We start from the raw sequence: 53,109 nt of genomic DNA, 5'->3' as shown, positions 1-53,109 counted from the left end.
CTTCTCGAGCATCACCACGTGGCCGCTGTTGTCGATCTTCCTGAGCACCGCCTCGGGCAGGTGCCGGAGGATCTCCTCGGAGTGGGTGACCGGGGTCAGATAGTCCTTGGTGCCGACGATGACCAGCACCGGGACGCCGCGCAACGCGGAGAGGGCCGGGAACCGGTTGTGCGTGTAGAGCGTGTGCAGGTATTTCGTCAGCGTCTCGACCGACGTCTTGGCGTTCATCTGCTCGACGAAGGTGACCAGCGAGGCGCTCGGCTTGTCCTCGCCGAAGCCGTACCGCCGGGTGAGCAGCCAGGCCAGGTCGGAGGTGGCAATGCGGGCCTTGTTGATGGCCGGGCCGCCGAGCCGCGCGGCGGTGTTCCAGATCGGGAACCAGGGCGCGCTGGCCCGCGCGACCAGGGTGGGCAGGCCGATCTTGGTCTTGTCGATCAGGCCGGCCGAGGTCGAGATCAGCACCACGCCGGTGACCCGCTCGCCGAACCACTCGGGGTACTGCTCGGCGAACGCCATGATCGTCATGCCGCCCATCGAGTGCCCGACCAGGATGATGTGGCCGGTCGGCACGGTCTTGTCGAGGATCGCGGCCAGCGACTTGCCCAGCGCGGCGATGTCGTAGTCGCCCGACTTCAGCTTGCCGGACCGGCCGTGGCCCGGCTGGTCGTAGAAGACCATCCGGTGGTCGCCCTGCTCGGTCAGCACCTTGCGCTGGAAGTAGAACGTGCCCATGTCCAGGGCGAAGCCGTGCACGAAGACGATCGTCGGCCGGTCGTTCGGCCCGTCGGCCGGCTCGACCACCTCGACGTGCAGGTCGGTGCCGTCGGCCGCGGTGACCGTCAGCTCCTCGTCGAACGGCTGGTCGCCGAACTCCTCCTCGCGGTGCGGGTCGCCGGGCGCGTTCACCGATCGGCGGACCAGCGCCCGCTCGACCGCGAACGCGGTGGCCAGGCCGGCCGCGGCGACACCGACCACGGCGCCGACGATGCCGACGTGCTTCTTGGTGATGGCCGGCCGGCTCATGGATGACCCCCGTCGTAGACCTTCGGCACCCGGCTCCCGCCGAACCGCGTCACGATCTCGTAGTTGATCGTCCCGCACACGGCGGCCCAGTCGTCGGCGGTGGGCGTGCCCGGACCGAACAGCGTGGCCACGTCGCCCGGCGCCACCGGGTCGTCGCCGCAGTCGATCACGATCTGGTCCATGCACACCCGGCCGGCGATGGTGTGCACCCGCCCGTTGACCTCCACCGGCCCGGCATTCGACGCGTGCCGGGGCACCCCGTCGCCGTAGCCGAGCGGGACCAGGGCCAGGGTGGTCTCCCGCTCGGTGTGGTAGGTCAGGCCGTACGAGACGCCCTGTCCGGCCGGCACGCGCTTGACCATGGCGATCCGGGCCTGGGCGGTCATCGCCGGGCGCAGGCCGAACGCCTCGCCCTCGATCGGCGACAGCCCATAGATCGCGATGCCCGGCCGGACCAGGTCGTAGTGCGCGTCGGGCCGGGTCAGCAGGGCCGCCGAGTTGGCGATGTGCCGGTAGCGCGGCGTCACACCGGTCTGTTCGGCCACCGCGAGCCCGTCGGCGAACGCGGCCAGCTGCCGGCCGATCGACTCGTGGCCCGGCGAGTCGGCACAGGCGAAGTGGCTCCACACGCCGACCACCTCGATGTCGCCCGCCGCCTCGGCCTTGGCCGCCGCCTCGACCAGCGCGGGCCACTCGTCGGCCGGCGCGCCGCCGCGGCCGAGCCCGGTGTCGAGCTTCAGATGGACGCGAGCCGCCCGCTCGGCCCCGCGGGCGGCGGTGACCTGCTCGGCCAGTTGCTCCAGGCTCGCCGCGCTCAGGTCGACACCGGCCGCCACCCCGTCATGCAGCGGCAGCCCGGGGGCGTTGAGCCAGGCCAGCACGGGCGCGGTGATGCCGGCGCGGCGCAGGGTCAGGGCCTCGTCCAGGGTGGCCACGCCGAGCCAGGTCGCGCCGCCGGCCAGCGCCGCCCGGGCCGCCGGAACCATGCCGTGGCCGTAGCCGTCGGCCTTGACCGCGGCCATCACCTCGGCGGTGGTGCGGGCGCGCAACAACGCCACGTTGTCCCGGATCGCGTCCAGATCGACCCGGACCTCGGCCTGCCACATGGCTCCCAGCCTACTGAGCGGGAACGGGACCGACGGTGTCCCGGATCGCGCCGGGCAGCGCCGCGGCCACGTCCGGCGCGGTGACCGGTCCGTCCGCCGCGGCCCGGCGGCCGGCCAGCCCGTGCAGGTAGGCCGCCGCGACCGCGGCCCGCTCGGGCGCCAGCCCGGCCGCCAGCAACGAGCCCAGCAGCCCGGCGAGCACGTCGCCGCTGCCCGCGGTGGCCAGGGCGGACGTACCGGTCGGGTTGGCCCAGACCTGGCCGGCCGGGGTGGCCACGATGGTGCGATCACCCTTGAGGAGGACGACGGCGTTGATCCAGGCGGCCAGCCGCAGGGCGGCGGCCATCCGGTCGGCGCCGGGCGCCTCGCCGGCCAGCCGCTTGAACTCGCCGTCGTGCGGGGTGAGCACCAGCGGGGCGTCCCGGCGCAGGTCGTCGGCGTGCTTGCCGTCCACCAGCAGGGTCAGCGCGTCGGCGTCGAGCAGGACCGGCAGCGAGGTGGCCAGCACGCTGCGCAACTCCGTGCGGGCGGCCTCGTCGGTGCCCAGGCCCGAGCCGCAGACCCAGGCCTGCACCCTTCCGGCCTCGCCGACCCGCGGCGCCGCCACCACCGAGGGATGCGCGCGGACGACCTCGGCGTGGGCGCTGCCGGCGTAGCGGACCATGCCGGTCGGCCCGGCCAGGGCGCCGGTCGTGGACAGCAGGGCCGCGCCGGGATACGTGGCCGAGCCGGTGGCCACCCCGACGACGCCACGGCTGTACTTGTCGGACTCCGCGCCGAGCGTGGGCCACCATTCGGCGATGTCTTCCGCGTCGGGCACGCGTACCGCCGGATCGCTCCTCAGCATCGGGCCGAGCCCGATGTCGACCAGGTCGACCTGGCCCGCCCGGGGCGCCGCCGGACCCACCACATGCGCGGGTTTGAGGCTGCCGAAGGTCACCGTCACGTCCGCGGTCACCGCCTCGCCGGGCACGTCACCGGTGTCGACCGTCACACCGCTCGGCACGTCCACCGCGACCACCGGCGGCCGGCCACCGTCCCGCGCCCGCAGCCCACCCAGCGCCTTGACCAGGCTCGCCGCCTCGGGCCGCAGCCCGCCGCTGGCCCCGATGCCCACGATGCCGTCGAGCACCAGGTCGGCCTGGGCCGGCAGGTCACGCACGGTGAAGCCGCCGGATGCCCGGAGGGCGGCCAGGCCATCCAGGTGGACGCGGTCGGGGTTCAGCAGGAGGGCGCGTACCTGGGCCCCGCGCTCGGCCAGCCGGGCGCCCGCGTAGAGCGTGTCGCCGCCGTTGTCGCCGCTGCCGACCAGCAGCAACACCCGGGCCCCGTAGACGCCGCCGGACCCGGTCAGCAGGAGCCCGCAGCGCCGGGCCAGGCCGGCCGCGGCCCGCTGCATCAGCGTGCCCGCCGGCAGCGTGGCCATCAGCGCCTTCTCGGCCGCGCGCACGTCGGCGACGCGCCAGGCAAGCCGCATGTCGATGTCCTCCCCTAACTCTCCGCAACCACCATCGCCGACGCGATGCCGCCGTCGTGGGACAGCGACAGGTGCCACCGGGCGACGCCCCGCTCGACGGCCGCGGCCGCCACCGTGCCGGACACCGTGAGCCAGGGCCGCCCGTCGGGATCCGCCACGATCTCACAGTCGTGCCAGCGCAGACCGGCCGGTGCGCCGAGCGCCTTGGCCACCGCCTCCTTGGCCGCGAACCGGGCCGCCAGCGACTCGGGCGAGCGCGGATTGCCGGACGAGGTGAAGCGTTCACCCTCGGTGAAGAGCCGGTCGGCCAGCAGCGGCGTCCGCTCCAGGGCGCCGGCGAAGCGTTCCACCAGGACGACGTCGATGCCGACTGCCACGATCACGCGATAACCCTAATGAATGTTCGACGGCCGGGCCTGTGGACATCGGGTTGTCCACAGGCCCGTCCGCCGCGGCCGGGAATCCTTCTACCTTTCCCGGCATGAGTCCCGATCTCGAGGTCGACACCCAGGCCTTGCAAGCTTGTGTACGCCCACTGCTGGAGCTGAGCGCGACCGTGCGCGCCGCTCATCCCCCGGCGACCCTGTCGACGCCCCGCTGGGCGACGTCCGACGCGGCCGGCGCCCTGGCCACGGCGACCGGGGTGCGTGGTGGTCTGCTGGCCACCGACCTGGCCGGCGCGGCCGACCGGCTGGCCGCGGTCGTCCGCGACTACGACGAGGCCGACGAGCAGATCGCCGGCCGGTTGCGGGCCGTGCGATGACCGAGGTCTCGATCACGTACGCCCGGCTGCGCGCGACCGACCCCGACCGCTGGCTCGCGGTGGCCGTCGCGTGGCGACAACACGCCGCGACCGCCGGTCGGTGGGCCGCGCAGATCGCCGCGCGGATCGGCCGGATCACCGCCGCCTGGACCGGGGCGGCGGCCGAGGCCGCGACCGCCCACCTGGAGAAGCTGCGCCGCGTGGCCGTCCAGATCCAGCTGCACTGCTGGTCGGCCGATCAGGCGCTGAGCGAATGGGCGGGCGCGCTGAGGCGGGCCCGGGCGCTGCTGAGCCGGGGCGTCGAGATCGCCACCCGGGCCGGTCTCCGGGTCGACGACGACGGCCGGGTCACGCCGCCCGTGGCGCCCTGGTTCGGACAGGCCATGGCCCCGATCCAGGACGCGCTGCGGCTCGCCGGCGCGGCCGACGCCGAGGCCACGGCCCGCCTGGCCGAGCTGGCCGACTCGTTGATGAGCGACCTGGGCGCCGCGCCGCCGCCGTTTCCGCCGCCGCCGGCCGCCCCGGCCCGGGTCGCCGTGTGGTGGGCGGGCCTCACGCCGGCCCAGCGCTTCTGGCTCATCGCCACCGAGCCCGAGCTGGTCGGCGGGCGCGACGGCCTGCCCGCCGCCACCCGCGACCTGGCCAACCGGTTGCTCGTCGACGGCCGGATCGATCTCGACGACCCGGCCGGCCCGCGGAGCTATCTGCTGCGGGCCGACCACGACCACATCGTGCTCGCCTCCGGTGACCCCGACGCGGCGTCCAACGTGCTCACCCACGTGCCGGGGATGGCGGCCGACCAGCCACGCGAGCGGGACCGGGCCGCGCTGGTGGCGGCCCGGGCCACCGCCCTCGACCCGGCCACGGCGACCAGCGCGGTTCTCTGGCTCGGCTACGACACCCCCGACACCGTGCCGGAGGCGGCCGGCCGCGACCGGGCGGTGGCCGGGGCGACGGCGCTGCGGCAGTTCCAGGCGGGGCTGCGGGCCGCCCACAGCGACCAGACCGGCCGGTTCACCGTGCTCGGCCACAGCTACGGGTCGCTGGTGGTGGGGTCGGCCGCGGCCACCCCGGGCCTGGAGGCCGACGCGGTGGTCCTCGTCGGGTCGCCCGGCGCCGGCGTCGACCGGGCCGCCGACCTGGCGGTGCCGTCGGTCTACGCGATGTCGTCGGTCAGCGACGTGGTGCAGTACGCCGCCCCGGCCCCGGACGCGCTGGGCCGCGACCTGACGGCCACCGGCCTGGCGCCGGTGCTCGGCCCGGCCGCCTTCGGGTTACCCGAGGACGAGCTGTGGCACGGCCGCAACCCGGTCGACGACGACTTCGGCGCTCGGGTGGTGCCCAGTCAGCCCGACGCCGGGCACTCCGGATATTGGGATCCGGGGCGCCCGGCGCTGGACGGGCTGGCGTCGATCACGCTGGGCCGGGTCTGACGCCCGGTGCTACTCGACGGTGACCGACTTGGCCAGGTTGCGCGGCTGGTCGACGTCGTGGCCCCGGGCGGCGGCGATCTCGCAGGCCAGGATCTGCAGCGGCACCGTGGTCATCAGCGGGGCGAGCAGGGTGGGCGTGCGTGGCACGACGATCAGGTGGTCGGCGTACGCGCTGACCGTGTCGTCGCCCTCCTCGGCGATCACGATGGTGCGGGCGCCGCGGGCCCGCACCTCCTGGATGTTCGAGACGACCTTGTCGCGGATCACGCCGCGACCGGCCGGCGACGGCACCACGCAGACCACCGGGGTGCCCTCGTCGATCAGGGCGATCGGGCCGTGCTTGAGCTCGCCGGCCGCGAAGCCCTCGGCGTGCATGTAGGCCAGCTCCTTGAGCTTCAGGGCGCCCTCCAGGGCCACCGGGAAGCCGACGTGCCGGCCGATGAAGAGCAGCGTCGAGGCGGTCCGCAGCTCGCGGCCCAGGGCGCGGACGTCCTCCATGCCGGCCAGCAGCTCACGCAACTGGTCGGGGGTCTGCTGGAGGCGGTCGACCACGGCGGCGACCTCGTCGGCGTACATCACGCCGCGGATCTGGGCCAGGTGGAGGCCGATCAGGTAGCAGGCCACGAGCTGGGTGACGAACGCCTTGGTCGAGGCCACCGCGATCTCGGGGCCGCCGTGCGTGTAGAGCACGGCGTCCGACTCACGCGGGATGGTCGAGCCGTTGGTGTTGCAGATCGCCAGCACCCGGGCCTTCTGCTCCTTGGCGTGGCGCAGGGCCATCAGGGTGTCCATGGTCTCGCCGGACTGGCTGATCACGATCATCAGGGTCGAGCGGTCCAGGATCGGGTCGCGGTAGCGGAACTCGCTGGCCAGCTCCACCTCGCACGGGATGCGCACCCAGTGCTCGATCGCGTACTTGGCGACCATGCCGGCGTGGTACGAGGTGCCGCAGGCCACGATGAAGACCTTGTCGACGTCGCGCAGGTCCTGGTCGGTGAGCCGGACCTCGTCGAGCACGATCTCGCCGCGGTCGGAGAGCCGGCCCAGCAGGGTGTCGGCGATGGCCTGCGGCTGCTCGGCGATCTCCTTGAGCATGAAGTAGTCGTAGCCGCCCTTCTCGGCGGCGGCGGCGTCCCAGTCGACGTGGAACTCCTTGCCGGTGGCCGGCGTGCCCAGGAAGTCGGTGATCTCGATGCCGGCCGGGGTGATCAGGACGACTTGGTCCTGACCCAGCTCGATCGCCTCGCGGGTGTGTTCGATGAACGCCGAGACGTCACTCGCCAGGAAGTTCTCGCCGTCGCCGCGGCCGACCACGAGCGGCGAGTTGCGCCGGGCGGCGACCACCGCGTCGGGCACCTCGACGTCGACCGCGAGCAGCGTGAAGGCGCCCTCCAGCCGGCGCACGGTGCGGCGCATGCCCTCGGCCAGCAGGGCCGGGCCGTCGGCCACGCCGCTCTCGCGCACCGTGCGCATCTCGGCGGCGAGCAGGTGGGCGGCGCATTCGGTGTCGGTGTCGCTGAGGAACTCGACGCCGGTCGCCTCGAGCTCGGCCCGCAGCCGGGAGAAGTTCTCGATGATGCCGTTGTGGATCACCGCCACCCGGCCGTCGGCCGAGAGGTGCGGGTGCGCGTTGCGGTCGGTCGGTCCACCGTGCGTGGCCCATCGGGTGTGCCCGATGGCCGTCGGACCCGATGCGATACCGTCGCTGGTGCGCTCGGCCAGCGCCTTCTCGAGGTTGGCCAGCTTGCCGGCCCGCTTCTCGGTCCGCACGGCACCGGCGTCGATGACGGCCACACCCGCGGAGTCATATCCGCGGTATTCCAGCCGCCGCAATCCGTCGAGCACGATACTGAGCGCCGGGCGATTACCGACGTAACCCACGATCCCACACATGTGGGGCAGCGTATCCGACTTTCGCTCACGCGTCATGCGCAAGACGAGTACTTTCGCGCATCGTACGTGATTGAAATAGCCGTTCGGTCAGCTCGGAGGTGGCTTTGCGGCTCGGTGTACCGTTCGGGTCACCCCCCGTGCCTCCCGGGAGACGACGTGAGCAACGAACCGCCGGACGTTCCCTATCCCACAACCCCGGCCGCCGGTGGCTCGCCATGGGCACGACCCGACTCCACGGGCTACCAGCCCGGTTCGGCGTCCGTCCCGCCCTACCAGCCCCCGACGTCACAGTTCCAGCCCGACTACGGGCCGCCGCCCGGGCCGCCCCCGCCGCCGCCACGGCCACCGCGCCGGAGCAACCTGCCCATCGTCGCGGTGATCCTCGCGGTCAGCCTGCTGCTCTGTGGCGGCGTGGCCACGGCCGGCGTGCTGATCTACCAGCAGGCGACCGACAAGGCCAAGGAGATCGTCGAGCCGATCACCAAGCCGACGCTGCCGGCCCTGCCGTCCAACCCGGTCGACATCCCCGACCTGCCGACCACCGTCCCGACGCTGCCCGACCTCCCCGGCTGGCCCGACTCGGGCAAGCAGGTCAAGGTGACCTACGAGGTCCGCGGCGACGGGCCGATCGACATCGTCTACTTCGCCAACATCAGCGACGGGCCCAAGACGATCAGCAAGCCGAAGCTGCCGTGGAAGTTCAGCACGACGATGGACGGCGCCGCCTTCGTCTCGGTGGTCGCGGTGCGGGGTTCCGGCGACGAGGGCGACATCAGCTGCCGGGCGCTGGTCGACGGCAAAGAGGTCGTGAAAAGCTCCAAGACCGGCGCGTTCGCCTCGGTCACCTGCACGAAGGCGCTCATCGGCGGGTAGCACCGTAGGCTTCCGGGCGTGACGGCGGATCAGCTGGTCGCGCGCATGCGGCCGTTCGGGACCACCATCTTCAGCGAGATGTCGGCGCTGGCGCTCAGCACCGGGTCGATCAACCTCGGGCAGGGCTTCCCCGACACCGACGGGCCGCCCGAGATGCTGGCGGCGGCGGCCGAGGCGCTGCGCGGCGGAGCGAACCAATACCCGCCGCTGGCCGGCATCCCGGCCCTGCGGCACGCGATCGCCGACCACGACCAGCGGTTCTGGGGGCTCGCGACCGACCCGGACACCGAGGTGGTGGTCACGGCGGGCGCCACCGAGGCGGTCGCGGCGAGCATCCTCGGGCTGTGCGAGACCGGCGACGAGGTGGTGTGCTTCGAGCCCTACTACGACTCGTACGCGGCGTCGATCACGCTCGCCGGAGCCGTGCGGCGGCCGGTCACGCTGCGGCCCGGACCGGACGGGCGGTACGCGTTCGACGAGGGTGAGCTGCGGGCGGCGTTCGGGCCGCGGACCCGCCTGGTGCTGCTGAACTCGCCGCACAACCCGACCGGCAAGGTCTTCACCCGCGACGAGCTCACCCTGATCGCGTCGCTGTGCCAGGAGCACGACGTGTACGCGGTGACCGACGAGGTGTACGAGCACCTGGTCTTCACCGACGCGTCCGGCCCGCACGTCCCGCTGGCCACGCTGCCCGGCATGCGTGAGCGCACGCTGCGCATCTCGTCGGCGGGCAAGACCTTCTCGTGCACCGGCTGGAAGATCGGCTGGGCCACCGGGCCGACCGCCCTGGTGTCCGCCGCGCAGCGGGTCAAGCAGTTCCTGACGTTCGTGAACGCGGCCCCGCTGCAACCCGCGGTGGCCGTGGCCCTGGGCCTGCCGGACGCCTACTTCACCGGCTTCCGGGACAGCCTCCAGTCCCGCCGGGACCGGCTGGTGGCCGGGCTGGCCGACGCCGGCTTCCGGGTGCTGCCGTCCGAGGGCACCTACTTCGTCACCGCCGACATCACGCCGCTGGGCGGGACCGACGGCGCCGACTTCTGCCGGTCGTTGCCCGCCCGGTGCGGCGTGGTGGCCGTGCCCACCCAGGTCTTCTACGACCACCAGGACGCCGGCCGCCACCTGATCCGATTCGCCTTCTGCAAGCGCGAGGACGTGATCGACGAGGCGGCGCGGCGGCTGCGGAAGGTCTAGGCGGGGCTGGCCGCGCGGACGTCCTCGGCGATCCGCTCGGCCACCGAGCGGGCCTGCTCCTCGGTGGCGGCCTCGACCATCACCCGGACGAGCGGCTCGGTGCCGGAGGGGCGCAGCAGCACCCGCCCGGTCTCGCCCAGCTCCTCCTCGGCCAGCGCCACGGCGGCCTGCACGGTCGGGGCGGCGGCGCCCGCGGCCCGGTCGGCGACCTTCACGTTGATCAGCACCTGCGGCAGCGTGTGCAGCACCGACGCCAGGTCGGCCAGCGACTTGCCGGACGAGGCGATCTGGGCCATCAGGTGCAGCCCGGTCAGCACGCCGTCGCCGGTGGTGGCGAAGGCCGGCATCACGATGTGACCGCTCTGCTCGCCGCCCAGCGAGAACGAGCCGGCCGCCAGCTCCTCCAGCACGTACCGGTCGCCGACCTTGGCCTCGATCAGCCGGATGTTCTCCCGCTTCATGGCCAGGCGCAGGCCCAGGTTGCTCATCACGGTCGCGACCAGCGTGTTGTCGGCCAGCGTGCCGGCGTCGCGCATGGCCAGGGCCAGGATGGCCATGATCTGGTCGCCGTCGACGACCTCACCCGAGGCGGTCACGGCCAGGCAGCGGTCGGCGTCACCGTCGTGGGCGATGCCCAGGTCGGCGCCGTGCCGCACGACGGCCTCACTGACCGCCTCCAGGTGGGTCGCGCCGCACTCGTCGTTGATGTTCAGGCCGTCCGGCTCGGCGAAGATCTCGATCACCTCGGCGCCCGCCTCCCGGTAGGCGTCCGGGCCGACCTCGCTGGCCGCGCCGTTCGCGCAGTCGACCACGACCTTGATGCCCTCGAGCCGGTGCGGCAGCGACGACACCAGGTGCTTCACGTAGTGCTCGGCGCCGTCCAGCAGGTCGTGCACCCGGCCGATGTCGCCGCCGGTGGGCCGCCCGACCAGGCCGTGCCCGTCGGCGATGGCCGCCTCGATCCGCACCTCCAGGTCGTCCGGCAGCTTCTGCCCGCCGGCCGCGAACAGCTTGATGCCGTTGTCCGGCATCGGGTTGTGCGAGGCCGAGACCATCACACCCAGGTCGGCGTTGGCCTGCCCGACCAGGAAGGCGACCGCCGGCGTCGGCAGCACGCCGACCCGGACCACGTTCGCGCCGACGCTGGTCAGCCCGGCCACCACCGCCGCCTCCAGCATCTCGCCGCTGGCCCGCGGGTCACGGCCGACGATGGCCAGCGGCTGGTGGCTGGCGTCGCTCTCGACCAGCACCGTCCCGGCCGCGATGGCGACCGAGAGGGCGAGTTCGGGGGTGAGGTCGCCGTTCGCGAGTCCGCGTACGCCGTCGGTGCCGAAGAGACGCCCCATGGCGGCTTCCTTTGCGTCAGTGGTCAGGGTCGGAGAAAACACGAAACGGCCGGGCGCGTCCCCTGGCGAGAGGGGCCGCACCCGGCCGTTCGGTCAGCCGAGGCGCAAGATCAGCGCTTCGAGTACTGCGGAGCCTTACGGGCCTTCTTGAGGCCGTACTTCTTGCTCTCCTTGACCCGCGAGTCACGGGTGAGGAAGCCGGCCTTCTTCAGCGCGGGCCGGTCGTCGGGCTCGTTGGTGATCAGGGCCCGGGCGATGCCGAGGCGCAGCGCGCCGGCCTGCCCGGTGATGCCGCCGCCACGCAGGTTGGCGATGACGTCGAAGGTCTCGGCCTTCTCGGTGGTCACGAACGGCTCGCGGATCAGCTGCTGGTGCACCTTGCTCGGGAAGTACGCCTCGATATCACGGCCGTTGCAGGTGATCTTGCCGCTGCCGGGAACGAGTCGGACCCGGACGATGGCCTCCTTGCGGCGGCCGACGGTCTGGATGGGACGGTCACCGGGACGCGGGGCACGGACCGGGGCCGGCGCGGGCGTCTCGACCACGACGACCGTCTCGGCGACCGCCTCAGCGGGCGCCTCGACGGTCTCGACGACCTCGGGCTCGATAACGTCGGACATGCTGCTGCCTTCTCCCGCGCTCACTGCGCGACCTGGATGATTTCGAACGGCTTGGGCTGCTGGGCCGCATGCGGGTGCTCGGCACCGGGGTAGACCTTCAGCTTCTTGATGATCTGCCGGGCCAGCTTGTTGTGCGGGAGCATGCCCTTCACGGCCAGCTCGATCGCCTTCTCGGGGCGCTTGCTCAGCAGCTCCTCGTAGCCGATCTGCTTGAGGCCGCCCGGGTAACCGGAGTGCCGGTAGGCAACCTTGGTCTGCCGCTTGTTGCCGGTCAGAGCCACCTTGCCCGCGTTGATGATCACCACGAAGTCGCCGGTGTCCATGTGGGGCGCGAAGGTCGGCTTGTGCTTCCCCCGCAAAAGGGTCGCGGTGTGGGTTGCCAGGCGGCCCAGGACGACGTCCGACGCGTCGATGATGTGCCACTGACGCTCGATCTCACCCGGCTTCGGGCTGTACGTACGCACAGAAATACCTTGTCTCGTCGTCGGTTCTGGGAAGCGCGCGCTGGTCGCAGCAAGCTCGACCATCAAGCGTACCCGCGGGTACGCCGGCAGCTGTCGCACAACAGCAGGCAACAATACCCGTCGGTGCGCGCCGCGGTCAAAACGGGCGGCCTTAGGGCGGGTGTGACGATGCCCTCGAACTCCGCCGCTAGGACCGGGAAAACAGACTTCTATAGCATAGCCGCAGGCCCAACACCGTCAGGCAGCGGGTCACCCGGGAGGGCCGGCCAGGGGTCGATGCGTCTTTGCATGCTCGAAACAAATGGGACGCGAAGCCGAAATTGACCGGCGGCACGCTCTCCGCATGGCACGTGATGCGGATGGCTCGACGACGCGGTGCGGCTCCGGCCCCACAGCCGTCGTGGGCAGCGGCATCACCCAGGAACCACCGTCAGGGTTGAGGACGGACCTGACGGTGAAGGCCGGGCTTCGGCCCGGTCTGGAGAAGCCGCGGCGTGTGCCGGTCGGAGGTACGGCGGAGAACGCAGGCGTGACATGGGAGCGGGTCGACGCTGAGGACGGCGATCTCCGAGCGTGCCCTTCGGTGGACCGTTCGGCCACGCCGCGGCTTTTCGAAATGCGTATGGGATGACGGAGCGCACGGGGGGATCCAGACGCGCCGTCATCGCCGCCTCGGCCCTGGCCGAGCCGACGGCGTCACTGTCCGGCTACACCGTCGGGGTGACCGCCGACCGCCGGCGGGACGAGCTGGCCGGGCTGCTGGAGAGTCGCGGCGCCCGGGTCGTGCTGGCCCCCGCGCTGCGCATCGTCCCGATCGCCGACGACGCCGAGCTGCGCGCCGCCACCCGGGCCTGCCTGGAGACCCCACCCGACGTGGTGCTGGTCAACACCGGCATCGGCATGCGCGGCTGGCTGGAGGCGGCCGAGGGCTGGGGCCTGGCCGACCCGCTGCGCGCGGCGCTGTCCCGGGCCTACCTGGTCGCCCGCGGCCCCAAGGCGAGGGCGGCGGTCCGCTCGGCCGGCCTGCAGGACCAGTGGGCCCCCGAGGGCGAGAGCTTCGACGAGATCCTCGACCACCTCGGCGGCCGTGGCCTGGCCGGCCTGACGATCGCCATCCAGCTGCACGGCGAGTCCCAGCCCGAATACACCGAGACCCTCCAGTCGGCCGGCGCCCGGGTGATCGAGGTCCCGGTCTACCGCTGGGCCCCGCCCACCGACCCGGCGCCGCTGCACCGACTGGTCGACCTGGTCTCGGCCCGCCTGGTCGACGCCGTGACCTTCACCTCGGCCCCCGCGGTGGGCGCCCTGCTGCGCGCCGCCGGCCCCGAGTGCGACAACATCCTCGCGGCCTTCCGCACCGACGTGCTGGCCGCCTGCGTGGGCCCGGTCACCGCCGCCCCGCTCCGCAGCCGCGACGTGCCGGTGGTCGCCCCGCCCAGGGCCCGGTTGAGCGCTCTGGTCCGCACCATCGTCGAGGAGCTGCCGAAACGCGCCCGCACGATCAAAATCTCGGGCCACTCGCTGACCCTCCGCGGCCACGCCGCCATCCTCGACGGCGAACTGCGCCCGTTGGCCCCCGCCCCGATGGCCGTCCTCCGGGCGCTGGCCGCCACCCCCGGCAAGGTCCTCTCCCGGGCCGCCCTGCTGCACATGCTCCCGCGAGGCGCCGACGAGCACGCGGTCGAGATGGCCGTGGCCCGCCTCCGAGCCGGCCTCGGCACCGCCGGCATCGTCCAGACGGTCGTCAAGCGCGGCTACCGCCTGGCCCCCTGACGCTCCCTCTTCAGATCAACCCATCAAGATCAACCCCGTAAGAGGGCCTTCGAGCTGGCGCGGGCGGCGAGGGCGCGACAGCGAGCGCAGCGAGCGTGGGGTTCAGTCCGCGCAGCGGACACAGCTCAGCCACTCACGCACCTGGCAGGGAGCGCAGCGACCGGTCTCCGGCGGGAGCGACGGTCTGGTCCACGACGAACCCGGGACATCAAGATTGTGACCTTGATGTCCCGGAAGGTGGCGGATGTCAGCCGACCGGCGTGGGGAAGCCTCGGCCCTGTTCCTCGACCAGCGTGGCCATCGCGTGTTCGACGACGCCGACCAGGACCGCCTTGACCGAGTCGCGGTGGCGGGCGTCACACATGATCAGCGGCACGTGCGGCGCGATGGCGAGGGCCTCGCGGACCTCCTCCGGCTCGTACCGCGGCGCGCCGTCGAAGCAGTTCAGGGCGACCAGGTAGGGCAGGTGCCGGTTCTCGAAGTAGTCGAGCGGGGCGAACGCGTCCGAGATGCGGCGCGTGTCGACCAGCACCGCGGCGCCGACGGCACCCCGGATGAGCTCGTCCCACATGAACCAGAACCGGGTCTGGCCGGGCGTGCCGAACAGGTAGAGGATCAGGTCGTCGGCCATCGTGATGCGGCCGAAGTCCATGGCGACCGTGGTCGTCTCCTTGCCGGGCACCTTGGACGCGTCGTCGACGCCCGAGCTGGCCGACGTCATCACCGCCTCGGTGGTGAGCGGTTCGATCTCGGAGACCGCACCGACCAGAGTCGTCTTGCCGACGCCGAAGCCGCCGGCGATCACGATCTTCGCGGAGGTGATCTCCTTGGGTTGCGCCCCCGCCCGCTCAGAGCTTGCGAAGTCCACTCAACACCCTCTCCAGCAGATCCATCCGCTCCGCGAATCCTTGTCTGGGAGCGGCACTGTGCAACGCCAGCAGTCCGTCGGCGACCATGTCGGCGACGAGCACGCGGGCGACCCCCAGCGGTAGCCGGTGGTACGCCGCGATCTCGGCCAGGGATTGGGCCCTCGGCTCACACAGCAGCGCGATGCGATATTTGTCGTGCCCGGCGAACCGGGCTTCCTGCACGTTGGCCTGGCTGGCGACCAGGACAGCCTCGATGGGAATGTCCCGTTGCGGCTCGGTCCGGCCGCGGGTGACCGCGTAGGGACGGACCAAGTTTCCCCGCGGATCGTGCGATTGCCTGGGCTGCCCCATCGGTCACCTCCCTCGTCGATTGTGGGTGCGGGGGTCCGTCAGGCCTGGTGGCCGACGGTCTCGCGGGGCGCGGGCACGAGGGCGGCGCCGACCCGTTCGACCAGGAGGGCCATCTCGTAGCCGACCTGGCCGACGTCACAGCTGCGCGCGGCCAGAACGGCCATCGAGGAACCGTCGCTGATGGACATCAGGAACAGGTATCCGCTGTCCATCTCGATGATGGTCTGCTGGACCTCGCCGGCGCTGAACATGCGCGACGCGCCCTCGGTCAGGCTGACCACGCCGGAGGTGATCGCGGCGAGCTGGTCGGCGCGGTCGGTCGGCAGGTCGCGGGAGGAGGCGAGCAACAGCCCGTCCGCGGAAACGGCGACGACGTGTGCAATGCCGGCGACGCTGTCCGCGAAGTTGCTGAGCAGCCAGCCCATGTCCTGCATGGTGGGGGGCCTGGTCACTTGTCAGTTCTCCTTAGGAGCAGGGGCGCCCGTGCCGGCCTCGGCACCGCCGGCCGTACGCCCTCTTTGCACGCCACGGTGATATGCGGAGAGGAGGCCGCGCACTTCGTCCGGACTACGCCGGTTCTCCATACGTGGACCGCTCTGCACGCCACCAGGGACGAGTTGTGCCTGGGGTACCCGCTTCGGAAGACCGGAGCGGGTCTGGCCACCGTCGGTGGGTGCCGCCGCGGCCATCGCCCGCTGCCATCCTTCATCGGCGGCGGTACGCCACCTTTCCTCGCCCGGTTCATCCGGTCGAGTGTTCGCGGAGGATCCGCCGTGGTCGGTGCCGGCCGGCACCGATCGCGGTCCATTCTGCCCGGAACCGCTTCCGGGCACATCCCTCCGGGGCAGATCCGATCCGGGCATCTGCGCCGGGCGGGAAACCGGAGCGGGCGGCGTCTGCGCCGGGCGAGCAGCCGGGGCGGAAACGGGTGGCGTCTGCGCCGGGCGAGCAGCCGGAACAGGCGGAGTCGACAACGGCCGGGCAGCCGGAGCGGGCGGAGCGGAAGCGGGTGCGGCCGGCGGCGCGGAGATCGCGCCGGCCATCGCCGGGGCCGGCGAGGTGGCGCTGGGCGGTGGGGCGTACCCGGCGGTGGGCATGCCCCAGTCGTTCGGGTCGCCGGTGCCCTCGTGGGTGCGGAACCAGCTGGCCTGCATCTGCAGGAAGATCGGCGCCTCGGCCCGGTCGTCGGCCTCCGGCGGCGCGGGCGGCGGCGGCACGGCCGGCATCGCGGCCAGCGCGGCGCCCCACCCGGACGGGTTCGGGCTGGCCGGCCGGTCGGGCGGCGGGACCTTGCGGCCGTCGGGGGTGACAAAACCGACCGCGACCTGGATGTCCGGCGAGGCCGGCTGGACCGCCGGGAACGCCCGGGTCGGGTCGCTCCAGCTGTTCGGCGGGGCGGCCGGCACGTGCTTGGGTGCGGCGGGCGGGCCGGACGGCGCCGACCCGATCGGCTGGACCGTCCGGGTGGGCAGCGGCGGCCGGTCGGTGGTGGGCGACGCCGACGGCATCGGCGACCGGGACGGCATCGGCTCGGACGGCGGACGCTGCGACGGCATCTGCGGCAGCGCCGGGTGTGACGGCGACGGCAGCTCGGCCCGCCACGACGGCTCCTCCATCGGCGGCAGCGAGACCATCCCGGAGCGGCCGGGCAGCGAGGCGACGTTGCCCGGCATCCCGCGGTCGGCCGGGGGCATCTCGCGGTCGAACTGCGGCATGCCGCGGTCGAGCTGGGGCATGCCCCGGTCCATCGGGCCGTCGATCGACCGGTGCGGCAGCAGGACGATGGTGCTCGGCAGGGTGACCTGGGCGATGGTGCCGCCCTCGACGTTGGTGCGCAGCTCGACGCGGATGCCGTAGCGGCTGGCCAGGCGGCCGACGACGGCCAGGCCCATCAGCCGGAACGCGGCCACGTCGACGCTGGGCGGCTCGGCCAGCCGGGTGTTGAGCTGGCCCATCTGCTCGTCGGACATGCCCAGGCCGCGGTCTTCGACCTGGATCACCACGTAGTCGCGGATGCGCCGGCCGTCGGCGACCACGATGGTGTTCGGCGGCGAGAACCGGGTGGCGTTGTCGAGCAGCTCGGCGACCAGCCGGACCACGTCGTTGACGGCGATCGCGGCGATCGAGATGTCGGTGTCGACGGTGCCGAACTCGACGCGGTTGTACAGCTCCACCTCGGACTGCGCGGCGCGCAGCGCGTCGACCAGCAGGGCGTCCTCGCGGCGCGGCGCGCTGGAGTCGGCACCGGCCAGGACCAGCAGGTTCTCGTCGTTACGGCGCATCCGGGTGGCCAGGTGGTCGAGCTCGAACAGCTGGGCGAGGCGCTTGGGGTCCTCCTCGCTGCGCTCGATCGTGTCGAGCTCGCCGATCATCCGGTCGACCAGGCTCTGCGAGCGGCGGGCCAGGTTGAGGAACATCGCCGAGACACTGGTACGCAGGGCGGCCTGCTCGGCCGCGATCCGCACCGCCTCGCGGTGGACCGTGTTGAACGCGGTCGCGACCTCGCCGACCTCGTCGCGGTTGTGCAGCTGGATCGGGTCGCGCATCTGCTTGACGATGTCGTCGGCGCCGCCGTCGCCCAGGTTGCGGACGTCACGGAGCCGGGCCACGGCCTCCGGCAGGTCACGGTGGGCCACGCTGAGCGCGCCCTCACGGAGCCGGCGCAGCGAGAGGATCAGCGACCGGGCCAGCACGATGGCCAGCGCGATGGCGATCAGCAGCACGAGCAGGACCAGGCCACCCTCGACGGCGGCCCGGCGGCCGATGGTCGAGGTCTCGTCGGCGGCGCCGGCGATGGCCTGGCTCTCGAGCCGCCGCTCGGCCCAGCGCATCAGGTCGACGACGGCGCCGAAGGTCTGCAGGATCTCGGGGTATTGAACGGTGTCGCCGCGGGCCAGCCGGATCGCCACCGCGTCGGCCAGGTTGACGGCGTCACCGGTGACCGTGGAGTCGACCAGCGCCCGGTCGGCCGGTGAGGCCACCACCGAGAAGCTGAGCAGCGCTTCCTGCTGACTGGTCTGGGTGGCGATGAACGAGGCCTTCTGCTCGTCGCTGATGTCGCCCTGCACGCGGGCGGCGTACGCGATCGCCTCCTGCTCGGCGGTGCCGGCCTTGGCCTTGGCGAAGGAGTTCACCGCGCGCAGGTCGTCGCCGACCGCGCCGTCGCCGGCGAACTGGCCCAGCGCCTCGCCGTAGCCGACCAGGTCGGTGACGATCACGCCGTACCGCAGGACGGCCTCGGTGACCGAGATCTTGTCGCGTTCGGACACCCGGGTCCGGGTGATGTCCATCGTGCGCACGTCGTCGTCGATGCGGGTCAGCCGCTGTCCGACCGACGCCGGCACATTGTCCAGTTCGCGGCGATCGGCCTGGTACTGACGGATCCGGATGTCGCTCTGCGCGATCGCCGCGTTGTAATCGTCCTTGGGCGTCCGGGCCTCGGCGAGGTATTTGGCGGCGGCCATCCGCTCGTTGTGCAGAACGTGGGTCAGGTCGGACACATCGGCGGAAAGCCGGGTGAGATTCTCGACCTCACGGGCGTCGACGGCCTGGTTTCCGACGTCGTAGAGCCGGATCACGCCGAGGGTGAGCACGGCGGCCAGGGGGACGAAAAGGATCAGCGCCAGCTTCGTGCGGATCCGCGCGTCCCGAAGCCTCGGCAGACCCCGGCGCGGCCGCGCGGCCGGTGCCGGGGTGGTCGCAGGCTGGGTCGAAGAACCGGTGCTCACGACATCTCCTCGCAGGTCATCCCCACAGCTCTTCACCCACCCGACGCCGGTGGCCCGGGCCTTTCCGGCGGCTGTGGACAGCTACGTGCAACACGCGGCACGGCCGCGATTTCATCAGACGCGCAATGCGTTTGGGAAGTCCGGCGTCAGCCCGAAACATCCTACTGTGTGGAATGGCAAACATCCGCTCAGTGAACGAGTGCGCGAAACCGTCGCTTTGACGTGCACGAATATGACCTTGACAACGGTAAGTGCGCAAGCCGTAACGCATTAGTACCAAGATTCCAACCACTATGTGAGATCTTTGTCTCGCTCCCCGTGACCAGGCGGCTTGACCTAGGAAGCTTCACGTTGGCAAGGTTTCTCGCGATCGGACGGACGCCGTGTCCGTGCAGCCTGGTCCATTGCGGACACCGTCGCGATATGGACACATCCCCTTAGAGAGGCACCCGCAGTGAGGATCCCCCGTCGGGTCTCGGCCGTTCTCGCGGCCGCGGCACTGCTCACCACCGGGCTCGCCGGCTGTACGTCGGACGACCAGTCCACCGCGGCCACCGACGTGCTGATCGGCGCCGATCTGGCCACCAGCTCGCCGGCCGACGCCGCGTACGGCCGCGCCCTCCAGCTGCGGGTCGATCAGATCAACGCCTCGGGCGTGCTGGGTAACCGCAAGCTGCGCCTGTCGATCTTGGACAATCGGTCGGACGCCACCGTCTCACTCCGCAACATCAGCACGCTCGCCGACAACCCGGCCGTCGCCGCGGTGATCACCGGCCAGTGCAGCGAGTGCGTGCGGGGCGCGGCCAAGACGATCGACGCGAAGAAGGTGCCGACCATCGCGCTGGCGCCGGCCGACGAGGTCAGCCAGCCGATCGCCGAGCGCCGGTTCATCTTCAAGCTCGGCCCGAACTCGGGCGACAGCGCCGCCGCCCTCGCCACGGCGATGCGGAACACGAAGCCCGCCCCGATCACCCGGGTCGGTGTGCTGCACACCTCCGACCTCTACGGCAGCGGCGCCCAGAAGGCGTTCAGCGCCGAGGCGGGCAAGGCCGGCGTGCAGATCCCCAGCACGGTGGCCGTCAAGCCGACCGCCACCGACATCACCCAGGCGGTGGGCACGCTGGCCGACAGCGAACCGCAGGCGCTGGTCTTCTTCGTCGGCCCCGACCTGGCCGGGCCGGCCGCGAACAGCGCCAAGGCGGCCGGGTTCAAGGGCAAGATCTACTACGACGCCGCCGCCGCGGGCGACCTGTTCATCGCGTCCGACGCGAGCAAGGCCTCGGAGAACGCCACCATGGTGTTCACACAGGCGCTCGCGATCGACGACGTCATCGCCACCACCCCGGCCAAGGCCGCCCGCAAGCAGTGGTTCCGCGACTACACCTCGCGCTACGGCACCTACTCGGGCGTGGCCTCGCTGGCCGCCGACGCGGTCAACGTGCTGGCCGACGCGATCGAACGGGCCGGCACCGACCGGGTGGCGATCCGCGACGCGGTGGAGACCACCCAGATGGACGGCATGTCGGGCGCGATCCGGCTCACCCCCGACAACCACTCCGGACTGATGCCGCAGGCGCTTACCCTTCTGGTGGCGCGCAGCGGTCGCTGGCGCCTGGCCAGCTGAGCCGCCCGGAGCGCCACGATGATTCGTCTGTCCGGTGTGTCCCGTTCGTTCGTCACCAAGTCCGGCACCGTCGAGGCGTTGCGGGGGATCGACCTCGACGTGGGCGACGGCGAGTTCGTCGCGATCCTGGGCCGGTCGGGCTGCGGCAAGTCGACGATGCTGCGGATCATCGCGGGCCTGCTGCCGGCCGGCGGCGGCGCGGTGCACATCGGCGACGAAGCGGTGCAGCGGCCGCGACGGGACGTCTCGATGATGTTCCAGCGCCCGGCCCTGCTGCCGTGGAGCACGGTCCTCGACAACGTGCTGCTGCCCGTCAAGATCTTCGGCTGGCGCCCGTCCGACCACCGGGCCCGGGCCCACGAGCTGCTCGAGCTGACCGGGCTGACCGAATTCGAGCGGAAGATGCCACACGAGCTCTCCGGCGGCATGCAGCAGCGGGTCGCGCTCTGCCGGTCGCTGATCACCAACCCCAAGGTGATGCTGATGGACGAGCCGTTCTCCGCGCTGGACGCGCTCACCCGGGAGGAACTCGCCGGCGAGCTGCAGAAACTGCACATGGACAACCACGCCACCACGGTCTTCGTCACCCACTCGATCGACGAGGCGGTGCTGCTGGCCGATCGGGTGGTGGTGCTCAGCCCGCGCCCCGGGCGGATCCGCGAGATCCTCGAGATCAAGATCCCCAGGCCACGTACGCTCGGCCGCACCACGCACCTCGAAGAGGTCGCCCGGTGCAGTGCCGAGCTGCACGAACTACTGATGACGTGAAGGCTTTCCGGATCCTTAAGTAGCCACCCTCAACTGGCGATCGACCGGGGCCATTCCGTACCGTGCCCGCATGGCATTCCGGACCTGGGCCAAGCTGCTCGGCACGACCCTGGGCGTCGCCGCCCTGGCCGGTGCCAGTCAGCTCGGCCTGGCCTACGGCCTGGGCATCCTCCGCCTGACCAGGGTCGTCGAGGTGGCCGCGCGCGACCAGTGGACCGCGCAGCTGGCCTGGGTGGCCTGGTTCGCGATGTCCGCGGCGGTGCTCGGCGCCCTGGCCGGGCGGTGGCTGCGCGACCGGTGGCGGGCGCCCGCGACCCCGGGCACGTTCGTGGCGCTGTCGCTGGCCGCCGGGCTGGGCGCGGCGCTGGTCGTGCCGCTCACCATGCAACCGGCCCGGACGGCGCGCGTCGACGGGGTCCATCCGGTCTTCGTGATCGGCATCTGCGCCACACTCGGCGCGGCGGTGGGCGTGTTCGCCGCGTACGCCGCCCTCACCCAGCTGATCGCCCGCCGCAGCCTGACGGTCATCGGCATCGCGGTCTGGGTGCTGGCCCTGCTCTCGGTGGCGCCCTCGCTCGGCCCCGACGACCCGCTCCCCGCGGTACGCCTGGGCGTCTTCGACGCCGGCTACCTCTCCCCCGAGGTGACGCAACGGACCGCGCTCTTCACGATGCCGGCCCTGGCCCTGGTCACCGGCGCGATCCTCGGGTACGCGGCCCGGCGCCGCGACCTGCCGATCCTCACCATCGCGCTGGCCGGGCTGCCCGGTCCCGCGCTGCTGACGCTGTCCTACCTGATCGCCGGCCCCGGCGCGGGCGCCGACCGCTACCAGGTCGTGCCGTACTGGGCGGCGATGACCGCCACCGGGGCGGGCGTGCTCGGGTCGGTGCTGGCCGCGGTCATTCGCCGCGCCCCCGACGACCTCGGCGACGATGACGCGGCGGCTGCCTCCGGTCGCCGTTCTCGCCCGGACGACGGCGACGGTGACCGCGACGAGCCGGCCGCCGCCATCGGCACCGGCCGTCGCTCGCGTCCGGACGAGCCGACCTCTCCTCCTGGCTCCGGCCGCCCAGCCGGCGGGGACGACGACGAGCCGACCGGCCCGATTCCCGTGCAGCGGCCGGCCACTGACTCCCCGGGCCGCCACGGTTCGCCGACCGACCCGAACGCCTACGCCGCCGCCGGGCCGCCCCCTCGCGCCGCCGCCGGACCATCCGGCCACGCCGCCGGGCCGCCCGCTCACGCCGCTGCCGGGCCGCCCGGCCACGCCGCGACCGGGTCGTTCGGTCAAGCCGCGGATGGGCCGTCGTTCGGTGGAGTCGCCGACGAGCCGCCCGCGGCGCCGAAGCGGCCCGCTCGCCGCGGTCGCGCCGCCCGCAAGCCCGCCCCACCCGACATTTTCGAAATGTCGCCCGGGGACTCGACCGAGGCCTTCGAGCCGAGCACTGCGGGCGGGCGGCCGGCCACCACGGGCCGAGGCATCCGCCGCGGCCGGCGCAACGCCCCGGCCGCCCCGAGCGAGCCGCCCTACGTCCCCGCCCCCGCGCTGCCCGAGATCCCGCCCGAGGCCCTCCAACCGCAGCGCCGCGCGGTCAACACCGACGCCACCCAGGACCGGCTTCGGGGTGCTCCGCTCGTACCCGAGCCGCACGCGATCTCCGCACCCCTCGCCCAGCCGGAACCGACCAACCCACCTCCGCCGATGAGGCCGGCCCCCGAGAAGAAGTCGAAGCGGCAGGCCAAGGAGGAGGAGTACGTGGATTGGGTCAGCAAGCTGAGCAACGAGTAGCCCGTCGTTCTACGAGCTCTGACCGCTCGCGATCTGATAGACCGCGCCCCCGGCGGCCCGGAACTCCTCGCTCTTGTCACGCATGCCCTGCTCGGCGTACGCCTTCAGGTCGTGACTGATCCGCATCGAGCAGAACTTGGGCCCGCACATCGAGCAGAAATGCGCGGTCTTGGCGGGCTCGGCGGGCAGTGTGGCGTCGTGGTAGCTCCGTGCCGTCTCCGGGTCGAGCGACAGGTTGAACTGGTCCTCCCAGCGGAACTCGAAGCGGGCCTTGGACAGCGCGTCGTCCCAGTCCTGTGCCCCCGGATGCCCCTTGGCCAGGTCGGCGGCGTGCGCGGCGATCTTGTACGCGATCACGCCGGCCTTCACGTCGTCCCGGTCCGGCAGCCCGAGGTGCTCCTTCGGCGTCACGTAGCAGAGCATCGCCGTGCCGAACATGCCGATCATCGCGGCGCCGATCGCCGAGGTGATGTGGTCGTAGGCCGGCGCGACATCCGTGGTCAGCGGCCCGAGCGTGTAGAACGGCGCCCCGTCGCACAGCTCCTGCTGCAGGTCCACGTTCTCCTTGATCTTGTGCATGGGCACGTGACCCGGCCCCTCGACCATCACCTGCACGTCGTGCTCCCACGCGACATGGGTCAATTCCCCGAGGGTACGCAGCTCAGCGAACTGCGCTTCGTCGTTGGCGTCCGCGATCGACCCCGGGCGCAGGCCGTCGCCCAGCGAGAAGGTGATGTCGTACCGGGCGAAGATCTCGCACAGCTCGGCGAAGTTCTCGTACAGGAAATTCTCCCGATGGTGCGCGAGACACCAGGCCGCCATGATCGACCCGCCGCGCGAGACGATCCCGGTGACCCGGCCCACCGACAGCGGCACGTAGGCCAGCCGCACCCCCGCGTGCACGGTCATGTAGTCGACGCCCTGCTCGGCCTGCTCGATCACGGTGTCCCGGAACATTTCCCAGGTCAGCTTGACCGGGTCCCCGCCGGCCTTCTCCAGCGCCTGGTAGAGCGGCACGGTCCCGATCGGCACCGGCGAGTTGCGCAGGATCGCCTCGCGCGTCTCGTGGATGCGCTTGCCGGTGGACAGGTCCATCACGGTGTCCGCACCCCAGCGGGTGGCCCAGGTCAGCTTGTCCACCTCCTCGGCCACCGACGAGCTGACCGCCGACGTCCCGATGTTGGCGTTGACCTTGACCAGGAACCGCGACCCGATGATCATCGGCTCGCTCTCCGGATGGTTGACGTTGGCCGGCAGCACCGCCCGCCCCGCCGCGATCTCGGCCCGCACCACCTCGGCGTCCATCGCCTCGCGAATCGCCACGAACTCCATCTCGGGCGTCACGATCCCGGCCCGCGCACACGCCAACTGCGTGACCTTCCCGCCGCCCGGTTGCTCGACCCTCCCGCCGCTGTGTTGCTCGACCTTCCCGCCGCGCGCCGCGATCCACTCGCGACGCAGCCCCGGCAGCCCTTCGGCCGGATCACTACCCGGCCCCGACGTGTCGTAGAGCCGCACCGGCGGGTTGTCCCCGCTCAGCTCGACCTCCGCGAACGGCACCCCGTGGACGTACACCTTCTTCCGCATCTTCCTCCCCTTTCCGTACAAAACGGTCGCCGATAGGCCGCCAAAACTCCACGATGGTGCCGACGGATCCCTACCTAGGCGAAGTGATCGAGCGGTCCCGGCCCAGCGCCGAGCTCCCAGTCCTTCCCACCACGCAGCGCAGTCGCCACGTAGGCCTTGGCCTCACGCACCGCAACCGGAACGGCGTCACCGAGCGCAAGCCGCGCCGCGATGGCCGACGAGAACGTGCACCCCGACCCGTGGTTGTTGACGGTGTCCACGGCCACCCCCTCCAGCCGGGTGGTCACTCCCTGGAAGTGCAGTGCGTCCACGGCCGTCTCGCTCCCGGTCACCACGACCGTGCCGACCCCACACCGGGCCAGCTCGGCCGCAACATCCCCCGCAATCCCCTCCCCACCTGGCGCGACTCCGGCTGCAACCTCATCCCCGCTCCGCCTCACCCCGGCTTCGAGGAGGGCTGCGGCTTCGTAGCGGTTCGGGGTCAAAATGCAGGGGTACGCCAGTAAAGGCTGGACAGAAGCAACAGCGGACAACCGGCTGCCGGAGGTGGCGACCAGCACCGGATCGACGACGAGATTCGGCAGCCGGTCGATCCGGGCCGCGATCACCTCGGCGACCTCCCGGTTCGGCACCATCCCCACCTTGACCGCCGCCACCGCGAAGTCATCGAGCACCGCGTCGAGCTGAGCCGCCACCATCACCGCCGGCACCGCATGCACCCCGGTCACCCCGAGCGTGTTCTGCGCCGTGATGGCGGTGATGACCGACGTCCCATAGACCCCGAGCGCCGCGAACGTCTTCAGATCAGCCTGGATCCCGGCCCCGCCGCCCGAGTCCGACCCCGCGATCGTCAACACCACCGGCGGTGTCATCGCCCCTCCCCCAGCGGTAGCCCAGCGCGCTGGTCCGCCCCCACATACCGCTCTCCGCTACCACTCGACGAGGCAGCCGCCAGAGGAACGGCCGCGGCGGGCGAGGCGGACAAGGATGCGGCGGGCACGGACGCGGGCGCGGCGGACGCCGGCGCGGACGCGGCGGCGGCGGACAGTTCGGCGGCCACGGCGGCCGGGTCGCGGGCGGTCATGATCGCGCCCATCACGGCCACGCCTTCCGCCCCCGCGGCCAGGCACTCGCGAACCTGAGCGGCCGTCGTGACGCCGCCCAGCGCCAGCCACCTCAGCCCACCACCGAGGCGCCCCGCGGCCGATGGCGTGAGCGCCGGCCCGTACCCCGGCTTGGAAGCCGTCGAATACACCGGCGACAACGTCACATAGTCCTCGGTGGACAGTCGCCGGATCTCGGACAGCGAATGACACGACCGGCCCACCAGGCGGATGCCGTTCGGCGGCTGGGGATCGCGCGGCGCCAGCCGGAACCCCGGCGTGGGCAGCAGGTCGGCGGCCGCCAGGTGGACCGCGTCACCGCCGAGCGGGTCCGGGCCGGCGACGATCAACCGGCCGGGCGGCAGCAACGCTCGAAGGTCGTCGGCGAGGGCGCGGCGTTCCGCGTACCCGAGATCGCGCTCCCGCAGGACCACCCACCCGGCGCCACCCTCGACGGCGCGCGCCACCACCGTGGCGAGCGGGCCGGCGGCGGACCGCCGGTCGGTGAGCACGACGAGCCCCGACGGTGTCACCACGACGGCTTCCCGGCGTCAGGGGTGGAGGCCAGCGCGTGGAACCGCTGCGGGATCCGTCCGGCGCCGTACGCCAGCTGCCCCGCCTCGACCGCGTGCCGCATCGCCGCCGCCATCCGCGCAGGGTCCTCGGCCCGGGTGATCGCGCTGGCGATCAGCACACCGTCGCAGCCGAGTTCCATGGCCAGCGCCGCGTCCGAGGCGGTGCCGATGCCCGCGTCGAGGATCACCGGCACCTCGACCATCTGCCGGATCAACCGGATGTGGTGCGGGTTGGAGATGCCCAGCCCGGAGCCGATCGGCGAACCGGCCGGCATCACCGCCGCGCATCCGGCCGCCTCCAGCCGGCGAGCCAGGATCGGGTCGTCGTTGGTGTACGGCAACACCGTGAACCCGTCCGCGACCAGCGTCTCCGCCGCCCGCAGCAACTCCACCGAGTCGGGCAGCAGGGTCCGGTCGTCGCCGATCACCTCCAGCTTGACCAGGTCGGTCTCGAACGCCGCCCGCGCCAGCCGCGCCGTCTTCACCGCGTCGGCGGCGGTGTAGCACCCGGCCGTGTTCGGCAGCACCCGCACCTTGCAGCGGTCCAGCATCGGCAGCAGCCCCGGCCCCGCCGCGTCGATCCGGCGCAGCGCCACGGTCACCAGATCGGTGCCGGAAGCCTCGATGGCCGTCTCCAGTTCGCTGAGGCTGCGCGCCCCACCGGTGCCGAGGATCAGCCGTGACGACTTGAAGATCTCCATGTCAGCCTCCCTGCGCCGCGGTGAGCACTTCGATCCGGTCGCCGTCGGTCAGCTCCGTGGCCGCCCACGCCGACCGTGGCACCACCTCGCCGTTGAGCGCGACCGCCACCCCCCGCTCGGCCCTGGTGAGCTCGGCGACCAGCGCGGCCACCGTCGCCTCCGGTGGGATGGCCTTCCGGTCGCCGTTCACAACGATGGTCACGCGAACCTCCCGGGTGCGAAGGGAACGATCAGCGGGTCAGGCTCCCCGGTCACGACCAGGCCGGCGATCAGATCGGCCGTCACGGGTGCGAGGAGTACGCCGTTCCGGTGGTGACCCGCGGCCACCACGGTGCGCTTGTCAAGCCGCCCGAGCAGCGGCGCGTTGTCCGGTGTGGACGGCCGATGCCCCACCAACGTCTCGGTGATCGCACAGTCGGCCAGCGCCGGCACCAGGTCAACGGCAGCGCGCAACAGATCCAGCACCGCTCCCGCCGTGACCGCGTCATCAGCGCGCTCTTCCTGAGTCGCCCCCACCACGATCTCGCCGTCCTCCCGCGGCACCAGATAGACCCGCCGTCCATCCGCATATCCCCTGACCACATGCCGCAACAGCCCAGGCTCCCCCCGCAGCCGCAGCACCTCCCCCTTGACCGGCCGAACAGGCAACCCGGTCAGCGCCCCCGTCCCCACCCCCGCCGCGACCACAACCTGATCCGCGTCAATTCCCCCAAGATCCACAACCCTCCCGGGTACGACGGACACCCGCTCCCGCAACGCAGCCACCACTTTCCGCGGATCAACCTGCCAATCCCCCGGCAGATAACATCCCGCCCGCACCCGCGGCGACAGCGCCGGCTCCAGCTCCCGCAGCCCCGAAGGCCCCAACCGCCGCCCTCCCGCCGTCGCCCCCGGCCGCCCGACCGCGCCCACCAGCCCTGCCGCGCCCGGTTGCCGGGCCCACTCCCGTTCCGCCTCCGCGACGTCATCCGCGGTGAGGGCGACGACAAGCGTCCCGTCCTCCGGCAACCGCACGCCCAGCTCAGCCGCGAATCCAGGCCACCGCCGAGCCGACTCCACCATCAACGCGCCAAGCTCCGCCGACTCCCACGTCGACTCGTTCCCCGCCGCCAACATCCCCGCCGCGACAAACCAGGCCCCCGGCCACTCCCCGGCTTGCTTGCTCTGAGCACCTACAGGCATCACCGAGCCCGAGGAGGAGCCGGAGGCGGATGCGACGGAAGGCGAAGCCCAGGGAGGCGGGGCGAGCGCGGGCGAGGCAGCGGCCCACGCGTCATGGACCAGGACCTCAACGCCGCGAGAGGCGAGGCGCGACGCGATCGACAGCCCGATGATCCCGCCCCCGACCACCGCGCACCTCATGACAGCGCCTTCAAGAACTGCTCGGTGGCCCCCACCGGATCGCGAGCAATGGCCCCCACCGCCGCCACCCCGTAGGCCCCCACCGCCAGCAACGAAGCCACCCGCGACGGCGTCACCCCCGCGATAGCGATGACGGGAACATGCGAAGCATCAGCCACCGCCCCCACCCCGGCCACCCCGATCGGCGGAGGCAGACCGTCCTTGGTGGACGTCTCGAAGGCCGGCCCGACCCCGAAGTACGAAGCCGACGGCACATCAGCCGGCGCCCGCAACGTCACCCCGAGCACCGCCGCCCGCCCGAGCACCTTCCGCGCCGCGGCCGGCGGCAGGTCGTCCGCCCCGACGTGAGCCCCATCGGCCCCGGCCGCCAAGGCAATGTCGACGCGATCGTTGACCAGGCACATCGCCCCGCGGGCCCGGCACCGTGACAGCACCTCGACGGTCAGCGCGTAGGCGTCTCGATCGGTGACGTCATCGGCGACGCGGACCTGGATCGCCACCTGCGACGAGACCGAGAGCACCGCCTCCACAATGGGCAACGAAGCCGTCACCACATGTAGACGGGGGAAGATAGGCTCCACCATCGCTCCTCCCTGCGCCGGCATGATCCGGATCAGGTTCGACGGTCGGGGGCCGCGACAGCCCCCCTCTCAGCCCGGTGCACCGGACTCCCGTGGGGTTGGTTCTACGGCCGACGATAGCCCTCGAACCCAGCGATGGCTAGCGCGTCGTTCGCAACCCATCGATGGCAGGCTTTGACACCGGTGCGATACTGGTCTCTGTGCTGCGCCGTTACTCCGACGCCTGGTTCGCTGCGGCGGCACGCCGCAAAGCCGGGCACAGTGAGGCGCGATTCCCGCGCCGGCGCAGAGGATTGATGCCGATTCGCTGGTACCACGGCATCTTCCAGTTGACCGGCCGACACCTGCGGTTACCCGCCGCACGCGGCGGCCCGCCCCTTGTCGTACGCCTGGATCGAACCGTGCCATACCCGGCGGAAGCCATTCGGGCGGTCACGTTGCTCTACGCCGATGGCCGACTTCACATCGACGTGACCGCAGAGCTACCCGTCGCCACTCATCCGCACGGCGGTCGGCCTGACTCCGGCCGGGTCGCCGGTGTCGACCTGGGAATCATTCATCCTTTCGCCGCCGCCACTACCGACGGGCACCACAGCACTGCTGGTGTCTGGGCGTGCAATCCGCGCCGAACACCGGCTTCACCTGGCCGACACCAAAGCTCGACGCCGCGCCACCGCGCGCCGAGCGCCCAGCAAAGGACAACGCGGTTCGCGCAGGTGGCGTAAAGCCCGCCGCCGGGCCCGGCTGGTCGAGGGCCGCTCCACCAGCACGGCTACAGGTGGGGAGTCGCTCGCCCACGCTCGTGGACGAGGATCCACATTGTCACCGAACCGGTTGACATTGGTGGACACCGCACTAGCGCACGTCCCACACCGGCGCGGGGGTCTCGACGACCTCGCCGTCGGCCTGGAAGAGGATGAAACGGTCGAAGCCCCTGGTGAACCAGCGGTCGTGGGTGACCGCGATGACCGTGCCCTCGAAGGCTGACAGGCCCTCCTCGAGCGCCTCGGCCGAGGCCAGGTCGAGGTTGTCGGTCGGCTCGTCGAGCAGCAGCACCGTGGCGCCGGACAGTTCCAGGAGCAGCACCAGGAACCGGGCCTGCTGGCCGCCGGAGAGGGTCCCGAACCGCTGGTCGCCCTGGCCGGACAGCTCGTACCGGTTCAGCGCCTTCATCGCGCCGGCCCGGTCCATGCCGGAGCGGTGGTCGTCGCCGCGCCAGAGGATCTCGACCAGCGTACGGTCGAGCAGTTCCGGCCGGTCGTGGGTCTGTGAGAAGTGGCCGGGCCGCACCCGGGCGCCGAGCCGGGCCACACCGGAGTGGGCGACGTGCGCGAGCGGCGCCCCGTCGACCGGCTTGTTGTCCGCGTCGGGCGAGGAGCCGCCGGCCGCCAGCAGCCGCAGGAAGTGTGACTTGCCGGTGCCGTTGGCGCCGAGCACCGCGACCCGGTCGCCGTACCAGATCTCCAGGTCGAACGGGAACGTCAGGTTCTCCAGTTCCAGCGACTCGCACATGACAGCCCGCTTACCGGTACGCCCGCCGCGCAGGTTCATCCGCAGCGACTGCTCCTTGGGCGGCAGCGGCGGCGGTCCCGCCTCCTCGAACTTGCGCAGCCGGGTCTGCGCCGCCTGGTAGCGCGACGCCAGCCCGTCGTTGAACGTGGCCTTCTGCTTGAGCGTGAAGACGAGTTCGCGCAGCTTCTCGTGTTCCTCGTCCCAGCGCCGGCGCGATTCGAGCAGCCGGTCGTGCCGGTCGGCGCGGGCCTCGTGCCAGGAGGCGAACCCGCCCGGGTGGGTCCATGAACTGCCGCCCTCGACCGCGACGACCCGGCCGGCGGTCTGGTTGAGCAGCTCACGATCGTGCGAGACGTAGAGCACCGACTTGGGCGACTCCTTCAACCGCGCCTCCAGCCACCGTTTGCCGGGCACGTCCAGGAAGTTGTCCGGCTCGTCGAGCAGCAGCACCTCGTCGCGGCCGCGGAGCAGCAGGTCGAGGGCGAAGCGTTTCTGCTGGCCGCCGGAGAGGGTGCGGACGGGCCGGTCGCGCACCTCGTCCCACGGCTTGTGGAGGATCGCCACGGCGACGGTGTCGAAGAGCACCTCGGCGTCGTACCCGCCGGCCTCACCCCAGTGCGCGAGCGCGTTCGCGTACGCCAATTGGGATTTCTCCGACTCGCCGAGCGCCGCCGCGGCGGCCGCGAGTCTCTCTCCGGCCTCGCGCAGGGGTGGTTCGACCAGCGAAAGAGCAAGATCATGCAGGGTACGGTCGTCGCCGATCATGCCGATGAACTGGCGCATCACGCCCAGCCCGCCGGAGCGCGCGACGACGCCGGTCTGGGTCGGCAGGTCACCGGCCACCATCCGGAGCAACGTGGTCTTGCCGGCGCCGTTGGGCCCGACGAGCGCGATCTTGGCGCCCTCGCCCACCCGGAACGACACGTCGGAGAACAGCTCGCGCCCGTCCGGCAGCACGAAGCCCACCCCGGCGACATCCACGTAACCCATGCCCGGCATCCTCCCTGGTCGCGGCGGTTCGGTCAGGTGGTTTTCCGGGTCACGCGTAGCACTCGGAAGCCCTTCTGGCTGGCCTTACGCTCGACCGCCCAGCCGCCGTCGACGAGCCAGGTGTGCAGCGAATCACCACCGAGGTGTCGGTTGATCACCAGCCAGGCCACGCCGTCGGGGGCGAGCCGGGGCAGCCAGCGCTCCAGGATGGCGTGCAGCTCGGCCTTGCCGACGTGGGTGGGCGGGTTGCTCCAGATCTGCGCGAACGTCACGTCGGCCGGGAGGTCGTCCGGACCGCCGACGGTGACGCGCAGTTCGAGCCGCTCGGCGTTGGCCTTGGTCAGGTCGCGGGCGCGGGCGTTGACGTCGACCGCGTACACGTCGGCCGCCGGCGCCTCGCCGGCCAGCACGCACGCGATCGGCCCGTAGCCGCACCCCAGGTCGAGAAGGGCGCCGGTGGTCGCCGCGGTGGGCAGGTCACTCTTCTTCAGGAGTACGGACGTGCCGGCGTCGAGCCGTGTGGCGGAGAACACTCCGCTCGCCGAGGTGAGGCGGTAGGAGCGTCCCTTGATCGCGAACTCGACCTCGATCGGCCGGGCCGGCGCGCTCGGGTCGGCGGTGAAGTAGTGCTCGGTGCTCACGCCTTTCATCATCCTCCCGCGAACGGGCGTCAGGCTGCCGGGGTGGCGCACAGCCAGTGCGTTCATCGATTTCCGTGCGCTTCTAGCCTCACCTGCATGCTGCACGCATCCGCGTCCCGGGCCACCCACCGCCGGATGGCCACCCCGGGCGGCCTGACCGTGCTGGTCCGCTCGGTGGTCGCACCGACGCCGGGCCTGCACCGGCAACCGTCCGTGCGGCCGTGGGCGCTGCGCGAGCCGCAACGGGCGATGCACCTGCTGATGACCGGCCTGGGCGCCCTGATCATGCTGAGCATCTGCGGGTTGAGCAGCTTCTTCGTGATCGCCGACGAGCGCCGCGGGCTGGGCGCCGCGGACACCGGCACGATGGCGGCCGAGTCGCCGTACTCGATCAGCTCCCGCAACCTCGACCCGGAGCCGCTGAGCATGGCCGAGGTCTTCTCCGGCAGCACCGTGCAGATGAAGGCCGGCGACGCGCCCTACCGGGTGGAGATGACGCACATCGACAACGTCTGTGAGACCGCGACAACCGGTGCGGTCGGCCGGCTGATCCATGACGCGGGCTGCACCCAGGTGGTACGCGCGTCGCTGACCGCGCCCTACGGCGGCTACCAGGTGACGGCCGGCGTCTTCAACCTGACCGACGCCACGTCGGCCGCCCGCACCGCCGATCAGGTCCGCGCCCTGGTCGAGTCGGGCGACGGCAGCTTCGCCGCGCTGGCCGCCGGCGCCGCGCCCGGCAGCGATCCGCAGGCCCGCCCCGACTCACAGGTCGGCTGGCACGACCGCGGCCACTACCTGGTCTATTGCGTGATCTCCCGCCCCGACAACACCCCGATCGCCCCGGACGACCGGTACGCCGGCCAGATCACCGCCGACCTCCTGGAGACCTACCTGGCCGGCGAGGTGATCGGCGCCCGGGCCCTCAACCTGTGACGCGTATAGGTGCGCAGAGGTGCTCTGCGCACCTATACGCAACAGCCCAGCGTGTGGTGGGTGGGCGGCGCCTCGCGGGCTCGGCGTGAGCGCGGCGTGTCGCGGATCGGGCGCCGCAACGGCGTGTCGCCGGTCAGGCGCGGAGGCGGCGGGTCGCGTCGGCGCGCGCGGCGTAGTCGGTCTCGGCGGGGTAGCCGACCTCGACCAGCGTGAGCCCGTGGGCCGGGGCCACGGTCACCGAGCTCGACCGTTCCCGCAACGTCAGCAGCGACCCCGGCCAGTCCGGCTCGCGGCGCCCGTCGCCCACGCTGAGCATCGCGCCGACCAGGCTGCGCACCATCGCCTGGCAGAACGCGTCGGCCTGCACGGTCGCCACGGCCACCCCGTCCGCGGCGCGGTGCCAGTCGAGGTGGGTGATCGCGCGGATGGTGGTCGCGTTCTCCTTGCGTTTGCAGTACGCCGCGAAGTCGTGCTCGCCGACCAGCCAGGCCGCCGCCTCCCGCAGCCGGTCCAGGTCGAGCGGCCGCCCCCAGCCGAGCGTGTCCCGCCGCCGCAGCGGTTCCGCCCCCCACACCCGATCAGCGACCCGATACTCGTACCGCCGATAGGTGGCCGAGAACCGGGCGTCGAAGGTGGACGGCACCGGCGTCACGGCCCGCACCCGCGCATCCGGCGGCATCAACGCCGCGAGGCGCCGCAGCAGCGATGCCTCGAGTTCCGAGAAGGTCGCGGCGGGCAGCTCGATGTGACACACCTGCCCGGTGGCGTGCACGCCGGCATCGGTCCGCCCGGCCACCGTGAGACCCAAAGGGCTATCCACGCCAACCAAGGTCTCGAGCGCGGTGACGAGGACGCCGGCAACTGTCCGCTGCGACGGTTGAACCGCCCACCCCGAAAAATCGGTGCCGTCGTACGAAACGTCCAGCCGAAGCCGGACCACATCGTCCGACCCGGATGGTTGAGTTACGGCCTCGACCACGACGAACCTCTCCACTGAGCCAGTGCACTTCCGGGGCGCGCGTACCCACAAAGAAGTAAGCCCGGCACCCCCACCAACAGTGAGCGCGCCGGGCTTAAATCTCAGAAAAACTACTTGGCGGTTTCGTCTTCGCCTTCGGCCTTGTCGCCGGGGCCCTCGGCACCCTTGTCGCCGGAAGCGTTCACCGGCGGCTCCGAGTCCTGGTCGGACGACACGGCAGGAGCGTCATCCTCGCGGGCCAGGGCCTCGACCTTGTCCTGCTGCGCGGCCTTGCGGGCCGCCGTCTTCTTGGCCGGCGCGGTGGTGGCCGCCACCGCGAGCTCCTCGACCAGCTCGATGACGGCCATCGGAGCGGCGTCACCCTTACGGATCCCGGTCTTGGTGATGCGGGTGTACCCACCCGGCCGGTTGCCGTACCGCGGAGCGATCTGCTCGAACAGCTGGTAGACGACGTCCTTGTCCTTCACCACGGTCAGGACGCGGCGGCGGGCGTGCAGGTCGCCGCGCTTGGCCTTGGTGATGAGCTGCTCGGCCAGCGGACGCAGGCGCCTGGCCTTCGTCTCGGTGGTCTTGATCTTCCCGTGCCGGAAGAGCTCCGTGGCCAGGTTCGCCAGCAGCCGCTTCTCGTGCGCCGGGCTACCGCCGAGGCGGGGACCCTTGGTGGGCGTGGGCATTTCTGATGCTCCTTGGTAGGTGCCGCGCAGCTGGGATTAGAGCTGCTCGGTCTCGCGGTAGTCGTCGGTGTCGTAGTCCACGTCGCCGAACGAGTCCACGACGTGCGCGGGGTCGAAGGACGGCGCGCTGTCCTTGAGGCCCAGGCCCATGCCGGCGAGCTTCATCTTGACCTCGTCGATGCTCTTCTGACCGAAATTCCTTATATCCAGAAGGTCGGCCTCCGTACGCCCTATCAACTCGCCCACCGTGTTGATGCCCTCGCGCTTGAGGCAGTTGTACGACCGGACGGTGAGGTCCAGCTCCTCAATGGGCAGGGCCAGGTCGGCGGCCAGCTGAGCATCCTGCGGGGACGGGCCGATGTCGATGCCCTCGGCGGTCTCGTCCAGCTCACGGCACAGGCCGAAGAGCTCGACCAGGGTGGAGCCGGCCGAGGCCAGCGCGGTCCGCGGCGAGATCGACGCCTTCGACTCGACGTCGATGATCAGGCGGTCGAAGTCGGTGCGCTGCTCGACCCGGGTCGCCTCGACGCGGTAGGTCACCTTCATGACCGGCGAGTAGATCGAGTCGACCGGGATCCGGCCGATCTCGGCGCCCGCGTTCTTGTTCTGCGCCGCCGTGACGTAGCCACGTCCACGCTCGACGGTCAGCTCCATGTCGAGCCGGCCCTTGCTGTTCAGCGTGGCCAGCTTCAGGTCCGGGTTGTGCACCGAGACACCGGCCGGGGGCTGGATGTCGCCCGCGGTGACGTCGCCCGGGCCCTGCTTGCGCAGGTACATGCTGACCGGCTCGTCGTGCTCGGAGCTGACGGTGAGGTCCTTGACGTTCATGACCAGCTCGACCACGTCCTCCTTGACACCGGGGATCGTGGTGAACTCGTGCAGGACGCCGTCGATCTTGATGCTGGTCACGGCCGCGCCCGGGATGGACGACAGCAGGGTGCGACGCAGCGAGTTGCCGAGGGTGTAGCCGAAGCCCGGCTCGAGGGGCTCGATGGTGAACCGGGAGCGGGTCTCGCTGAGCGACTCTTCCGAGAGGCTCGGACGCTGGCTGATGAGCACGCGTTTCTTCTTTCTGTCAGGGCATCCGCTATATGACGCCCGTCTTCTCATGAAGGGATGCCGGCCGTGTGGCCGGCATCCCCGGGAGCGCTACTTGGAGTAGAGCTCGACGATCAGCTGCTCCTGGACCTGCGTGTCGATGACAGCGCGGGCCGGGAGCGAGTGGATCAGGATCTTCATCTCGCTCGGGATGGGCTCGAGCCACGCCGGCGTGGGGCGGGAACCCGCCTGCGCCTGCGCGACCACGAACGGCGTCATGGCACGGGACTTCTCCCGGACCTGGACGATGTCGTGGTCCTTCACCCGGTACGACGGGATGTCGACCTTGTGCCCGTTGACCACGATGTGGCCGTGCTTGACGAGCTGGCGGGCCATGTCGCGGGACGCGGCGTAGCCGGCCCGGTAGACCACGTTGTCGAGACGGGACTCGAGGATCTGGAGCAGCACCTCACCGGTCTTGCCGGGCTTGGTGACGGCCTCCTCGTAGTAACCGCGGAACTGCTTCTCCAGCACGCCGTAGGTGCGGCGGGCCTTCTGCTTCTCGCGGTGCTGCAGGAGGTACTCGGTCTCCTTCGTACGACCACGGCCGTGCTGGCCGGGCGGGAAGGGACGCGACTCGAACGGGCACTTCGGCCCGTCGCACTTGCTGCCCTTGAGGAACAGCTTCATCTTTTCGCGGCGGCAGCGCTTGCAGTCCGCACCTGTGTAACGAGCCATCTTCTCTCTCTATCCCTCAGACCCGGCGACGCTTCGGCGGACGGCATCCGTTGTGCGGCTGCGGCGTGACGTCGGCGATCTGACCGACCTCGAGGCCGGCGGCCTGCAGCGAACGGATCGCGGTCTCCCGGCCGGAGCCGGGTCCCTTGACGAACACGTCGACCTTGCGCATGCCGTGCTCCATGGCGCGGCGCGCGGCAGCCTCCGCGGCGAGCTGCGCCGCGAACGGGGTCGACTTGCGGGAGCCCTTGAAGCCCACCTGGCCCGAGGAGGCCCAGGAGATGACCGCACCGGTCGGGTCGGTGATCGACACGATGGTGTTGTTGAAGGTGCTCTTGATGTGCGCCTGCCCGTGGGCGACGTTCTTGCGTTCCTTGCGCCGGACCTTCTTGACGGCGGCCCCAGCGCGTGCCTTCGGTGGCATAAGTCTTTTGCGCTCCTACTGAGTACTGGGAGATGGGCCGAGTCACGCGGACCGTGCCCACCAATTCCGATTTAGGCCTTACTTCCGACCGGGCTTCTTCTTACCGGCAACCGTGCGCTTCGGGCCCTTGCGCGTGCGCGCGTTGGTCCGGGTGCGCTGACCGCGAACGGGGAGACCCCGGCGGTGGCGGATGCCGGCGTAGCAGCCGATCTCGACCTTGCGGCGGATGTCCGCGGCGACCTCGCGGCGCAGGTCGCCCTCAACCTTGAAGTTGGCCTCGATGTAGTCGCGGAGCTGGACCAGCTCCTCTTCCGTGAGGTCCTTGGCACGCTTGTTCACGTCGATGCCGGTCGCGGTCAGTGCCTCGACCGAGCGGGTCCGGCCGACCCCGAAGATGTAGGTGAGCGCGATCTCCATCCGCTTTTCGCGGGGAAGATCGACGCCGACGAGTCTTGCCATGTGCGGGCGAGCTCCTCAGATGTCTCGGAGGTCTGTGCCCGATCCGTCCCGCCTGCCCGGGCGGGCCCCGGCCTCCGACCGAGGGTGTAGCCGCACATCATTGCCGTAACTCATGACGACCGCGGCTGGAACGAGCTTGTTCTGGTGGTAGGCGTCAGCCCTGGCGCTGCTTGTGGCGCGGGTCGTCGCAAATGACCATGACCCGGCCGTGCCGGCGGATGACCCGGCACTTGTTGCAGATCCGCTTGACGCTCGGCTTGACCTTCACGGTTTGCCTTGTCTTTCAGACGGGTGGTGTCACTTGTAGCGGTAGACGATGCGCCCACGGGTGAGGTCGTACGGCGAGAGCTCGACGACAACCCTGTCCTCGGGAAGGATGCGAATGTAGTGCTGCCGCATCTTGCCGGAGATGTGTGCCAGTACCTTGTGACCGTTCGCCAGCTCAACGCGGAACATGGCGTTGGGCAGGGGCTCGATCACGCGGCCCTCGATCTCGATGGCTCCGTCTTTCTTTGGCATGTCCTCCGCTACCTGACATCAGATTTCCTGGACTAGCTCGCAGTGCCACCCGACCGTAGGGAGAGTTCCCGAAGATCGGCCCAGCCGCGGCTCCCGCGATCCTCGAAGCGCTGAGGACATGCAAGAGTGGACGCTGCGCGCCAGCTAGCCAGTGTACGCGCGCCCATGCATCGACACCAAACCGAGGTCCCCCACACCCGGGGTCGGGTGTGTCGCCGCGCCGCAAAAGCGACAAACCTACTCGTCGAGCTCCTTGCGCTCGCGCTTCTGCTCCTTCTTGAGCTTCTTGCGCTCGTTCTTGGCGTGCCACTTCCGGGGCTCGTCGTTGCTCAGGCCGGAAATGGTCTGCCACACCAGGATGACGCCCCACGGCCCGGCCACCCAGAGCGGCCAGAAGAAGCCCCAGTCGCCGTCGACGCCCGCCAGCACCCAGATCGCCACGCAGATGCCGACCGCGGTGACGTACTCGTCCCAGACGTGGATCAACCAGCGCCGGGTCAGATCTCCGTCGACCTTCGGCGCCACCGGCGTCGCCGTCACCACCATCGGCAGGTCGGTCGTCAGCCGTTCCAGCTCGCCGTAGGTCTTGGCCGAATAGGTCTGCTGCAGGCGGTCGTCGTATTCGTGGAGGTCGAGGCGGCCCTCGTCGAGCGCGGCGCGAAGGCGCTCGGCCACCTGCTGACGGTCCGCGTCGGCGGCGCGTATCTCGTCGGAGGCCATACGAACCATTCTGTCAAAGCCGCTCCGCTGCGACGACCCCGATCAGCGGCGCCGGCGGTCGCGGCCACGGCCCGGACGCCCGGACGCGTTGCCGATCAGGCCGAAGATCAGCGGGATCAACATCCAGGCCGGCCAGGGATAGATGAAGCGGCCGCTGGTCAGGCTCGTGGTGGCCCAGATGACGACACACACCGCGACGACGCCCGCGTATCCCTTGAGCCAGGGCGCGCGTTCCGGAGCTTCCTGGGGCGGCTGAGCGGCGGCGGCCGGCTGAACCTGGCTCTTCTCCAGCGGAACGGTGCCGGGCAGGTCGTCGGTCAGGCCATCGAGATCCGCGTACGTCTTCGCGGCCAGCGCCCGCTGCAGACGCTCGTCGTACTCGTGCAGGTCGAGGCGGCCGTCGTCGAGGGCCTCCTTGAGCCGCGCCGCCACCGCATCACGGTCGCCGTCGCCGGCCCGCATCTCCGCTCGATCCATGACCGTCAGCATGCTCCCCGGACAAAGGATCGGCCAGACCGGTGTCCCTAGCCGGTCAGGGCGGGCTGGCGAGCCGTTACCAGCTCGCCCAGGCGGGCCCGGCCGCCGTCGACCGCGGTGGTCACCCACACGCCGTCGTCGCAGAGCGCCATCGTGTGTTCCACGTGCGCCGCGACCGAGGTGTCCCGGGTCACCACGGTCCAGCCGTCGGCCAGTTCCAGGGTTCGCGGCGAGCCCATCGTGATCATCGGCTCGATGGCGAGGGCCATGCCGACCACCAGCCGCGGGCCCTTGCCCGGCTTGCCGTGGTTGAGCACGTGTGGATCCATGTGCATCTCGGTGCCGATGCCGTGGCCGCCGTAGCCGTCGACGATGCCGTACCGACCGGCCTTTCTGATCGACCTCTCGATGTTGAACGAGATGTCGGTCAGCCGGCCCCGGCCGTTGGCCACACCGCGCGCCGCGGCGGCGATGCCCGCCCACATGGCGTCTTCGGCCACCTCGGCCAGCTTGAGCAGCTTGGGGTCGGTCTCGCCCACGCCCACGGTGATCGCCGAGTCGCCGTGCCACCCGTGCAGGATCGCGCCGCAGTCCAGCGAGAGCAGGTCGCCCTCCTTGAGCACCTGCCCGGCGGACGGGATGCCGTGCACCACCTGCTCGTTCACCGACGCGCAGATGGAGGCCGGGAAGCCGTGGTAGCCCTTGAACGACGGGATCGCCCCGGCGTCCCGGATCACCTGCTCGGCGATCGCGTCGAGCTCGCCCGTGGACACACCGGGCCGCACCGCCTCGCGCATCGCGGCCAGCGCGGCGGCGACCACCAGGCCGGCGCCGCGCATCAACTCGATCTGCTCAGGGGTCTTCAGCTGGATGTCCAGCTGCTGGCGGGGCATTGCTCAGCCTCCGTACGACCGAAGCGCCTCGATGGCGCGCACTGTCACGTCCTCCACCGGCCCGGTGGCGTCTATCCCGACCAGCTTGCCCTGCGCGCCGAAGAAGTCGACCAGCGGCGCCGTCTTGTCGGTGTATTCCACCAGGCGCGCGGCGATCGTGTCGGCCTTGTCGTCGTCGCGCTGGAACAGCTCGGAGCCGCACCGGTCGCAGATGTTGTCCTTGCTGGTCGGGTCGAACTCGACGTGCCAGATCTTGCCGCAGCCACGGCAGGTGCGCCGGCCGGAAAGGCGCCGGATCACCTCGTCGTCGTCGACCACGAGCTCCATCACCAGGTCGAGCGCGGTGCCGAGGTCGGCGAGCAGCTTGTCCAGCGCGGAGGCCTGCGGAACCGTGCGGGGGAAGCCGTCGAGCAGGAAGCCGTCGCCCGCGTCGGGCTCGGCCAGGCGGTCGCGGACCATGTTGATGGTCACCTCGTCGGGAACGAGGTGACCCGCGTCCATGTAACGCTTGGCCTCCACGCCGAGCGGCGTGCCCTGCGAGACGTTGGCCCGGAAGATGTCCCCGGTCGAGATCTTCGGTACGGCGAGATGGGCGGCGATGAACTCAGCCTGGGTCCCCTTGCCGGCCCCGGGAGGGCCCACCAGTACCAGCCGCACCTACATCGCCTCGCTTCGGTGAGAACCGACCGACCCCGCGAGAGCCCCCCGGCTCCGCGCCCCCACTACCGGAGGAACCCTTCGTAGTTTCGCTGCATCAGCTGGCTCTCGATCTGCTTCACGGTCTCCAGGCCCACACCAACCATGATCAGCACTGCGGTACCACCGAACGGGAAGTTCTGGTACTGCGACTGATTGAGCCAGATGAAGAAGAAGTTCGGCAGCACCGAGATCAGACCCAGGTACAGGGCGCCCGGGAGGGTGATCCGGCTGAGGATGAAGTCGAGGTAGTCGGCGGTCGGCTTGCCCGGGCGGATACCCGGGACGAAACCACCGTACTTCTTCATGTTCTCCGCGACCTCGGTCGGGTTGAACGTGATCGACACGTAGAAGTACGTGAAGAAGATAATCATGAGGAAGTAGACGGCGATGTACAGCCAGCTCGTCGGGTCGGCCAGCCAGTTCTGGATCCACTGCTGGTAACCCTTGAGGTTGTTCGGGTCGAAGAACTGCAGGTACAGCTGCGGCAGGTAGAGCAGCGAGGAAGCGAAGATCACCGGGACCACACCGGCCTGGTTGACCTTGAGGGGGATGTAGGTCGAGGTGCCGCCGTACATCCGGCGGCCGATCATGCGCTTCGCGTACTGCACCGGGATGCGGCGCTGAGCCTGCTCGATGAAGACGACCGCGGTGATGACGATCAGCACCAGGGCGATGACCAGCAGGAACTTGGCGACGCCGTTGCTCTCCTTGATCGTCCAGCCCTCGCCGGGGAGGCGGGCGGCGATCGAGGTGAAGATCAGGACGGACATGCCGTTGCCGACGCCACGGTCGGTGATGAGCTCGCCGAGCCACATGACCACACCGGTGCCGGCGGTCATCGTGAGCACCAGGACGGCCAGCGTGAGCCACGTCGGGATGCCGGTGTTCTCGGGGATGATCTGGAAGTTCGCCTGGTCCTGCGGGCACTGGTTGGCGAACAGCTGGCCGGTGCGGGCCAGGGCCACGAAGGCCGAGGACTGCAGGATGGCCAGGCCCAGGGTCAGGTACCGGGTGTACTGCGTGATCTTGGCCTGACCGGACTGGCCTTCCTTGCGCAGCTGCTCGAGCCGCGGGATGACCACCGTCAACAGCTGCAGGATGATCGACGCGGTGATGTACGGCATGATGCCGAGCGCGAAGACCGAGAGCTGGAGAAGGGCGCCGCCGGAGAAGAGGTTGAGCAGCGTGAGCACGCCGCCGGCCTCGCCGGACTGGTCGAGGGTGTCCAGACAGTTCCGGACGTTCGTGTAGGAGACGCCGGGGCTGGGCAGGGTCGCACCGAGCCGGTACACCGCAATGATCGCTACTGTGAACAGCAGTTTCTTGCGCAGGTCAGGCGTACGGAACGCACTGGCAAAGGCGGAGAGCAACTTCTTCCTCCTGCGCGAGGTCACCGCCGGTCTGGCGGACGAGGTGGTTCGGTCCGGACGACCGATGTTCTTAGCTGGGATCGGACTCTAACAGTCGTGAACGCCTGCGGTCAGTCACGGTGGCCTCATCGGCCCCGAGGTGCATCAGACGTCACAAAGGGGATGCTGCCCGGGCGCCACTCTCGGCGCCCGGGCGAGCACCCCCACAAGCTTCACAGCTCGGTGGTGGACCCGCCGGCGGCTGCGATCTTCTCCTTGGCCGACTCGCTGAAGGCGTGCGCCTTCACGGTCAGCTTGACGCCGTTGAGGTCGCCGGAGCCGAGCACCTTGACCGGCTGGTTCTTGCGAACCGCGCCGGCCTCGGTCAGCTCGGCCGGGCCGATCTCGCCGCCGTTGGGGAACAGCTCGGCGAGCCGGTCCAGGTTGACGACCTGGAAGACGACCTTGTTCAGGGGCTTGTTCTTGAGCCCCTTCATCTTCGGCAGGCGCATGTGGATGGGCATCTGCCCACCCTCGAACGCCGCGGAGACGTTCTTCCGCGCGCCGGTGCCCTTGGTACCGCGACCGGCGGTCTTGCCCTTGGAGCCCTCACCACGACCGACACGGGTCTTGGCGGTCTTGGCGCCGGGCGCGGGGCGCAGGTGGTGGACCTTGATCGGCATTACTCGACCTCCTCGACGTTCACCAGGTGGCTCACGGCGAAGATCATGCCCCGGATCTCGGGCCGGTCCTCCTGGACCACTACATCGTTGATCCGCTTCAGGCCGAGCGACCGCAGGGAGTCCCGCTGGTTCTGCTTACGCCCGATGGCGGACCGGGTCTGGGTGACCTTCAAACGGGCCATCAGCGCACCGCCGCTTCCGCCCGCGACGCGAGCATGGCCGCCGGGGCGACGTCCTCGACCGGCAGGCCACGGCGAGCCGCGACCATCTCCGGCGATTCCAGGCCCTTGAGCGCGGTCACCGTCGCGTGCACGATGTTGATCGGGTTCGACGACCCCAGGCTCTTGCTGAGGACGTCGTGGATGCCCGCGCACTCCAGCACGGCACGCACCGGGCCACCGGCGATGACGCCGGTACCGGCGGACGCCGGCTTGAGGAGCACGACACCCGCGGCGGCCTCGCCGGTGATCGGGTGCGGGATCGTGGCGCCGATCCGGGGCACCTTGAAGAAGTGCTTCTTGGCCTCCTCGACGCCCTTGGCGATCGCCGCGGGCACCTCCTTGGCCTTGCCGTATCCGATGCCGACGGTGCCGTCTCCGTCACCGACGATCACCAGGGCGGTGAAGCTGAAGCGACGACCACCCTTCACGACCTTCGCGACACGGTTGATCGCGACCACCCGCTCGAGGTGGGGAGTCTTCTCGGCGGGCGCGTTGCCGCGACCGCCCTCACGGCGGTTGTCCCGGCGGCCGCCACCTTCGTTGTTGCCGCCGGACCCGCCGCCACGGCGCTGCTGACCAGGCATTGGTATTCCTTCCTAGAACTCGAGTCCGGCTTCGCGGGCAGCGTCGGCCAGCGCGGCGATTCGCCCCGCGTACCGGTTGCCACCGCGGTCGAAGACGACCTTGGACAGTCCAGCGGCCTTGGCCCGCTCGCCGAGAAGAGCGCCGACCTTGCCGGCCAGGGCGCTCTTGTCGCCCTCGGTGCCCCGCAGGGAGGCGTCGAGGGTCGAGGCGGAGACCAGCGTGTGGCCCTGAAGATCGTCGATGATCTGCGCGGTGATGTGCCGCGAGGAACGGGTGACGACCAGGCGCGGGCGCTCGGCGGTGCCGCGGACGTTCTTGCGGACCCGGAAGTGCCGGCGCGCCTTCCCGACGATCCGCTTCGCGGCGGCTCCGCCACCGTTGCGGCGCTTGAGGAGCGTGGCGGTCACTTCTTACCTGCCTTTCCAGCCTTGCGGCGGATGACCTCGCCCTGGTACTTGACGCCCTTGCCCTTGTAGGGCTCCGGCGGGCGGATCTTCCGGATGTTCGCGGCGACCTCGCCGACCAGCTGCTTGTCGATGCCCGAGACGGTGAACTGCGTCGGCCGCTCCACCGAGAAGGTGATGCCGGCCGGCGCGGGCACCGGGACCGGGTGGGAGAAGCCCAGGGCGAACTCGAGGTCCTTGCCCTTGGCGGTCACGCGGTAACCGGTGCCGTTGATCTCCAGCGTCTTCTTGTAGCCCTCGGTGACGCCGACGATCATGTTGGCGACCAGGGTACGCGACAGGCCGTGCAGTTCCTTGGCCCGGCGCTCGTCGTTCGGGCGGTTGACGTGCAGCTCACCGTCCGCCTGCTCGACCGTGATCGGCTCGGCGACGGTGTGCGAGAGCTCGCCCTTGGGGCCCTTGACCTTGACGGTCCGGCCCGTGATCGTGATGTCGACGCCGGAAGGGACCGGGATCGACTTGCGTCCGATTCGCGACATGTCAGGTTCTCCCGTTACCAGACGTAGGCGAGGACTTCCCCGCCAACGCTCCGCTTGCGGGCCTGCCGGTCGGTCAGCAGCCCCTGTGACGTCGAGATGATCGCGACGCCCAGGCCACCGAGCACCCGGGGGAGCTCGTCGGACTTCGCGTACACCCGGAGGCCGGGCTTGGACACTCGCTTGATGCCGGCGAGGCTGCGCTCACGGCTCTGGCCGTACTTCAGCTCAACGACCAGGCGCTTGCCGACTGCGCCTTCCTCGGGGTCCTCCGACGACCAGGAGGCGATGTAACCCTCGGCCTTGAGGACCTCGGCGATGTTCGCCTTGATCTTCGAGAAGGGCATCGTCACCTTGTCGTGGTACGCCTGGTTGGCGTTACGCAGACGCGTGAGCATGTCTGCGATCGGGTCCGTCATCGTCATGGGTATTCGTCAACCTTTCTCGCCGGGGTTCCCCGTGGGTTCAGGGCCTACGGCGAAGCGGTATTGCTCTTGGTTACCAGGAAGCCTTCGACACGCCGGGGAGCTCACCGCGGTGGGCCATGTCCCGCACGCAAACCCGGCACAGGCCGAACTTGCGGTAGACCGAGTGCGGGCGACCGCACTTCTGGCACCGGGTGTATGCCCGCACGGCGAACTTCGGCTTCGCGGCCGCCTTGATGATCAGCGCCTTCTTAGCCATGCTCAGTTCTCCTTGAACGGGAAGCCCAGGAGCTTGAGCAGCGCCCGGCCCTCGTCGTCGGTCGTGGCGGTGGTTACCACGGTGATGTCCATGCCCCGGGTGCGATCGATCTTGTCCTGGTCGATCTCGTGGAACACCGACTGCTCGGTCAGGCCGAACGTGTAGTTGCCGTGCCCGTCGAGCTTGCGCCCGTCCAGGCCGCGGAAGTCACGGATACGCGGCAGCGCGATCGACAGCAGCCGGTCCAGGAACTCCCACATCCGGTCGTTGCGAAGGGTGACCTTCGCGCCGATCGGCATGCCCTCGCGGAGCTTGAACTGCGCGATGGACTTGGTGGCCCGGCGGATCAGCGGCTTCTGACCGGTGATCGTGGTCAGGTCACGGACCGCGCCGTCGATCAGCTTGGCGTCCCGGGCAGCCTCGCCGACACCCATGTTCACCACGACCTTGACCAGGCCGGGGATCTGCATCGGGTTGCCGTACTTGAACTGCTCCTGCAACGAGGAGATGACCTCGCTGCGGTACTTCTGCTTGAGCCGGGGCAGGGTCTTGGTCTCGGTGGCTGCGGTCATCACAGGTCCTTACCGTTGCTACGCGCGATACGGACCTTCTGGCCGTTGTCGTCGACGCGGTAACCGACGCGGGTCGGCTTGCCGTCCGAGTCCAGGATCTGCACGTTCGAGATGTGGATCGCGGCTTCCTGCGTGACGATGCCGCCCGTCTTGGCGCCGCGCTGCGTCGTGCGGATGCGCTCGTGCTTCTTGATGCGGTTCACGCCCTCGACCAGGACCTTGTCACGCGTCGGGTAGGCCGCGATGACCTTGCCCTTGGCGCCCTTGTCCTTGCCGGCGATGACGACGACCGTGTCGCCCTTCTTGATCTTCACGGTCAGAGCACCTCCGGCGCCAGGCTGATGATCTTCATGAACCGCTTGTCGCGCAGCTCACGGCCGACCGGGCCGAAGATGCGCGTACCGCGGGGGTCCCCGCCGTCCTTGATGATGACGGCGGCGTTCTCGTCGAAGCGGATGTACGAGCCATCCGGACGGCGCTTCTCCTTGGCGGTGCGGACGATGACCGCCTTGACGACGTCACCCTTCTTCACACCCGCGCCCGGGATGGCGTCCTTGACCGTGGCCACGATCACATCGCCGATGCTCGCGTAGCGGCGACCGGAGCCACCGAGCACGCGGATGCACAGGATCTCCCTGGCACCCGTGTTGTCAGCGACGCGGAGTCGCGACTCCTGCTGAATCACGTCTGTCTCCTATGTCTGCCAGTTCTCCGACGCCGGAGCGGTCGGAGCTTGGCGGAACGATGGTCCGCCGGGCCGGTGGAGCCGGCCCGGCGTACTCACTTGGCCTTTTCGAGGATCTCCACGATCCGCCAGCGCTTGGTGGCGGACAGCGGACGCGTCTCCATGATCGAGACCCGGTCGCCGGTGCCGCACGCGTTCTGCTCGTCGTGCACCTTCAGCTTGCGGGTCCGACGGAGCACCTTGCCGTAGAGGGCGTGCTTGACGCGGTCCTCAACCTCGACGATGACGGTCTTGTCCATCTTGTCGCTGACCACGAGCCCCTCGCGCACCTTGCGCCGGGGCCGCGCGGTAGCGGTGGTGTTGTCACTCATGCGGTCACCTCATCCGGCGCGACCGAGAGGCCCAGCTCCCGCTCACGCATGATCGTGTAGATCCGGGCGATGTCCTTGCGGACCACCTGGAGCCGGCGGTGGTTGTCCATCTGGCCGGTAGCGCCCTGCACACGGAGATTGAACAGCTCCGCCTTGGCCTCCCGCAGCTTCGTGACCAGCTCCTCGTCGGAGAGGTCGCGCAGCTCGGCTGCCTTAACGCCCGCTGCCATCAGCTCTCCACTCCTTCGCGTGTCACGATGCGGCACTTCATCGGAAGCTTGTGGATCGCGCGGCGCATCGCCTCGCGGGCCACAGTCTCGTTCGGGAACGACATCTCGAACAGGATCCGGCCCGGCTTGACGTTGGCCACCCACCACTCGGGCGAGCCCTTACCGGAACCCATCCGGGTCTCGGCGGGCTTCTTGGTCAGCGCCTGGTCGGGGAAGATCGAGATCCAGACCTTGCCACCACGCTTGATGTGGCGGGTCATCGCGATACGAGCCGACTCGATCTGCCGGTTGGTCACGTAGGCCGGCTCCAGCGCCTGGATACCGAACTCGCCGAAGACCACCCGATTGCCGCCCTTGGACGCGCCGTGGCGGTCCGGGTGGTGCGGCTTGCGGAAGCCCTTCGGGGGCTTGCGCGGCATCAGCATGTGTCAGCCCTCCTTCGGCTGCGGGTCGGCGACGGCCGGCGCCGCAGCGACGGCCGCGTCAGAGGTCGACTCACCGGTCGGGGTGTCGCCACCGCGAGACTGAGCGGCGGCGCGGCCGGCCTCGGTGCCGCCCGCGGTCGTGCCGGACGAACCGGAACGGCCACGACGGGCGGGACGCTCGGCGCGGTCCCGGCGCGGACGGGCGGGCGCCTCCTGCACGGCCTCGCGGCCGGCGACGGCGTCGCCCTTGTAGATCCACACCTTCACGCCGATGCGACCGAACGTGGTACGGGCCTCGAAGAAGCCGTACTCGATGTTCGCGCGCAGCGTGTGCAGCGGGACGCGACCCTCACGGTAGAACTCCGTGCGGCTCATCTCCGCGCCGCCGAGACGGCCGGAGACCTGCACCCGGATGCCCTTGCAGATCGGGTTCTTCATGGCCGACTGCATGGCCTTGCGCATCGCGCGGCGGAAGCTGACCCGGCTGGACAGCTGCTCGGCCACCGCCTGGGCGACCAGCTGCGCGTCCGACTCCGGGTACTTGACCTCGAGGATGTTCAGCTGGACCTGCTTGCCGGTCAGCTTCTCGAGCTCGCCGCGGATACGGTCGGCCTCCGCGCCCTTACGGCCGATGACGATGCCCGGCCGGGCGGTGTGGATGTCGACGCGAACCCGGTCCCGGGTCCGCTCGATGTCCACCTTGGAGATGCCGGCGCGCTCCAGGCCCTTGGACATCATCCGGCGGATCTTGACGTCCTCGCCGATGTAGTCCTTGTAGAGCTTGTCCGCGAACCAGCGGCTCTTCCAGTCGGTGGAGATGCCGAGGCGGAATCCGGTGGGGTGAACTTTCTGACCCATTACTCGGTGTCCTCCGTGGTCTCGGCCTTCTGCGGCTCGACGGCCGGCTCGGCCTTCTTGGCCGGTGCGGCCTTCTTGGCCGGACGGGCCACTTGGACCGCCTCGACCGCGATGGTGATGTGGCAGGTGCGCTTGCGGATCCGGTACGCCCGGCCCTGCGCCCGCGGCCGGAACCGCTTGAGCGTCGGACCCTCGTCGACGAACGCCTCACTCACCAGGAGCGCGTCCGGGTCGAGTCGCTCGTTGTTCTCCGCGTTCGCAATCGCGCTGGCCAGCACCTTGTAGACCTGCTCGCTCGCAGCCTGGGGCGCGAACTGCAGGACGGTGAGAGCCTCCTTCGCGGGCAGACCGCGGACGAGGTTGACCACCCGGCGCGCCTTGTTCGGCGAGATGCGCACGTGCCGCGCAACCGCCCGCGCGCCCGGAAGCACCGGAGCGTCGCCCTTGACTGGCATCGCTGTAGCTCCTAAATCCTCTTTATCCGTGAATCTTCGACCATTGTTCGGCCGGATCTTTCGGGTTAACTGCCGGGACGCGGGACGCGGCCGAACAATAGTCGTTAGCGGCGACGGCTCTTGCGGTCGTCCTTCTCGTGACCCTTGAACGTACGGGTCAGAGCGAACTCGCCGAGCTTGTGGCCGACCATGGCCTCGGTGACGAACACCGGGACGTGCTTACGTCCGTCGTGCACGGCGATCGTGTGCCCGAGCATGTCGGGAATGATCGTCGAGCGTCGCGACCAGGTCTTGATGACGTTCTTCGAGTTCTTCTCGTTCTGGACTTCCACCTTCTTGAGGAGGTGGTCGTCGATGAACGGGCCCTTCTTCAGGCTGCGAGGCATCTTCTACTCCCGTTACCCGCGCTTGCGGGTGGCGTAGCGGCGGCGAACGATCAGCTTGTCGCTCGGCTGGCCCTTGCGACGGGTACGGCCCTCAGGCTTACCCCCCGGGTTCACCGGGTGACGACCACCCGAGGTCTTACCCTCACCACCACCGTGCGGGTGGTCGATCGGGTTCATGGCGACACCACGGACGGTCGGGCGCTTGCCCTTCCACCGCATGCGGCCGGCCTTGCCCCAGTTGATGTTCGACTGGTCGGCGTTACCGATCTCGCCGACGGTGGCGCGGCAGCGCACGTCGACGCGACGGATCTCGCCGGAGGGCATACGCAGCGTGGCGTAGACACCCTCGCGACCGAGCAACTGGATGCCGACGCCGGCCGAACGGGCCAGCTTGGCGCCACCGCCGGGACGAAGCTCCACGTTGTGGACCGTCGTACCGACCGGGATGTTGCGGAGCGGCAGGTTGTTACCCGGCTTGATGTCCGCGCCCACGCCGGACTCGACCGGGTCACCCTGCTTGAGGTCCTTCGGCGCGATGATGTAGCGCTTCTCGCCGTCGATGTAGTGCAGCAGAGCGATGCGGGCGGTCCGGTTCGGGTCGTACTCGATGTGCGCGACCTTGGCCGGCACGCCGTCCTTGTCGTTGCGGCGGAAGTCGATCAGCCGGTACTGCCGCTTGTGGCCACCGCCCTGGTGCCGCGTGGTGATGCGACCGTGGACGTTGCGGCCACCCTTCTTGGGCAGCGGAGCCAGCAGGCTCTTCTCCGGCGTGGACCGGGTGATCTCGGCGAAGTCCGAGACGCTCGAGCCACGACGACCGGGAGTCGTCGGCTTGTACTTACGGATAGGCATGAGTCATAACCCCTTAGCTGACCGGTCCGCCGAAGGCGTCGATCCGGTCGCCTTCCGCCAGCTTGACCATCGCGCGCTTGGTGGCCTTGCGCTGCCCGAAGCCGGTCCGGGTGCGCTTGCGCTTGCCCTCGCGGTTCGCCGTGTTCACGGTCAGCACGCGGACGTCGAAGATCTGCTGGATCGCGATCTTGATCTGCGTCTTGTTGGCGTTCGGGTCGACCAGGAACGTGTACCAGTTCTGGTCGAGAACGCTATAGCTCTTCTCCGAGATCACGGGCGCGAAGATGATGTCCCGCGGGTCGGCGATCGTGGTCACTTGTCCCCCTCCCCGGAGGTCTCGGTCCGGCCGAGGAACTCGTCGAGAGCCGCCTTGGTGAAGACGACCTCGTCGGCGACCAGCACGTCGTACGTGTTCAGCTGACCCGCCTCGAGCAGGTGCACGCCGGCGTCGTTGCGGAGCGAGTACCACGCGACGTGGTCCTCGGAGTCCAGGACGACGAGCACCTTGACGCTCTGGGTCGCCTTGCGCAGCACGGCGACGGCGGTCTTGGTGGACGGGGTGTCGCCGTCGATGAACGACTCGACCACGTGCACCCGACCCTCACGGGCCCGGTCGGAGAGGGCGCCACGCAGGGCGGCGGCCTTCATCTTCTTGGGCGTCCGCTGGCTGTAGTCGCGGGGCAGCGGGCCGTGCACCACGCCACCGCCGGCGAACTGCGGTGCGCGGATCGAGCCCTGGCGGGCACGACCGGTGCCCTTCTGCTTGTACGGCTTCTTGCCGCCGCCGGCGACCTCGCCGCGCGTCTTGGCCTTGTGCGTGCCCTGCCGGGCGGCCGCGAGCTGGGCCACCACGACCTGGTGCATCAGCGGGATGTTGGCCTGCACGTCGAAGACGCTGTCGGGCAGATCGACCGAACCGGTCTTCTCGCCCTTGGCGTTGATCACGTCGACCGAGCTCATTCCGCACCGCCCTTCTTGGCCGCGGTGCGGACCAGGATCAGCGCGCCCTTGGGGCCGGGAACGGCGCCCTTGACGAGGATGATGTTGTTCTCGGTGTCGACCGCCTGCACCGTGAGGTTCTGCACGGTGAAGCGCCGGCCACCCATCCGACCGGCCATCCGCACGCCCTTGAAGACGCGACCCGGGGTCGCGCAGGCGCCGATGGAGCCGGGCGAGCGGTGCTTGCGCTCGACACCGTGGCTGGCCTTCAGACCGTGGAAGCCGTGCCGCTTGATGACACCGGCGTAGCCCTTGCCCTTGGTCTTGCCGGTGACGTCGATCGGCGTGCCGACCGGGAACGTCTCGACCGTGACCTCCTGGCCGAGCTCGTACTCACCGGCGTCGGTGGTACGCAGCTCGACGACGTGCCGCCGCGGCGACACGTTGGCCTTCGCGAAGTGGCCGCTCTTCGGCTTGCTCACCTTGCGCGGGTCGATGGCGCCGTACGCCAGCTGGACCGCGGCGTAGCCGTCGGCCTCGGGGGTGCGGACCTGGGTCACCACGCATGGGCCGGCCTGCACCACAGTGACCGGGACAACCTTGTTGTTGTCCCAGACCTGGGTCATGCCGAGCTTGGCGCCCAGAATGCCCTTCACTTGCCTGTCCATGATCGCGATCCCTACAGCTTGATCTCGATGTCGACGCCAGCCGGCAGGTCGAGACGCATGAGCGAGTCGACCGTCTTCGGAGTCGGGTCGATGATGTCGATCAGACGCTTGTGCGTGCGCATCTCGAAGTGCTCGCGCGAGTCCTTGTACTTGTGCGGCGAACGGATCACGCAGAAACGGTTGATCTCCGTGGGCAGCGGCACCGGGCCAGCAACCTGAGCACCGGTACGCGTCACCGTCTCGACGATCTTCCGCGCCGAGGAGTCGACTACCTCGTGGTCATAGGCCTTGAGCCGGATGCGGATCTTCTGTCCCGCCATGGTGGCTTCTGTTTCCTTCTCTCGATGCCGCTACGTGCGAAGGCCATCCTTCGCCTGTTTGTCCGACCCCCGCGGTCGGGCGTGTCGCAATTACCGACGTACTACAGCGACTTCCCAAAACCCTTGGAGCGGGGGATCGGGGTGCCGGTGGCCATAGAACACACCGGACACCCGGCGAGGGTGACCAGTTGCCTGAGGCATCTGGCCACCCCGCGCGGACGCAACCTGACTAGTATGCCGTATCGAGCGCGGCGATGCTAATCGGGGTCACCTTCGAGAGTTATTCACGACCTACCGGGAGTCCCGATCGGCCTTGGCGAGGGCACTTGGCCTTCACCGGCGTGAATAATTCTCGATCAGACGTTGATCTTCGTGACCGTGCCGGCGCCGACGGTGCGGCCACCCTCGCGGATCGCGAACTTCAGGCCCTGGTCCATGGCGATCGGCTGGATCAGCTTGACCGACATGCTGGTGGAGTCGCCCGGCATGACCATCTCGGTGCCCTCGGGCAGCGTGACGACGCCGGTGACGTCCGTGGTGCGGAAGTAGAACTGCGGGCGGTAGTTCTGGAAGAACGGGGTGTGCCGGCCGCCCTCCTCCTTGGAGAGGATGTAGACCTGGCCCTCGAACTCCGTGTGCGGGGTCGCCGAGCCGGGCTTGACCACGACCATGCCGCGCTCGACGTCCTCGCGCTTGATGCCGCGGAGCAGGAGACCGACGTTCTCACCCGCGCGGGCCTCGTCGAGCAGCTTGCGGAACATCTCGATGCCGGTGCAGACGGTCTTCGTCGACTTCTCGCGGATGCCGACGATCTCGACCTCCTCGTTCGGCTTCAGGATGCCGCGCTCGGCGCGACCCGTCACCACGGTGCCACGACCGGTGATCGTGAAGACGTCCTCGATGGGCATGAGGAACGGCTTCTCGGTGTCACGCTCGGGCTGCGGGATCGCGGTGTCGACCGCGTTCATCAGCTCCATGAGCTTCCCGGTCCACTCGGCGTCGCCCTCGAGCGCCTTGAGCGCCGAGACGCGCACGACCGGCAGGTCGTCGCCCGGGAACTCGTAGGTGCTGAGCAGCTCGCGAACCTCGAGCTCGACGAGCTCCAGGAGCTCCTCGTCGTCCACCATGTCGCTCTTGTTCAGGGCGACGACGATGTACGGAACGCCGACCTGGCGGGCCAGGAGCAC

Annotated in this window: 65 protein-coding genes and 1 riboswitch (2 of these 66 running past the window's edge); of the genes, 9 read left to right on the top strand and 56 right to left on the bottom strand. The window is 70.4% G+C overall.

Features of this window, described 5'->3' with window-relative positions; translation table 11 throughout:
• The 4 genes in view from AB0M54_RS26060 to AB0M54_RS26045 are tightly spaced (at most 14 nt apart) and all read right to left on the bottom strand, a layout consistent with a single transcriptional unit that may run on beyond the window.
• Positions 1 to 1,023, bottom strand: the 5' portion of a protein-coding gene (locus tag AB0M54_RS26060; RefSeq protein WP_364318555.1) for an alpha/beta hydrolase. Its footprint begins 51 nt before the window's first position; only the first 1,023 of its 1,074 coding nucleotides appear in the window; it begins with the start codon at positions 1,021 to 1,023; its stop codon lies beyond the left edge, outside the window.
• On the bottom strand, positions 1,020 to 2,129 hold the full coding sequence (gene alr / locus AB0M54_RS26055; protein WP_364318553.1) for an alanine racemase: 1,110 nt from the start codon (positions 2,127 to 2,129) through the stop codon (positions 1,020 to 1,022). The genes AB0M54_RS26060 and alr overlap by 4 nt, the downstream gene beginning before the upstream one ends.
• 10 nt (positions 2,130 to 2,139) lie before the next feature.
• The gene (locus AB0M54_RS26050; protein WP_364474196.1) at positions 2,140 to 3,606 is read right to left on the bottom strand and encodes an NAD(P)H-hydrate dehydratase; all 1,467 of its coding nucleotides are present in this window, start codon (positions 3,604 to 3,606) and stop codon (positions 2,140 to 2,142) included.
• A 14-nt stretch (positions 3,607 to 3,620) separates the two neighbouring features.
• Positions 3,621 to 3,989 carry a holo-ACP synthase gene (locus AB0M54_RS26045; RefSeq protein WP_364318549.1) on the bottom strand — a complete coding sequence of 123 codons (369 nt, stop codon included), beginning with the start codon at positions 3,987 to 3,989 and terminating at the stop codon, positions 3,621 to 3,623.
• Positions 3,990 to 4,087: 98 nt separating this feature from the next.
• Between AB0M54_RS26045 and AB0M54_RS26040 the strand changes: the two genes are divergently transcribed.
• Positions 4,088 to 4,369, top strand: coding sequence for a hypothetical protein (locus tag AB0M54_RS26040; protein ID WP_364474194.1), 282 nt, complete (start codon positions 4,088 to 4,090; stop codon positions 4,367 to 4,369).
• Entirely contained in the window at positions 4,366 to 5,802 is a 1,437-nt protein-coding gene (locus AB0M54_RS26035; RefSeq protein ID WP_364318545.1) for an alpha/beta hydrolase, read from the top strand. The genes AB0M54_RS26040 and AB0M54_RS26035 overlap by 4 nt, the downstream gene beginning before the upstream one ends.
• Positions 5,803 to 5,811: 9 nt before the next feature.
• On the opposite strand, the gene glmS is transcribed toward AB0M54_RS26035, so the two are convergent.
• Positions 5,812 to 7,695, bottom strand: coding sequence for a glutamine--fructose-6-phosphate transaminase (isomerizing) (glmS, locus tag AB0M54_RS26030; RefSeq protein ID WP_364318543.1), 1,884 nt, complete (start codon positions 7,693 to 7,695; stop codon positions 5,812 to 5,814).
• Positions 7,696 to 7,851: 156 nt separating this feature from the next.
• Here glmS and AB0M54_RS26025 point away from each other — a divergent pair, with 156 nt between their 5' ends.
• The gene (locus AB0M54_RS26025; RefSeq protein WP_364318541.1) at positions 7,852 to 8,568 is read left to right on the top strand and encodes an MmpS family transport accessory protein; all 717 of its coding nucleotides are present in this window, start codon (positions 7,852 to 7,854) and stop codon (positions 8,566 to 8,568) included.
• 18 nt (positions 8,569 to 8,586) lie between these two features.
• Positions 8,587 to 9,759, top strand: coding sequence for a pyridoxal phosphate-dependent aminotransferase (locus AB0M54_RS26020; protein ID WP_364318539.1), 1,173 nt, complete (start codon positions 8,587 to 8,589; stop codon positions 9,757 to 9,759).
• On the opposite strand, the gene glmM is transcribed toward AB0M54_RS26020, so the two are convergent.
• The 3 genes from glmM to rplM form a co-directional block, all read right to left on the bottom strand.
• The gene (gene glmM / locus AB0M54_RS26015; RefSeq protein WP_364474192.1) at positions 9,756 to 11,105 is read right to left on the bottom strand and encodes a phosphoglucosamine mutase; all 1,350 of its coding nucleotides are present in this window, start codon (positions 11,103 to 11,105) and stop codon (positions 9,756 to 9,758) included. The two genes, AB0M54_RS26020 and glmM, sit on opposite strands and share 4 nt — an antisense overlap.
• Positions 11,106 to 11,215: 110 nt before the next feature.
• Positions 11,216 to 11,725: a 30S ribosomal protein S9 gene (rpsI, locus tag AB0M54_RS26010; RefSeq protein ID WP_364318535.1), complete on the bottom strand. Its 510-nt coding sequence runs from the start codon at positions 11,723 to 11,725 to the stop codon at positions 11,216 to 11,218.
• A 20-nt stretch (positions 11,726 to 11,745) separates the two neighbouring features.
• Entirely contained in the window at positions 11,746 to 12,189 is a 444-nt protein-coding gene (gene rplM, locus AB0M54_RS26005; protein ID WP_364318533.1) for a 50S ribosomal protein L13, read from the bottom strand.
• 627 nt (positions 12,190 to 12,816) lie between these two features.
• Here rplM and AB0M54_RS26000 point away from each other — a divergent pair.
• Positions 12,817 to 13,962: a uroporphyrinogen-III synthase gene (locus AB0M54_RS26000; RefSeq protein WP_364318531.1), complete on the top strand. Its 1,146-nt coding sequence runs from the start codon at positions 12,817 to 12,819 to the stop codon at positions 13,960 to 13,962.
• A gap of 247 nt (positions 13,963 to 14,209) precedes the next feature.
• Here AB0M54_RS26000 and AB0M54_RS25995 read toward each other — a convergent pair whose 3' ends face one another.
• Genes AB0M54_RS25995 through AB0M54_RS25980 form a run of 4 tightly spaced genes read right to left on the bottom strand, consistent with a single transcriptional unit; the run spans position 14,210 to position 18,910 of the window.
• Positions 14,210 to 14,830 carry an ATP/GTP-binding protein gene (locus AB0M54_RS25995; RefSeq protein WP_364318530.1) on the bottom strand — a complete coding sequence of 207 codons (621 nt, stop codon included), beginning with the start codon at positions 14,828 to 14,830 and terminating at the stop codon, positions 14,210 to 14,212.
• Positions 14,811 to 15,182 (bottom strand): DUF742 domain-containing protein, encoded by a 372-nt coding sequence (locus AB0M54_RS25990; RefSeq protein WP_364318528.1) that lies wholly within the window; start codon positions 15,180 to 15,182, stop codon positions 14,811 to 14,813. Before AB0M54_RS25990 ends, AB0M54_RS25995 begins: the two co-directional genes overlap by 20 nt.
• 38 nt (positions 15,183 to 15,220) lie before the next feature.
• On the bottom strand, positions 15,221 to 15,634 hold the full coding sequence (locus AB0M54_RS25985; RefSeq protein ID WP_364318527.1) for a roadblock/LC7 domain-containing protein: 414 nt from the start codon (positions 15,632 to 15,634) through the stop codon (positions 15,221 to 15,223).
• 3 nt (positions 15,635 to 15,637) lie between these two features.
• Positions 15,638 to 18,910 carry a nitrate- and nitrite sensing domain-containing protein gene (locus tag AB0M54_RS25980; protein WP_364318525.1) on the bottom strand — a complete coding sequence of 1,091 codons (3,273 nt, stop codon included), beginning with the start codon at positions 18,908 to 18,910 and terminating at the stop codon, positions 15,638 to 15,640.
• Positions 18,911 to 19,364: 454 nt separating this feature from the next.
• Between AB0M54_RS25980 and AB0M54_RS25975 the strand changes: the two genes are divergently transcribed.
• The 3 genes from AB0M54_RS25975 to AB0M54_RS25965 all read left to right on the top strand — a co-directional run bounded on the left by AB0M54_RS25975 (position 19,365) and on the right by AB0M54_RS25965 (position 23,091).
• Positions 19,365 to 20,534, top strand: a complete 1,170-nt coding sequence (locus AB0M54_RS25975; protein WP_364318523.1) for an ABC transporter substrate-binding protein — start codon at positions 19,365 to 19,367, stop codon at positions 20,532 to 20,534.
• 18 nt (positions 20,535 to 20,552) lie between these two features.
• Positions 20,553 to 21,302 (top strand): ABC transporter ATP-binding protein, encoded by a 750-nt coding sequence (locus AB0M54_RS25970; protein WP_364318521.1) that lies wholly within the window; start codon positions 20,553 to 20,555, stop codon positions 21,300 to 21,302.
• Positions 21,303 to 21,372: 70 nt separating this feature from the next.
• A complete protein-coding gene (locus tag AB0M54_RS25965) occupies positions 21,373 to 23,091 on the top strand; it encodes a hypothetical protein (RefSeq protein WP_364474190.1) in 1,719 nt (572 codons plus the stop codon).
• Between the two features lie 9 nt (positions 23,092 to 23,100).
• Here AB0M54_RS25965 and thiC read toward each other — a convergent pair whose 3' ends face one another.
• The 9 genes from thiC to AB0M54_RS25920 all read right to left on the bottom strand — a co-directional run bounded on the left by thiC (position 23,101) and on the right by AB0M54_RS25920 (position 32,143).
• A complete protein-coding gene (gene thiC, locus AB0M54_RS25960; protein ID WP_364474188.1) occupies positions 23,101 to 24,678 on the bottom strand; it encodes a phosphomethylpyrimidine synthase ThiC in 1,578 nt (525 codons plus the stop codon).
• Positions 24,679 to 24,752: 74 nt separating this feature from the next.
• The gene (gene thiD / locus AB0M54_RS25955; protein WP_364474186.1) at positions 24,753 to 25,550 is read right to left on the bottom strand and encodes a bifunctional hydroxymethylpyrimidine kinase/phosphomethylpyrimidine kinase; all 798 of its coding nucleotides are present in this window, start codon (positions 25,548 to 25,550) and stop codon (positions 24,753 to 24,755) included.
• Positions 25,547 to 26,317, bottom strand: a complete 771-nt coding sequence (locus tag AB0M54_RS25950; protein WP_364474184.1) for a thiamine phosphate synthase — start codon at positions 26,315 to 26,317, stop codon at positions 25,547 to 25,549. The genes thiD and AB0M54_RS25950 overlap by 4 nt, the downstream gene beginning before the upstream one ends.
• Positions 26,311 to 27,057 (bottom strand): thiazole synthase, encoded by a 747-nt coding sequence (locus tag AB0M54_RS25945; protein ID WP_364318512.1) that lies wholly within the window; start codon positions 27,055 to 27,057, stop codon positions 26,311 to 26,313. Before AB0M54_RS25945 ends, AB0M54_RS25950 begins: the two co-directional genes overlap by 7 nt.
• A gap of 1 nt (position 27,058) precedes the next feature.
• Positions 27,059 to 27,259, bottom strand: a complete 201-nt coding sequence (thiS, locus tag AB0M54_RS25940; RefSeq protein WP_364474182.1) for a sulfur carrier protein ThiS — start codon at positions 27,257 to 27,259, stop codon at positions 27,059 to 27,061.
• On the bottom strand, positions 27,256 to 28,419 hold the full coding sequence (locus tag AB0M54_RS25935; RefSeq protein ID WP_364474180.1) for an FAD-dependent oxidoreductase: 1,164 nt from the start codon (positions 28,417 to 28,419) through the stop codon (positions 27,256 to 27,258). Before AB0M54_RS25935 ends, thiS begins: the two co-directional genes overlap by 4 nt.
• Complete coding sequence (locus AB0M54_RS25930; protein WP_364474245.1) at positions 28,416 to 29,003, bottom strand: thiamine phosphate synthase; 588 nt, start codon at positions 29,001 to 29,003, stop codon at positions 28,416 to 28,418. The genes AB0M54_RS25935 and AB0M54_RS25930 overlap by 4 nt, the downstream gene beginning before the upstream one ends.
• A riboswitch (TPP riboswitch) is annotated at positions 28,993 to 29,104 on the bottom strand. It overlaps the preceding gene by 11 nt.
• Before the next feature lie 751 nt (positions 29,105 to 29,855).
• Positions 29,856 to 31,502, bottom strand: a complete 1,647-nt coding sequence (locus tag AB0M54_RS25925; protein WP_364474178.1) for an ATP-binding cassette domain-containing protein — start codon at positions 31,500 to 31,502, stop codon at positions 29,856 to 29,858.
• 32 nt (positions 31,503 to 31,534) lie between these two features.
• Positions 31,535 to 32,143: a methyltransferase gene (locus AB0M54_RS25920; protein ID WP_364318503.1), complete on the bottom strand. Its 609-nt coding sequence runs from the start codon at positions 32,141 to 32,143 to the stop codon at positions 31,535 to 31,537.
• 96 nt (positions 32,144 to 32,239) lie between these two features.
• On the opposite strand from AB0M54_RS25920, the gene AB0M54_RS25915 reads away from it, so the two are divergent.
• Entirely contained in the window at positions 32,240 to 33,079 is an 840-nt protein-coding gene (locus AB0M54_RS25915) for a hypothetical protein (RefSeq protein ID WP_364474177.1), read from the top strand.
• Between the two features lie 133 nt (positions 33,080 to 33,212).
• Here the strand turns inward: AB0M54_RS25915 and truA are convergent, their stop codons facing one another.
• The 35 genes from truA to tuf all read right to left on the bottom strand — a co-directional run.
• The gene (gene truA, locus AB0M54_RS25910) at positions 33,213 to 34,019 is read right to left on the bottom strand and encodes a tRNA pseudouridine(38-40) synthase TruA (RefSeq protein WP_364474243.1); all 807 of its coding nucleotides are present in this window, start codon (positions 34,017 to 34,019) and stop codon (positions 33,213 to 33,215) included.
• A gap of 149 nt (positions 34,020 to 34,168) precedes the next feature.
• Positions 34,169 to 34,732: a 50S ribosomal protein L17 gene (rplQ, locus tag AB0M54_RS25905; protein ID WP_364318500.1), complete on the bottom strand. Its 564-nt coding sequence runs from the start codon at positions 34,730 to 34,732 to the stop codon at positions 34,169 to 34,171.
• 36 nt (positions 34,733 to 34,768) lie between these two features.
• Entirely contained in the window at positions 34,769 to 35,791 is a 1,023-nt protein-coding gene (locus AB0M54_RS25900; protein WP_189079649.1) for a DNA-directed RNA polymerase subunit alpha, read from the bottom strand.
• A 90-nt stretch (positions 35,792 to 35,881) separates the two neighbouring features.
• Positions 35,882 to 36,508: a 30S ribosomal protein S4 gene (rpsD, locus tag AB0M54_RS25895; protein ID WP_364318498.1), complete on the bottom strand. Its 627-nt coding sequence runs from the start codon at positions 36,506 to 36,508 to the stop codon at positions 35,882 to 35,884.
• Between the two features lie 16 nt (positions 36,509 to 36,524).
• On the bottom strand, positions 36,525 to 36,932 hold the full coding sequence (gene rpsK / locus AB0M54_RS25890; RefSeq protein ID WP_020513613.1) for a 30S ribosomal protein S11: 408 nt from the start codon (positions 36,930 to 36,932) through the stop codon (positions 36,525 to 36,527).
• A gap of 78 nt (positions 36,933 to 37,010) precedes the next feature.
• Entirely contained in the window at positions 37,011 to 37,391 is a 381-nt protein-coding gene (gene rpsM / locus AB0M54_RS25885) for a 30S ribosomal protein S13 (protein WP_364318496.1), read from the bottom strand.
• Between the two features lie 154 nt (positions 37,392 to 37,545).
• Positions 37,546 to 37,659 carry a 50S ribosomal protein L36 gene (gene rpmJ / locus AB0M54_RS25880; protein WP_023358216.1) on the bottom strand — a complete coding sequence of 38 codons (114 nt, stop codon included), beginning with the start codon at positions 37,657 to 37,659 and terminating at the stop codon, positions 37,546 to 37,548.
• Between the two features lie 29 nt (positions 37,660 to 37,688).
• The gene (infA, locus tag AB0M54_RS25875; RefSeq protein WP_007073013.1) at positions 37,689 to 37,910 is read right to left on the bottom strand and encodes a translation initiation factor IF-1; all 222 of its coding nucleotides are present in this window, start codon (positions 37,908 to 37,910) and stop codon (positions 37,689 to 37,691) included.
• Positions 37,911 to 38,147: 237 nt separating this feature from the next.
• Entirely contained in the window at positions 38,148 to 38,630 is a 483-nt protein-coding gene (locus AB0M54_RS25870) for a DUF1707 domain-containing protein (RefSeq protein ID WP_364474175.1), read from the bottom strand.
• 42 nt (positions 38,631 to 38,672) lie between these two features.
• Complete coding sequence (locus AB0M54_RS25865; RefSeq protein ID WP_364474173.1) at positions 38,673 to 39,107, bottom strand: DUF1707 domain-containing protein; 435 nt, start codon at positions 39,105 to 39,107, stop codon at positions 38,673 to 38,675.
• Between the two features lie 47 nt (positions 39,108 to 39,154).
• Complete coding sequence (gene map, locus AB0M54_RS25860; protein ID WP_364318492.1) at positions 39,155 to 40,000, bottom strand: type I methionyl aminopeptidase; 846 nt, start codon at positions 39,998 to 40,000, stop codon at positions 39,155 to 39,157.
• 3 nt (positions 40,001 to 40,003) lie between these two features.
• Positions 40,004 to 40,657 (bottom strand): adenylate kinase, encoded by a 654-nt coding sequence (locus tag AB0M54_RS25855; RefSeq protein ID WP_364318490.1) that lies wholly within the window; start codon positions 40,655 to 40,657, stop codon positions 40,004 to 40,006.
• A 65-nt stretch (positions 40,658 to 40,722) separates the two neighbouring features.
• Entirely contained in the window at positions 40,723 to 42,069 is a 1,347-nt protein-coding gene (secY, locus tag AB0M54_RS25850; protein ID WP_364318488.1) for a preprotein translocase subunit SecY, read from the bottom strand.
• 212 nt (positions 42,070 to 42,281) lie between these two features.
• On the bottom strand, positions 42,282 to 42,731 hold the full coding sequence (gene rplO / locus AB0M54_RS25845; protein WP_364318486.1) for a 50S ribosomal protein L15: 450 nt from the start codon (positions 42,729 to 42,731) through the stop codon (positions 42,282 to 42,284).
• The gene (rpmD, locus tag AB0M54_RS25840; RefSeq protein ID WP_364318484.1) at positions 42,731 to 42,913 is read right to left on the bottom strand and encodes a 50S ribosomal protein L30; all 183 of its coding nucleotides are present in this window, start codon (positions 42,911 to 42,913) and stop codon (positions 42,731 to 42,733) included. Before rpmD ends, rplO begins: the two co-directional genes overlap by 1 nt.
• Positions 42,913 to 43,536 carry a 30S ribosomal protein S5 gene (gene rpsE / locus AB0M54_RS25835; RefSeq protein ID WP_364318482.1) on the bottom strand — a complete coding sequence of 208 codons (624 nt, stop codon included), beginning with the start codon at positions 43,534 to 43,536 and terminating at the stop codon, positions 42,913 to 42,915. Before rpsE ends, rpmD begins: the two co-directional genes overlap by 1 nt.
• Positions 43,537 to 43,548: 12 nt before the next feature.
• Positions 43,549 to 43,890, bottom strand: a complete 342-nt coding sequence (gene rplR / locus AB0M54_RS25830; protein ID WP_364319031.1) for a 50S ribosomal protein L18 — start codon at positions 43,888 to 43,890, stop codon at positions 43,549 to 43,551.
• Between the two features lie 50 nt (positions 43,891 to 43,940).
• Complete coding sequence (gene rplF, locus AB0M54_RS25825; protein WP_364318480.1) at positions 43,941 to 44,480, bottom strand: 50S ribosomal protein L6; 540 nt, start codon at positions 44,478 to 44,480, stop codon at positions 43,941 to 43,943.
• A 14-nt stretch (positions 44,481 to 44,494) separates the two neighbouring features.
• Positions 44,495 to 44,902, bottom strand: a complete 408-nt coding sequence (gene rpsH, locus AB0M54_RS25820; protein ID WP_364318478.1) for a 30S ribosomal protein S8 — start codon at positions 44,900 to 44,902, stop codon at positions 44,495 to 44,497.
• Between the two features lie 73 nt (positions 44,903 to 44,975).
• A complete protein-coding gene (locus tag AB0M54_RS25815) occupies positions 44,976 to 45,161 on the bottom strand; it encodes a type Z 30S ribosomal protein S14 (protein ID WP_014440734.1) in 186 nt (61 codons plus the stop codon).
• Between the two features lie 2 nt (positions 45,162 to 45,163).
• Entirely contained in the window at positions 45,164 to 45,733 is a 570-nt protein-coding gene (gene rplE, locus AB0M54_RS25810; RefSeq protein ID WP_364318476.1) for a 50S ribosomal protein L5, read from the bottom strand.
• Complete coding sequence (rplX, locus tag AB0M54_RS25805; protein ID WP_364319029.1) at positions 45,733 to 46,053, bottom strand: 50S ribosomal protein L24; 321 nt, start codon at positions 46,051 to 46,053, stop codon at positions 45,733 to 45,735. The genes rplE and rplX overlap by 1 nt, the downstream gene beginning before the upstream one ends.
• Complete coding sequence (rplN, locus tag AB0M54_RS25800) at positions 46,050 to 46,418, bottom strand: 50S ribosomal protein L14 (protein WP_015619002.1); 369 nt, start codon at positions 46,416 to 46,418, stop codon at positions 46,050 to 46,052. The genes rplX and rplN overlap by 4 nt, the downstream gene beginning before the upstream one ends.
• Positions 46,419 to 46,513: 95 nt before the next feature.
• Entirely contained in the window at positions 46,514 to 46,789 is a 276-nt protein-coding gene (gene rpsQ, locus AB0M54_RS25795) for a 30S ribosomal protein S17 (protein ID WP_364318474.1), read from the bottom strand.
• Positions 46,786 to 47,019, bottom strand: coding sequence for a 50S ribosomal protein L29 (gene rpmC / locus AB0M54_RS25790; RefSeq protein ID WP_364318472.1), 234 nt, complete (start codon positions 47,017 to 47,019; stop codon positions 46,786 to 46,788). Before rpmC ends, rpsQ begins: the two co-directional genes overlap by 4 nt.
• Positions 47,019 to 47,444, bottom strand: coding sequence for a 50S ribosomal protein L16 (rplP, locus tag AB0M54_RS25785; protein ID WP_285685166.1), 426 nt, complete (start codon positions 47,442 to 47,444; stop codon positions 47,019 to 47,021). Before rplP ends, rpmC begins: the two co-directional genes overlap by 1 nt.
• A 3-nt stretch (positions 47,445 to 47,447) precedes the next feature.
• Positions 47,448 to 48,302: a 30S ribosomal protein S3 gene (gene rpsC / locus AB0M54_RS25780; protein ID WP_285685165.1), complete on the bottom strand. Its 855-nt coding sequence runs from the start codon at positions 48,300 to 48,302 to the stop codon at positions 47,448 to 47,450.
• Positions 48,302 to 48,757, bottom strand: a complete 456-nt coding sequence (gene rplV / locus AB0M54_RS25775) for a 50S ribosomal protein L22 (protein ID WP_364318470.1) — start codon at positions 48,755 to 48,757, stop codon at positions 48,302 to 48,304. The genes rpsC and rplV overlap by 1 nt, the downstream gene beginning before the upstream one ends.
• A 104-nt stretch (positions 48,758 to 48,861) precedes the next feature.
• Positions 48,862 to 49,143 carry a 30S ribosomal protein S19 gene (gene rpsS, locus AB0M54_RS25770; protein WP_045745036.1) on the bottom strand — a complete coding sequence of 94 codons (282 nt, stop codon included), beginning with the start codon at positions 49,141 to 49,143 and terminating at the stop codon, positions 48,862 to 48,864.
• 12 nt (positions 49,144 to 49,155) lie between these two features.
• Positions 49,156 to 49,995 (bottom strand): 50S ribosomal protein L2, encoded by an 840-nt coding sequence (gene rplB / locus AB0M54_RS25765; RefSeq protein ID WP_364318467.1) that lies wholly within the window; start codon positions 49,993 to 49,995, stop codon positions 49,156 to 49,158.
• A gap of 13 nt (positions 49,996 to 50,008) precedes the next feature.
• Positions 50,009 to 50,311 (bottom strand): 50S ribosomal protein L23, encoded by a 303-nt coding sequence (rplW, locus tag AB0M54_RS25760; RefSeq protein WP_364318466.1) that lies wholly within the window; start codon positions 50,309 to 50,311, stop codon positions 50,009 to 50,011.
• Positions 50,308 to 50,955, bottom strand: a complete 648-nt coding sequence (gene rplD, locus AB0M54_RS25755; protein WP_364318464.1) for a 50S ribosomal protein L4 — start codon at positions 50,953 to 50,955, stop codon at positions 50,308 to 50,310. The genes rplW and rplD overlap by 4 nt, the downstream gene beginning before the upstream one ends.
• Complete coding sequence (gene rplC / locus AB0M54_RS25750; protein ID WP_364318462.1) at positions 50,952 to 51,602, bottom strand: 50S ribosomal protein L3; 651 nt, start codon at positions 51,600 to 51,602, stop codon at positions 50,952 to 50,954. Before rplC ends, rplD begins: the two co-directional genes overlap by 4 nt.
• Before the next feature lie 11 nt (positions 51,603 to 51,613).
• Positions 51,614 to 51,922: a 30S ribosomal protein S10 gene (gene rpsJ, locus AB0M54_RS25745; protein WP_007073037.1), complete on the bottom strand. Its 309-nt coding sequence runs from the start codon at positions 51,920 to 51,922 to the stop codon at positions 51,614 to 51,616.
• A 356-nt stretch (positions 51,923 to 52,278) separates the two neighbouring features.
• Positions 52,279 to 53,109 carry the 3' portion of an elongation factor Tu gene (tuf, locus tag AB0M54_RS25740; RefSeq protein ID WP_364318460.1) on the bottom strand. 363 nt of this gene lie beyond the right edge of the window, so 831 of the gene's 1,194 nt are visible here — the last part of the coding sequence; its start codon lies off the right edge, out of view; it ends in the stop codon at positions 52,279 to 52,281.

Origin of the sequence: Actinoplanes sp. NPDC051470 (assembly GCF_040682035.1) — a bacterium.
Lineage (GTDB): Bacteria > Actinomycetota > Actinomycetes > Mycobacteriales > Micromonosporaceae > Actinoplanes.
This window is presented reverse-complemented; position numbering and strand designations above follow the sequence as displayed.

Excerpts from the sequence above, each read along its gene's own strand:
- map (WP_364318492.1), bottom strand. The coding sequence starts at position 40,000 with ATGCCCCGCCAGCAGCTGGACATCCAGCTGAAGACCCCTGAGCAGATC.
- rpsC (WP_285685165.1), bottom strand. The coding sequence starts at position 48,302 with ATGGGTCAGAAAGTTCACCCCACCGGATTCCGCCTCGGCATCTCCACC.
- alr (WP_364318553.1), bottom strand. The coding sequence starts at position 2,129 with ATGTGGCAGGCCGAGGTCCGGGTCGATCTGGACGCGATCCGGGACAAC.
- rplB (WP_364318467.1), bottom strand. The coding sequence starts at position 49,995 with ATGCCTATCCGTAAGTACAAGCCGACGACTCCCGGTCGTCGTGGCTCG.
- AB0M54_RS25925 (WP_364474178.1), bottom strand. The coding sequence starts at position 31,502 with ATGGGTTACGTGGATGTCGCCGGGGTGGGCTTCGTGCTGCCGGACGGG.
- rpmD (WP_364318484.1), bottom strand. The coding sequence starts at position 42,913 with ATGGCCCGTTTGAAGGTCACCCAGACCCGGTCCGCCATCGGGCGTAAG.
- rplF (WP_364318480.1), bottom strand. The coding sequence starts at position 44,480 with ATGTCGCGAATCGGACGCAAGTCGATCCCGGTCCCTTCCGGCGTCGAC.
- AB0M54_RS26000 (WP_364318531.1), top strand. The coding sequence starts at position 12,817 with ATGACGGAGCGCACGGGGGGATCCAGACGCGCCGTCATCGCCGCCTCG.
- AB0M54_RS26050 (WP_364474196.1), bottom strand. The coding sequence starts at position 3,606 with ATGCGGCTTGCCTGGCGCGTCGCCGACGTGCGCGCGGCCGAGAAGGCG.
- AB0M54_RS26040 (WP_364474194.1), top strand. The coding sequence starts at position 4,088 with ATGAGTCCCGATCTCGAGGTCGACACCCAGGCCTTGCAAGCTTGTGTA.
- AB0M54_RS26035 (WP_364318545.1), top strand. The coding sequence starts at position 4,366 with ATGACCGAGGTCTCGATCACGTACGCCCGGCTGCGCGCGACCGACCCC.
- infA (WP_007073013.1), bottom strand. The coding sequence starts at position 37,910 with ATGCCAAAGAAAGACGGAGCCATCGAGATCGAGGGCCGCGTGATCGAG.
- AB0M54_RS25870 (WP_364474175.1), bottom strand. The coding sequence starts at position 38,630 with ATGGCCTCCGACGAGATACGCGCCGCCGACGCGGACCGTCAGCAGGTG.
- rpmC (WP_364318472.1), bottom strand. The coding sequence starts at position 47,019 with ATGGCAGCGGGCGTTAAGGCAGCCGAGCTGCGCGACCTCTCCGACGAG.
- thiC (WP_364474188.1), bottom strand. The coding sequence starts at position 24,678 with ATGCGGAAGAAGGTGTACGTCCACGGGGTGCCGTTCGCGGAGGTCGAG.
- rpsK (WP_020513613.1), bottom strand. The coding sequence starts at position 36,932 with ATGCCACCGAAGGCACGCGCTGGGGCCGCCGTCAAGAAGGTCCGGCGC.
- rplV (WP_364318470.1), bottom strand. The coding sequence starts at position 48,757 with ATGCCAGTCAAGGGCGACGCTCCGGTGCTTCCGGGCGCGCGGGCGGTT.
- rpsM (WP_364318496.1), bottom strand. The coding sequence starts at position 37,391 with ATGGCAAGACTCGTCGGCGTCGATCTTCCCCGCGAAAAGCGGATGGAG.
- rpsJ (WP_007073037.1), bottom strand. The coding sequence starts at position 51,922 with ATGGCGGGACAGAAGATCCGCATCCGGCTCAAGGCCTATGACCACGAG.
- rpsH (WP_364318478.1), bottom strand. The coding sequence starts at position 44,902 with ATGACGATGACGGACCCGATCGCAGACATGCTCACGCGTCTGCGTAAC.
- glmM (WP_364474192.1), bottom strand. The coding sequence starts at position 11,105 with ATGGGGCGTCTCTTCGGCACCGACGGCGTACGCGGACTCGCGAACGGC.
- rplD (WP_364318464.1), bottom strand. The coding sequence starts at position 50,955 with ATGAGCTCGGTCGACGTGATCAACGCCAAGGGCGAGAAGACCGGTTCG.
- AB0M54_RS25965 (WP_364474190.1), top strand. The coding sequence starts at position 21,373 with ATGGCATTCCGGACCTGGGCCAAGCTGCTCGGCACGACCCTGGGCGTC.
- rpsD (WP_364318498.1), bottom strand. The coding sequence starts at position 36,508 with ATGGCTCGTTACACAGGTGCGGACTGCAAGCGCTGCCGCCGCGAAAAG.
- AB0M54_RS25865 (WP_364474173.1), bottom strand. The coding sequence starts at position 39,107 with ATGGATCGAGCGGAGATGCGGGCCGGCGACGGCGACCGTGATGCGGTG.
- AB0M54_RS25945 (WP_364318512.1), bottom strand. The coding sequence starts at position 27,057 with ATGGAGATCTTCAAGTCGTCACGGCTGATCCTCGGCACCGGTGGGGCG.
- rplP (WP_285685166.1), bottom strand. The coding sequence starts at position 47,444 with ATGCTGATGCCGCGCAAGCCCCCGAAGGGCTTCCGCAAGCCGCACCAC.
- AB0M54_RS25970 (WP_364318521.1), top strand. The coding sequence starts at position 20,553 with ATGATTCGTCTGTCCGGTGTGTCCCGTTCGTTCGTCACCAAGTCCGGC.
- thiD (WP_364474186.1), bottom strand. The coding sequence starts at position 25,550 with ATGACACCGCCGGTGGTGTTGACGATCGCGGGGTCGGACTCGGGCGGC.
- rplO (WP_364318486.1), bottom strand. The coding sequence starts at position 42,731 with ATGCCGATCAAGGTCCACCACCTGCGCCCCGCGCCCGGCGCCAAGACC.
- rpsQ (WP_364318474.1), bottom strand. The coding sequence starts at position 46,789 with ATGAGTGACAACACCACCGCTACCGCGCGGCCCCGGCGCAAGGTGCGC.
- AB0M54_RS25815 (WP_014440734.1), bottom strand. The coding sequence starts at position 45,161 with ATGGCTAAGAAGGCGCTGATCATCAAGGCGGCCGCGAAGCCGAAGTTC.
- AB0M54_RS25990 (WP_364318528.1), bottom strand. The coding sequence starts at position 15,182 with ATGGGGCAGCCCAGGCAATCGCACGATCCGCGGGGAAACTTGGTCCGT.
- glmS (WP_364318543.1), bottom strand. The coding sequence starts at position 7,695 with ATGTGTGGGATCGTGGGTTACGTCGGTAATCGCCCGGCGCTCAGTATC.
- rpsI (WP_364318535.1), bottom strand. The coding sequence starts at position 11,725 with ATGTCCGACGTTATCGAGCCCGAGGTCGTCGAGACCGTCGAGGCGCCC.
- rplQ (WP_364318500.1), bottom strand. The coding sequence starts at position 34,732 with ATGCCCACGCCCACCAAGGGTCCCCGCCTCGGCGGTAGCCCGGCGCAC.
- AB0M54_RS25915 (WP_364474177.1), top strand. The coding sequence starts at position 32,240 with ATGCTGCACGCATCCGCGTCCCGGGCCACCCACCGCCGGATGGCCACC.
- rplC (WP_364318462.1), bottom strand. The coding sequence starts at position 51,602 with ATGGACAGGCAAGTGAAGGGCATTCTGGGCGCCAAGCTCGGCATGACC.
- AB0M54_RS25930 (WP_364474245.1), bottom strand. The coding sequence starts at position 29,003 with ATGGTGGAGCCTATCTTCCCCCGTCTACATGTGGTGACGGCTTCGTTG.
- AB0M54_RS25935 (WP_364474180.1), bottom strand. The coding sequence starts at position 28,419 with ATGAGGTGCGCGGTGGTCGGGGGCGGGATCATCGGGCTGTCGATCGCG.
- rpsS (WP_045745036.1), bottom strand. The coding sequence starts at position 49,143 with ATGCCTCGCAGCCTGAAGAAGGGCCCGTTCATCGACGACCACCTCCTC.
- rplE (WP_364318476.1), bottom strand. The coding sequence starts at position 45,733 with ATGACCGCAGCCACCGAGACCAAGACCCTGCCCCGGCTCAAGCAGAAG.
- rpsE (WP_364318482.1), bottom strand. The coding sequence starts at position 43,536 with ATGCCTGGTCAGCAGCGCCGTGGCGGCGGGTCCGGCGGCAACAACGAA.